The following is a 57,671-nucleotide window of genomic DNA, read 5'->3' on the forward strand; positions in this document are numbered from 1 at the left end:
GGAAGGCTAGCTTGGGAAATTGAGTTAGTGGATATTTGAAGTTGGGTGGAATTATTCAGAGATGGATAAAAACAACCAACTAAAAATAAAGATAAAAAACTTCTTGACAGTGAGGGAGATTAGCGTATAATACGCACCTCATCGGGACGAGCTAAACACTTTAATGAAACAATTGATTAATTGTTGAATGGAAGGGTTTAGATTGAAACGAAGAAAAAAAGAATTGAAAAAAAGCTTGACAGATATTAAAAACATGATATACTGGATGGCTCACTAAGCAAGATAAACACTCAAATATGAGTAACTTCAAATTGAAGGCTATCTTAGTTTAGATATAACATACAATGGAAGACATTGTATGTCAACTATTTAAAAGCAAACTAAAGAACAACTTGTGTGGATTTTTGCTGACACAGAATGTTAATGAATTAAAGTTGGTCAAAGACTAACTATAAAAAGATTATCATTCTTTAAGGCAAGAAAACTCAAAAGTTAATTCATTACGAACATACGAATGAGCAATAAAATGCCAGTAGTCGAAAGACTATACGATTAAAGAATGAGCCAAGATTAGGAATCATCTTAAAAGATTCCAAGAAGATTAAACTGAAGAGTTTGATCATGGCTCAGATTGAACGCTGGCGGCAGGCTTAACACATGCAAGTCGAGCGATGAAGGTCTAGCTTGCTAGACTGGATTAGCGGCGGACGGGTGAGTAATGCTTAGGAATCTGCCTAGTAGTGGGGGATAGCTCGGGGAAACTCGAATTAATACCGCATACGTCTTACGGGAGAAAGGGGGCTACTTGTAGCTCTCGCTATTAGATGAGCCTAAGTCAGATTAGCTAGTTGGTGGGGTAAAGGCCTACCAAGGCGACGATCTGTAGCTGGTCTGAGAGGATGATCAGCCACACCGGAACTGAGACACGGTCCGGACTCCTACGGGAGGCAGCAGTGGGGAATATTGGACAATGGGGGGAACCCTGATCCAGCCATGCCGCGTGTGTGAAGAAGGCCTTTTGGTTGTAAAGCACTTTAAGCAGTGAAGAAGACCTTATGGTTAATACCCATAAGCGATGACATTAGCTGCAGAATAAGCACCGGCTAACTCTGTGCCAGCAGCCGCGGTAATACAGAGGGTGCAAGCGTTAATCGGAATTACTGGGCGTAAAGCGAGCGTAGGTGGCTAATTAAGTCAGATGTGAAATCCCTGGGCTTAACCTGGGAACTGCATCTGATACTGGTTAGCTAGAGTAGGTGAGAGGGAAGTAGAATTTCAGGTGTAGCGGTGAAATGCGTAGAGATCTGAAGGAATACCGATGGCGAAGGCAGCTTCCTGGCATCATACTGACACTGAGGTTCGAAAGCGTGGGTAGCAAACAGGATTAGATACCCTGGTAGTCCACGCCGTAAACGATGTCTACTAGTCGTTGGGGGACTTGATCTCTTAGTGACGCAGCTAACGCAATAAGTAGACCGCCTGGGGAGTACGGCCGCAAGGTTAAAACTCAAATGAATTGACGGGGGCCCGCACAAGCGGTGGAGCATGTGGTTTAATTCGATGCAACGCGAAGAACCTTACCTGGTCTTGACATACACAGAATCCTGTAGAGATACGGGAGTGCCTTCGGGAATTGTGATACAGGTGCTGCATGGCTGTCGTCAGCTCGTGTCGTGAGATGTTGGGTTAAGTCCCGCAACGAGCGCAACCCTTTTCCTTAGTTACCAGCGGTTTGGCCGGGAACTCTAAGGATACTGCCAGTGACAAACTGGAGGAAGGCGGGGACGACGTCAAGTCATCATGGCCCTTACGACCAGGGCTACACACGTGCTACAATGGTAGGTACAGAGGGCAGCTACACAGCGATGTGATGCGAATCTCAAAAAGCCTATCGTAGTCCAGATTGGAGTCTGCAACTCGACTCCATGAAGTCGGAATCGCTAGTAATCGCGGATCAGAATGCCGCGGTGAATACGTTCCCGGGCCTTGTACACACCGCCCGTCACACCATGGGAGTTGATTGCACCAGAAGTGGTTAGCCTAACTTAGGAGGGCGATCACCACGGTGTGGTCAATGACTGGGGTGAAGTCGTAACAAGGTAGCCGTAGGGGAACCTGCGGCTGGATCACCTCCTTAAAAACGACATTCGGTCAGCAAGAATTCACAACAAGTTGTTCTTTAGTTTAAGCTAAGCTCGGGGTCTGTAGCTCAGTTGGTTAGAGCACCGTGTTGATAACGCGGGGGTCATAAGTTCAAGTCTTATCAGACCCACCAAATAACTACGGGGCCATAGCTCAGTTGGTAGAGCGCCTGCCTTGCACGCAGGAGGTCAGGAGTTCGACTCTCCTTGGCTCCACCATGATATAGAGTGAAGCGAAAGCAGAACAAAGTAATTTTATATATAGATTATTTTCTTCTGTTTTATACAGATGATAATGACCTGACGAAGGCATTATGATTATTTAAAAACATAGATATGAGTCTGGGTTAAGTTATATATACACAATATATAATTTAACCTGATAATCAACCTTTAATGACATCAGTTGTTATCCCAAGGGTTGGTTATCGAAAGTAAAGAGAACTGAATCAAGCGTAAACATAGGTGATATCGTTATCATTACTACATAGAATCCTAAGACTAATTGGGGTTGTATGGTCAAGTAATGAAGCGCACATGGTGGATGCCTTGGCAGTCAGAGGCGAAGAAAGACGTGACAGCCTGCGATAAGCTTCGGGGAGGTGGCAATATCCTGCGATCCGGAGATTTCTGAATGGGGAAACCCACCTAGCATAAGCTAGGTATCCTAATTTATTAGGAAGCGAACCGAGTGAAGTGAAACATCTCAGTAACTCGAGGAAAAGACATCAAATGAGATTCCCCTAGTAGCGGCGAGCGAACGGGGAGGAGCCGACGGACTCTAATGTAGAAGAACAGTGTGGGAAAGCTGACCATAGTGGGTGATAGTCCCGTATTCGAAACATTAGAAGAAGCATATTAAGTAGTGCGGGACACGAGAAATCCTGTATGAAGATGGGGGGACCATCCTCCAAGGCTAAATACTCCTGACTGACCGATAGTGAACCAGTACCGTGAGGGAAAGGCGAAAAGAACCCCTGTGAGGGGAGTGAAATAGAACCTGAAACCGTGTGCGTACAAGCAGTGGGAGCGGACTTGTTCCGTGACCGCGTACCTTTTGTATAATGGGTCAGCGACTTATATTCTGTAGCGAGGTTAACCGAATAGGGGAGCCGTAGGGAAACCGAGTCTTAATAGGGCGTCTAGTTGCAGGGTATAGACCCGAAACCGAGTGATCTATCCATGAGCAGGTTGAAAGTGCCGTAACAGGCATCGGAGGACCGAACCCACTGTCGTTGAAAAGCCAGGGGATGACTTGTGGATAGGGGTGAAAGGCTAATCAAACTCGGTGATAGCTGGTTCTCCCCGAAAGCTATTTAGGTAGCGCCTCGGACGAACACCATTGGGGGTAGAGCACTGTTTCGGCTAGGGGGTCATACCGACTTACCAAACCGATGCAAACTCCGAATACCGATGAGTGATATCCGGGAGACACACGGCGGGTGCTAACGTCCGTCGTGGAGAGGGAAACAACCCAGACCGCCAGCTAAGGCCCCAAATTCCTAGTTAAGTGGGAAACGAAGTGGGAAGGCATAGACAGCTAGGAGGTTGGCTTAGAAGCAGCCACCCTTTAAAGAAAGCGTAATAGCTCACTAGTCGAGTCGGCCCGCGCGGAAGATGTAACGGGGCTCAAACTAGGAGCCGAAGCTGCGGATTTGAAAATTGTTTCAAGTGGTAGGGGAGCGTTGTGTAAGCCTGTGAAGGTGTGTTGTAAGGCATGCTGGAGGTATCACAAGAGCGAATGCTGACGTGAGTAACGATAATGCGAGTGAAAAGCTCGCACGCCGGAAGACCAAGGGTTCCAGTCCAACGTTAATCGGGGCTGGGTGAGTCGACCCCTAAGGCGAGGCCGAAAGGCGTAGTCGATGGGAAATTGGTTAATATTCCAATACTTGTTTATGATGCGATGGAGGGACGGAGAAGGTTATGCCAGCCTGGTGATGGTTATCCAGGTGGAAGGATGTAGGTAGAGTGATTAGGCAAATCCGGTCACTTAATACTGAGATCTGATAGCAAGCTGTACATGTACAGCGAAGTGGCAAATACCATGCTTCCAGGAAAAGCTTCTAAGCGATAGTCATAAACGAATCGTACCCGAAACCGACACAGGTGGTCAGGTAGAGAATACCAAGGCGCTTGAGAGAACTCTGCTGAAGGAACTAGGCAAAATGGTACCGTAACTTCGGGAGAAGGTACGCTGTCGATGGTGAAGGACTTGCTCTGTAAGCTATTGACAGTCGCAGATACCAGGCTGCTGCAACTGTTTATTAAAAACACAGCACTCTGCAAACACGAAAGTGGACGTATAGGGTGTGATGCCTGCCCGGTGCTGGAAGGTTAATTGATGGGCTTAGCGTAAGCGAAGGTCTTGATCGAAGCCCCAGTAAACGGCGGCCGTAACTATAACGGTCCTAAGGTAGCGAAATTCCTTGTCGGGTAAGTTCCGACCTGCACGAATGGCATAATGATGGCAGCGCTGTCTCCAGCAGAGGCTCAGTGAAATCGAAATCGCAGTGAAGATGCTGTGTACCCGCGGCTAGACGGAAAGACCCCGTGAACCTTTACTACAGCTTTACATTGAACTTTGACCTGACTTGTGCAGGATAGGTGGGAGGCTTTGAAGCAGATACGCCAGTATTTGTGGAGCCATCCTTGAAATACCACCCTGGTCATGTTGGGGTTCTAACTCAGATATAACAGTATCGAGGACAATGTATGGTGGGTAGTTTGACTGGGGCGGTCTCCTCCTAAAGAGTAACGGAGGAGTACGAAGGTGCGCTCAGAACGGTCGGAAATCGTTCAAAGAGTATAAAGGCAGAAGCGCGCTTAACTGCGAGACCCACAAGTCGAGCAGGTACGAAAGTAGGTCTTAGTGATCCGGTGGTTCTGTATGGAAGGGCCATCGCTCAACGGATAAAAGGTACTCTGGGGATAACAGGCTGATACCGCCCAAGAGTTCATATCGACGGCGGTGTTTGGCACCTCGATGTCGGCTCATCTCATCCTGGGGCTGAAGCAGGTCCCAAGGGTATGGCTGTTCGCCATTTAAAGAGGTACGCGAGCTGGGTTTAGAACGTCGTGAGACAGTTCGGTCCCTATCTACCGTGGGCGTTGGAAATTTGAGAGGATCTGCTCCTAGTACGAGAGGACCAGAGTGGACGAACCGCTGGTGTTCGGGTTGTCATGCCAATGGCATTGCCCGGTAGCTACGTTCGGATGGGATAACCGCTGAAAGCATCTAAGCGGGAAGCCCACCTCAAGATTAGATTTCCCCTAAGAGCCGTTCAAGACTAGGACGTTGATAGGCAGGGTGTGGAAGCGTAGTGATACGTGTAGCTAACCTGTACTAATTGCTCGTTTGGCTTGACCATACAACACCCAATTGGTTTTGTATAAACAAGTCTTGATAACGATTTTATATCATCCGATTTTACTTAGCTTGATTTAGCTTAATATATTTAACACTTTAGACTCATATCTAACCCCCTTTGCTGACGACAATAGCAAGATGGAACCACCTGATCCCTTCCCGAACTCAGAAGTGAAACATCTTAGCGCCAATGGTAGTGTGGTTCGCCCATGTGAGAGTAGGTCATCGTCAGCTCCCTATACCTAAAGCCCCCTTTAACATTCGTTAATGGGGGCTTTTTATTGTGCCCTCAATTTATCAGACGATTTACAATTATTGTGTTTACCGTACAATTTCACCTTCTTTTCTACGTAGTTGCTCTATGATATTTGTTTTAAACTAATCCCAATAATAGATTATTAAGGTTTAAAGAATATGCGAGTTATAGAAGCTATCGAGAAATGGGATATTGTTATAGGAACAGAGATTGAAGTGAGTGGTATAGCTGAAATCTCTGGTTGTATGTCTGTTATATATGATCATATCAATAAAAAGAGAATCAGTGACCCTATTATGCCGGGGATTTTGGTTCATGGTGATCAACTAGCAACTTTAGTACAGTCATTGCCTAATCCACTGCCTGGTAAGGCTGGGTCAGAAATTTTATATATTGTTAAAGTTCGTATATTAGGAATAGTTGCTAATACAGGATATACTTTCGCACCTTTGAAGTTTGGGCATATCTATAAAATTGAGTTTGATGATGAATATATCGGTCTGCAAAGTCTGATTGTCAATGAGCGTCTTAAGGATATTGTATTTACAATAGATAGGAAATTAACCACTCAGGAAGTAAAAAGATTTAAATATTATTTTCCTACTTTTATAAATATGGTTGAGTTAAAAAAACATCTAGAAAGTGGTCAGTCTTTAGTCCTTGTTAGTCGTGTATTAGAATCTGAGCTTTTAGAGCATGTACAGTTTTTAGAAAGGCTTGATATTAAGTTTGAGTTGAATGACTCACCTATTGAAATGGTTTTTGGGGTATGCCGTAGTGTGGTAAAGGTACAGCATTTAGTAGGTTGATTAAGCCATCACTCATGCAACACCTTATAAATCGTTTTTGCCAATACATCGCCAATACCTTTTACCCCTGCAAGCTCTTGTTGTGATGCGCCTAACAGTTGTTGTAATCCACCAAAGTGATTAAGCAGTTCCCGTCGTCTTTTTTCACCAAGTCCGGGTATGACTTCTAAGACAGAAGAGGAGCGACGTTTGTCACGTTTTTTGCGGTGTGCGGTAATGGCAAAGCGGTGTGCTTCATCACGTATGTGCATAATCAGATGCAGGGCTTTGCTATCCATGGGTAAATCTAACGGCTCATGGTTGATAAAGTGCAATACTTCTAATCCTGCTTTGCGTCCTTCTCCCTTAGCAACCCCAATTAATAAAGTATCTTCTAAGATTCCTAACTCTGTTAATACTTCTTTTGCCATATTAAGTTGCCCTTTACCACCATCAATTAGCAATATATCGGGTAGTGGCTGTTTTTTATACCGCCGAGTAAGGGCTTGTTTCATCGCAGCATAATCATCACCACCTTGGATGTCATGAATGGCATATTGTCGATAGTCACGTTTGCGTGCGCCACCTTGGTCAAAGACAACACAACTGGCAATGGTTGCTTCTCCCATGGTATGCGAAATATCAAAACATTCTATACGGTCAATGGCTCTATCAGTAATGGGGGCTAAGGTTTGTTTTAGTGCACTAAAGCGAGATTGTAGCTCTAAATAATCACCAAGTTTGGTTTTCAATGCATTATTGGCATTGAGCTTGGCAAGCTCCAACCATTCAGCACGTTGCTCACGTACATTGGTTTTAATGTTAACTTTACTATCAAAATGGCTAATCAGAGCTTCTTGGATAGCCTCTTGATCACTGAGCTCATGACTAATAATAATCTCGGGGGGTAAGTCATCGGTGACTTGGAAATAAAATGAGGTGACAAAAGCAGATAGATTTTCTGCTAGTGGCTCACTACTATCGACATCAGGAAAGTAGTTTTTGCCACCCAATACTCGCCCACCACGTACCGTAAGAACATTGATACAGGTAATCCCTGCTTGACTGGCTATAGCAATAACATCAGCTTCTCCTTTGACGGTATAGACGGCTTGTTTTGCCTGTACTTCTCGGAGCATGGCGAGTTGGTCACGATAAAATGCAGCCTGTTCGAAGTTGAGTGCTTCAGCGGCAGTTTCCATTTTTTCTATCAGGGTTTGGTGAATGTCACTAGAGTCACCTTTTAGAAAACGGATGGTGTTATTGACATCTTCTGCATAGTCTTCTGGAGATACTAAACCGACACAAGGAGCGCGACAACGTTTGATTTGATATTCAAGACAAGGACGTTTGCGTTGTCGAAAAAAGGTGTTGCTACATTGACGCATTTGAAACATTTTTTGCATCAATACTAAAGTTTCTTTAGCTGCATGTGCAGAAGGATAAGGACCAAAGAAGCGTCCTTTTTGATGATTGCCTTTGCCACGACCATATGCCAAACGTGGATAGGGTGTATCTGCTGAGATAAAAATATATAGGTAAGATTTGCCGTCTCTTAAAACAACATTATAAGGTGGTCGGTATTCTTTAATAAGGTTTTGTTCAAGAAGTAAGGCTTCTGTTTCTGAGCGAGTGATGATGGTTTCAATATTATCAATACGAGCTACCAAAGCCCGTGTTTTTGGGTGTTCTATGGTTTTTGCAAAGTAGCTATTTACTCTGTTTTTTAAAGATTTTGCTTTGCCAACATATAGTATTTCTTCATTTTTGCCTAACATCTTATAAACACCGGGTAAGTTGGGAAGGCGTTTGATAAGATGGTTTAGCCGAGTAGCTCTGTCTTCTTGTGAGGTATTAGCTTTAGACATGGCGGAGGTGACCTAAAATAAAATGAAGGTATAACAGTTATTTATGGGGTGAGCTTGTCTTTTTTGCAAGGGTAATAAAAATGCCCAATTATCCATTATGGGGAATAATTGGGCGAGTGAGGTATATAGATAATGGGACAGAAACGTGAATTATGCTAAGTTGGTGCGCATAAATTCAATCATTTTATCCCAGCTTTGTTTGGCTGCTGTTTCGTTGTAACCTAAATCAACGCCATTTTCTTTGGCGCGTTGATCTGCGTTAGGGTTGGTAAAGCCATGTTTTGCGTTATCATAAATATCAATGGTATAGCTGACATCAGCATTATCAAGCTCTTGTTTTAAGCCTTCAATGGCTTCTAGTGATACCATGCTGTCTTCACGTCCATGAGCAACTAAGACTTTGGCAGTAAATTTGCCTTTTTCAGCAGGTTGTTTTGGAGTAGGGTTGCCATGAAAGGTTGCTACTGCTTTAATTGGCATGCCTTCTCGTGCCATATCAAGCGCAATTTTGCCACCAAAACAGTAGCCTGCAATACCAATACGTGTTGCATCAACTGCCATTTGGTCACCAAAATCATTGAGAATTTGACGACAACGTGCCATGAGCATGTCTTGATCAGAAAGGACTTGTTCCATCCATTCATTGGCTTGAGCAGCATCGGTAGTTAGTTTGCCTTCACCATAGACATCCATGGCAACAGCAGCAAAACCAGCTTCGGCAAGACGTTCTGTGACTTGGCGTGGATGTTCAACAACCCCCCACCATTCTGGAGCAACTAAAATGCCTGCTACAGGGTTGTCATCGCTGGCACTTTCAGGTAATGCAACATAGCTTCTAAGTTCGATGCCATTATCGCTAATGCTAGGTAATTCATAGGTTTTAATACTCATATTGTGATGTCCTTATGTTGTTGGTTTAAGATAAATTTTGTTTGTTGAATTTTACGATTTATTGAATATTCATCTCGTTAAGCCTATATTTTCAAGGGGGACAGCTATGGCTCAATTGTCCTTACAAAGCTGAATACTCAATAAACCCCAACCATAACAGATAGTTGCCATCATTTCGGTTAAAAAAATGTGAACATAGCGATTGGTAAATATTGTTTGCAAAAATACATTATTATAGTCACTGATTATTTTATGATAGTGATGACAGTATTTACCATGAAAAGTAAAGTGAGCCATAGAAAAATTCAAGCTTATGAAAAAAAGCTAACTGCCAAGATGGCTGAAATTAAACAGCGTATGCAACAAGAAAGTGAGCAAAGATATCTTGAAATGCATCAAGAGATGTTGGCATGTTTTGAAGCAGATATACAATCACTGAATGCAACTCAGGCAGAAGCTGATGAATTAAGAGCAGACTTAGAATCAGTGTACCAAAAAGGTTTACAAGACATCAGGCAAGATTATCAGCAAGACAGTCGTATATTGAAAGTTAGTGATGATGTGGTTATTAATCTTGATGAGATGGTCAAAAGACAAGCCATCATTGAGCTACAAGAGGAAGGGGCTGAGCCACCAAAACCAAGCATGATGAACTTGGTAATAGAGATTGTATCTGTGGGTATGATAATTATTGGTATGTATGTCTTGATCAAATTTCTACCTTATATTTTTGAATGGTTAAATTTATAATTTTTTATGACATTAAATTTACTTACTCAGCACCATACTAAAGGTGCAAGTAGTCAACAACAAACCAAACATTCCACTAGCCAGACTCAGTCAGCCAATATGCCGAATATAAATGAAAAACAGACCACATCTTCTGTACAAGAATGGACTTTTACTAATGAGTTGCGAGAGAATTTTTGGCAACATTATGATTTAACTGAGCTTACACAGGCTGAGTGGGAAGCGTTGTGTGATGGCTGTGGTGCTTGCTGTTTGGTGAAGTTTTTGGAGGAAGAGGATGAGCCAGATGCGGTGGAATATACAGATGTTGCCTGTCAGTTACTAGACTGTCAGACTGGGTATTGCTCTAATTATGAGCATCGCCAGCGCTTTGTGCCCGATTGTATCTCTCTGACAGTGGATAAGTTACAGGACATGTTATGGTTACCGCATAATTGTGCTTATAAGCGTTTGTTTTTGGGTCAACCACTGCCACAATGGCATTTGTTAATTACAAAAGATAAAAGACGAACTCGTCAGGGTATGAAAGCCTCTGGAGTGGGTGTTGCTGGACGCTGTATTAGTGAGACGGTGGTGAGTGAGGATATGCTTGAAGAGCGTATAGTACAGTGGGTATATCCGTGATTTTGGATAAATATTGTTCAAGAAACACACGGATAATACAAATTGCTGAAATTTGGCGTTGAATGTCAGTGGGTCATGGGATAAAGTGAGAACAAATTAGTCACATACGAGGTTAACTTACCCTACCATGTCGGACGACAATCCAAGCTCGAGTAGTTGGTCTATGCGCGGTCTTAAGCGCTGGCTACAAGCGGCTCCAGAAACCCGTGATGAATTGATTCGTTTGGTTCATGATTCACGGCAGTTTTTAGAGCCAGATACTGTAGATATGCTAGAGGGTGTTTTAGATTTGCCCGCGACGCAAGTACGGGAGATTATGACACCACGCCCACAAGTTGTGGGTATTCATGAGAGTGATAGTTTGGATGATATTTTAGATGTCATTTTGGAGACGACGCACTCTCGCTATCCTGTTTTTGATAGCCAAGATGATGATGCCGTTATTGGTATTTTATTGGCAAAAGATTTGATTCCTATTTTGGTTGCGATGCGTCGAGACCAGAGTAATACGGTTGGATTACGCATTAAAGATTTGGTGCGTCAGCCTTTATATATTAATGAGACGGCTCGTTCTGATACGTTATTACGCTCACTACAGCGTACACAAGTACATATGGCGGTAGTGATTGATGAGTTTGGAAATATGGTCGGTGTGGTGACCATGGAAGACTTACTCGAAGAAATTGTTGGCGATATTGTTGATGAGCATGATGACTTTGATGAGGATAGCGACGTTAATAATATCGTTGAGCATCCAACTAAGCCTAATACATGGATTGTTCAAGCATCTACATTGATTGAAGATTGTAATGAGAGACTACATACCAGCTTCGATGATGCAGAAGTGGATACCATGGGTGGTTTGGTGATGCAGACATTGGGTCATGTTGGTGATTTACAAGGTCAGGAAGTAGAGATTGATAACTGGCGGATAAAGGTTCTCGATGTTGATGGGCGCTTTATTAAAGAGCTTGAGTTGACTTTGATGGATGTTTAGTTTGTGCGTTTTTTATCGTTGCTTATTATCTATCAGTAGATAGATAAGTACTTTTGCTCCAGTTGAATATAAACTGGGGCATTTTTTGTGTCTACCTTTTATGTCTATGCTTTAGTATTTTTTGTTTAACGTTGGTATGATACGCAAGTTTATTATATTTGGCTGGAATTATTATGCGTCCTTCTACCCATTATTTACAGTCCCGATTATCAGCAGAGCGCAAGGCATCTAGCTGGTTATTATGGAACAATTTACCTTTTGGGGTACGTTTGTTGCTGGCGTGGTTGGCAGGGGCAATGTTTATGTTATCGTTGTCGCCTTATGGATATTGGGTGCTGGCGATTATCTCTCCTGCAATCTTATATGCCTTGCTTTTGTCAAAGCTTTCAGGAAAGCAGGCATTTGTTTTAGGTGAAGCCTATGGTATGGGGTTGTGGTGTGTGGGTGCATTTTGGCTATATACTTCTATCCATGATTATGGTGATACACCAGCTTGGTTGTCTCTATTAGCCATTGCGGTAATGGGTCTTGGGATGGGGCTGTTTCATGCCGTGCTGGCTTGGGTGTTTAATCGCTTTTTAGGCAAGCAACCTTTGGCATTTGCGTCACTGTGGGTGGTGCAAGAGTGGTTAAAGACGTGGTTGTTTACAGGGTTTCCGTGGCTGTTTGTGGGTTATGCGTTTACAGAGCAGTATTGGCTATCTTCTTTGGCACCTGTGGCTGGCGTATTTGCTGTTTCTTTTGTGGTGGTGTTGTTATCTGCCAGTATTGTAGAGATATTTCGTCACCGAGTTGGCTACTTGTTGCTGAGTGTGGTTATTTTGCTAGGTAGTACGGCATTGTGGTTTGTGAATCCACAATGGACACAGGCAAAAGATGAGCCCCCATTGACAGTATCCTTAATTCAAGGAAATATTCCTCAAGATTTAAAATGGCTAACTGAGTATCAGTTTGAGACACTGAAGATATATGCTGAGCTGACCCGTAGTGAGTGGGGGCAAGATATTGTGGTTTGGCCTGAATCATCTATTCCTATGTTTCAGACGCAGGCTTGGGGTTTTATTAATGAGATGGTAAAAATTGCCAAGTCTACAAATACGACATGGGTAACAGGTATTCCATTTAAGGATGAGGCTGCTTTTGATCCACAAAAAGATAAGTATCCACCATTTTATAACAGTGTAATTGCGCTAGGTGCACAGGCTGATGGGTTGTATAAAAAACAACGCTTAGTTCCTTTTGGTGAGTATATTCCTTTTGAAGGTGCGCTAGATTTATTCCCCAATTTGGCCGGTAGTCAAGAAATTCTAAGTTATAGCCGAGGCACAGATAAACAGTCACCATTACAAGTTCGTGGGCATCATCTGGGTGCAGCTATTTGCTATGAGGTTGCTTATCCAGATACAACACGTCGTAATGCGCAGAATACCGATTTTTTATTGACCATTTCAAATGACGCATGGTTTGGTACGTCGGCTGGTCCATTACAACATTTGCAGATGGTACAGATGCGGGCATTAGAGACAGGGCGTTGGTTTATACGAGCAACAAATACAGGTGTCACCGCTATTATTGATGATAAGGGGCGTATTGTTGCACAAGCGCCACAGTTTAAACGTACAGTGTTGCGCGGTGAGCTACAGGCACGAACAGGCATGACACCTTTTGTACGTTTTGGTAGTTATCCAATATTGTTTATTGTTAGTATTTTACTGTTTTTGAGCTATTTAGGTCATCGTTTGGCACGACCTTCGACTCGTAGAAATTCATAGAAAATAAATGTGGTTGATTTGCTATATTCGGGGTGTTTAATACCCTAAAAAACTTAGGGGTTTTCACAAAGTAGCAAAAATTGGTATATAATAGCTCCAGCAAAGGTCTTTGTGGATATCAAGTTGATATTGATACAAATACCCTAATTATTTTATTTTTATTGTTAATTTAATATTCATCTTTGTTTAAGGTAGGTGTCGCATGGCAGATGCATCGCAAAATAGCCCTAAAAAGGAAGTGATATTTGCGCTGGTTGGTGTTTTAGGATTTGTGGCAATAGTAGCACTTATCGCCATTTCTGGATACTTACGTCCAGCTCAGGAGCATATCACTGCAGAGACAGCTTCTGAGGATGTTGTTACTGTGGATGGAGATAAGGTTGGGACAGTTGTTAGTGACCCTGAGCAATCTGAGCTAGATGCTTCAGAGTCAGAGCAGCAGGCAGTGGTGTCTGCGGCAGATGAAGAAGTGGCAGAGGCACAAGCAGATGCATCATCTGAGCCAGCAACTGTAACAGCTCAAGCTGGTTCGGCAACAGCGACTGCGACAGTTGGAGGTGAAGAGGCGACTGCTGAAGCACAAGATACAACTGATACAGCAGCAGAAACAGCAGAGACTACTGAAGAAACAACAAACTAGATAAGACATCTATTAAGAAGTGATCGTCTGTTATTGTGATGTTCTAAAGACTTACTAAAAAAAGTTTTGATGCGGTAGAGAATTTGTTTATTTAGATGCTTGCAGGACTAAGATGAATCAGGTATCTTTCTGATTTCTCTTTTCATAAGAACTCGCCTTGTGTATTGCACAGGCGGGTTTTTTATTGGGTCTATTTTCTCTGAGTCTATAGAGTTTGGATTCAGTTTTTGTTGTGACAAGGATTAAGGAAATATGTGATGACAGTAGAAAGACAAGGAAAATTGGTTGGGGTAAAGGTTGATACTTTGGAGCAAGGTTTTATGGGACATCCAAAGCCATTACGCCCTTTGTTTTTTACTGAAATGTGGGAGAAGTTCTCTTATTATAGTATCCGTCCTCTATTGGTGTTGTTTATGGTTGCTGCTGTAAGCAATGGAGGCTTTGGTTTTGATGAAGCAACTGCATCAGCGATTTATGGTATTTTTGCAGGTTCTTTATATTTGGCAACTGTGCCAGGAGGCTGGTTAGCCGATAATTGGTTAGGACAAGAGCGCGCTTTGTGGTGGGGCAGTATTATCATTGCATTGGGGCATTTATCGATAGCCTTATCTGTAGTTTTTGGAATAGTACTATTTTTTATTGGGCTAATTTTTATTGTTATTGGCTCAGGATTGTTTAAGACTTGTATTACCGTTATGGTGGGGTCATTATATCCCAATGGAGATACACGACGTGATGCAGGATTCACCATTTTTTATATGGGTATTAATATTGGGGCGTTATTGGCTGCCCTGATAGTGGGTGTTTTTAGAGAAAAAGGTATGTGGCACACTGGCTTTGGTGTGGGTGGTATTGGTATGTTAATTGCGCTATTAATCTACCAATTTTCGGCACGGAAAACGTTGCGGTTGTATGCACATGCCAAAGGTAATCTTGTAGATTGGGAGCGGCCTCAAGGTCAGAATTATCAGGATAAACAGCGAAAAATTGGGCGTTGGGTATTTGCTAGTGGTGTAATATTAGTCATTACAGTTTGGGCAGTAGCAGTAGGACTACTACCTTTTAATGCCGTTGCGGTGGCTGGATATATGATATATAGCATTGCGGTTGTGGTGATATTATATTTTGCAGTGATGCTGTTATCCCCCAAGCTAAGTAAGGTAGATAAGTCACGTTTATTAGTTTGCTTTTTATTAATAGTAAGTTCGACATTATTTTGGTCTAGCTTTGAGCAACAACCAACATCATTTAATTTATTTGCAGACCGTTATACAGACTTAGAAGTGATGGGATTTCATATTCCAAGTATTTGGTTTCAGTCATTAAATCCATTATTTATCTTATTACTTGCTCCAATAGTGAGTATCGTTTGGGTTAAGCTAGGTGAGCGTCATATAGAGCCAAGTAGTATGGTAAAGTTTGCTATGGGTATGCTGCTAGCGGCGGCAGGCTTTGGTTTAATGGTCTTGGCAACAAAAAGTGTACTATCAGAAGTAGGTACTTTGGCTTCTCCACTGTGGCTAGTGGGTAGTTTGTTATTATTGACATTAGGAGAGTTAATGTTAAGTCCTGTAGGGATGTCGTCAATGACAAAGTTGGCTCCTAGTGGCATGCAGGGGCAGATTATGGGGCTGTTTTATACATCATTTGCTCTTGGTAACTTAGTTGCTAGTTTTTTTGGTGGTTATGTTTCGGCTGATAAGATTGAAAGCTTACCTAATCTATTTACTACAATGGCACTATTTTTGGTTGGTACAGCAGTAGTTTTATTGATATTATCCAAGCCTATTGAGGCATTGTTACAAAGAAATGCGCCAAATACACAAACTTAGCGCAGTCACTCAACTTTAATTGTGCTATCAACGTGCTACCATAACTGGTGGCACGTTTTTTGCTGTTTTATATCTATAAAAAGAGGAAATTATGACAGATAAAAATACCATTCAAGCACGCTTAGTAGCCTTGCGCCAATATATGAGTAAGCAAGCTTTTACTGCAGTCATTATACCCTCTGCTGATCCACATTTATCGGAATATTTACCGGAATATTGGCAAGGCAGGCAATGGCTTTCAGGTTTTACTGGGTCAGTTGGTACAGTAGTTGTCACTCAAGATTTTGCTGGATTGTGGACAGATAGTCGTTATTGGGTGCAAGCTGCAGAGCAGTTATCTGATACAGGTATTACATTACAAAAACTACAACGAGGCGCACCCAATCATATTGATTGGCTTGCAGAAAACTTAAAAGCAGGAGATGTGGTCGCAATAGATGGTGACGTACTGTCGATGGCTGATGAGCAACAGATGTCTTCTGCACTGACTGAGCAGGGTATTGATATTGAGTGGCATACTGACCCTTTGCAAGCAGTATGGGAAAATCGCCCCAGTCTACCAGTTGCTTCTTTATATCCTCATGATGCTCAGTTTGTTTCACAATCTGCCAAACAAAAGCTACAACGTGTGCGTGAAGAGTTGGAGGCATTATCTGCTACACATCATTTACTGTCGAGTTTAGATGATATTGCTTGGCTTACTAATTTACGAGGTAGTGATGTTGATTATAATCCAGTATTTTTAGCGTATATGCTAATAAGTGCTGATGAGGCGACTTTATTTGTTGATTTGGCAAAAGTATCAGCAGATATTCAATTACAACTTGAGCAGGCAGGCATTGCCTTGGCAGATTATGAGCAAGTGCAATCCTCTTTAGCAGTTTTGAGTGCTGAAGATAGATTACTGTTAGACCCTAATAAAGTGGCAGTGGGAACATTGGTACAGTTGGCAGATGGCGTTGGTATTATTGAGCGTATCGCCCCCAGTACTTTATTGAAGTCTGTTAAAAGTTCGGAAGATATTGAGCATATTCGTGAAGCCATGCGCCAAGATGGTGCTGCTCTGTGTGAGTTTTTTAGTCTATTTGAACAGCGGTTGGGTGCAGGGGAGAGGCTCAGCGAGTTGGATGTTGATAGCATGTTAATAGAAGCACGTAGCCGTCAGCCTCACTATGTATCACCAAGCTTTCCAACGATAGCGGGATTTAATGCAAACGGTGCATTGCCTCATTATCGAGCAACAGCAGAGAGCTTTAGTTATTTTGATGATGATGGACTACTGCTAATTGACTCTGGTGGGCAGTATCAAAATGGTACAACAGATATTACCCGAGTTGTGGGTATTGGTACAGTAACGGCTGAGCAAAAACGTGATTTTACCTTAGTGTTAAAGGCTCATATTGCTTTAGCACAGGCGCATTTCCCAGAAGGTATTGCCTCACCATCACTTGATGCAATTTGTCGTGCGCCATTATGGAAGCATCAACTAGACTATGGACATGGAACAGGACATGGCGTTGGCTACTTTTTAAATGTGCATGAAGGACCTCAAGTCATTGCTTATAGTGCCAGTCAAACTCCTGAGAGAGCAATGAAAGCTGGGATGATTACCAGTAATGAGCCTGGACTTTATCGTGAAGGACAGTGGGGCATTCGTATTGAAAATCTTGTAGCCAATATTAAAGTTGAGCATAGTGAAGAACAAGGGTTTGGTAGCTACCTTTATTTTGAGACAGTCACCTTATGTCCGATTGATACCCGTTTAATAGAGGCTTCTCTTTTAGAGCCCAGTGAGATTGAGTGGCTTAACCAATACCATCAGAGAGTCTATACTGAGCTTAGTGCTAAGGTGGAAGGTGATGCTTTGAGTTGGTTAACTGAGCGTACCCAAGCTATTTAATATTTTGCTTGATTTTAGCGGTGCCTTATTTTTAGCGTGTGATAACATCATATTCTTACCTTAAATTAACCATCAAAAAATCACATTGATAATAACTGGTATCAAAATAGATGCCAGTTATTGACCCAATTAATCCTTGTTTTAATCATGGGTTAATCTGTAGCCAGTATGTTTATGATTTAGATATTTTGAAAACATATGTATATGCTTAAAAAATAAATTTTGAAATGAATTAAAAAATAGAAGTTATCAGGATTGATTTGTTGTGCTTATAGAAAACTTATAAACTATGGTCATTAGCTATATTAAATATGACTATTTTGATAAAACATGTGAGCTTTAATCCATAATTTTTTTAGGGTATTTATACCATTGATATTTATTACTGCCTATTTATGTCCTTGATGCTAGAGGATACTCAAAAGCATTTTTTCTATATTTATATTGTTAAGATATATTATATTGTATTTAAAATTAAATTATAATAATATAAAGGAGTTGATGGTAGAAAAAGCTAGAGCTACTTAACTTTTCTACTTGCGGAAATATTTTAACTCATTGTTTTTATTGACTTTATTTTTTAATTTTTACATTTTGAGAGAAGTCGATTCTAGTATATTTGTATTATATATCAGCTTAGTTTCATACAGGTTGAATAGGTATTGTTATATATTTACTTACAGTAAGGCTCGCTTTGTTGTGAGCAGAAATGGAATAATGTTTTGAATAATTGGTAAAAAAACTATTATATAGGAATAAAATTTTGGTAAGATAGAGGGGGGATTGAATAAATAATATACAATAGAAGATGAAAAGTAACTATCAAGTAACTATTGTGTTAGATACTATATGGACAAAATGGGTAAATATGATGCTACACAATAAATATTACTATGAAGATAGATTACTGCATTACTGAACTTTGTGTCACCTAAAATCCATAACAAAGTACATATCTATTGGGTCTGTTGAATAGTCATCTTTATAGGAAAAATTGAGATACTGATTTGAAAAACAGTAAATTAGTCAAGATGAACACAGGTAGCTTTTGTTAATAAAAGCAGGATATTAACAAGTTCATTAACGCTCTGTTTATGAACATCAGAAGGCAAATTTAGCCAGTTTTTACCTGAAAGCAAAAAGTAGACATATCCCTTGTAGCTATTAGCCTGACAGGGTGAACGTTCAACAGACTCTATTCTTCTCTGTTTTTATTTAAGCAGTTTTGGCTTAGCTACTGTCTACAGAGCTAAGAACCCTCTATGATTATCAAGGCAACAACTCTATGAAGATTTCGTATAAAGTTCCATTAATAGCAACCTCTATTATTTTGGTTGCATTCGCTGTGTTTTCTTTTTGGCAATACAATACTATTAAGAAAAGCCTGTTAGAGCAAAGTAAACAGAGTATTAACGAAACCTCAGAGCTGTTAGGTGAAAGTGTGGGGACATGGTTAAATGAACGTGTTGATACGATGCAAGGGATGGCAGAGATTTTATCGCAAGACGATGATATCGATAAGGCAGATGTGTATCGTGTTCTAAATTCAACACGGTTTAATGATCTGGTTTCATATTACTATGGGGCGCTTGATACAGATGGACAGGCGATTTCTCCAACGTGGCAACCAGAGGGTGAGTGGGATGCACGTACGAGACCTTGGTATGAGGTAGCAAAATCTAGTAATAAGGCGATGATGACAGAGCCTTATCCAGACTCACAAGATAACCGCTTGTTGATTACTGTGGTATCACAGATTTTTCAGGGTAATCAAAGTATTGGCGCTATGGGGGGAGATATTGAGCTGGCGGATATTGCTGACGCGGTTAATGCAGTGAATTTTAATGGTAGTGGCTATGCTTACTTAGTCAATAAAGAGGGTGATATCATAAGTTACCCAGACCAATCTTTATATGGTAAACCGATCAGTGAGCTATATGAGGGTGCAGTTCCTACATTAACGGAAGGCTTCCAAGAAGCAATGATTGATGGAAAGAAGGTCTTAACTGCCTTTTATCCATTAGATAACTTTACTGCTATTGATAAAAGTTGGTATATCGGTGTTGTTGTGGATGAGGCTGCTGTACTTGCGCCAGCGAATCAATTGGGTAAAAGTGCTGCAATTACTGCGGTGATAGCAGCCATACTTAGCTCAATTATTTTTTATCTGTTTATGCTGAGTTCGTTAATCAAGCCGGTCAATGCATTGACTGCGCAGTCGAATGAAATTAGCCGTGGCAACTTTACGGAAGATGTTGCTGGTATTGAGCGTGATGATGAGATTGGTGAGTTGGCAAAAAGCATTCAGCGTTTACAGCGTAGTTTAAAAATGGCAATGGAAAGACTGTCAAAAAGGTAGTAATACTCTGAAATGACGCACACTTTAGCACAATGACAAGGGTAGTTTATGAGTGCAGATAAGATTGATTATAGTAAGTTTATTTACTATCTTGAGCAGTTATGCGATGCAGGAGTGTCAGGGACATTGTATATGACCTGTGAGCAGAATCATTCTGCACGGATGGTCATAGCTGCAGGAAAAGTTATCTTTATTTCTTATTCTAACCGGAAGGGAAATGATGCCATTGCAGCCATGCCAACGATTGATAAAATCAGTTATCGATTTGATACATCCAATTCTGCAGCTGTGGTTGATTCTTCCTTACCACCAACCGCAGTGATTATTAGAAATATTGCCCCTATTGGTTATATCAGTGATGGACAAGGTATGGTTGAAGCAACTGCTGGTGAGATGTCTCCAGCAGTTGTTTCACAAGCATTACCCATACATATTAAAAAGCAATTGAATAACTTACTGTTAGACTTGGTAGGACCAATGGGTGATTTCTTATATGCTGATTATGTAGAGAATGCAACCTCAAAAGAAGAAGTGGTGGTTAACTTGGCAAAAGAGTTATCTATTTCAGAAATGAATGCCATTCATGCTATTTTGCGCTAATCTATACTCGCTCATAGCGAACAAATTGATAACCTAACCCACTTTTTTCATCAACTTTTTGCTCAGATTGACTGACTATCTGGAACTCATCGGGAATTTGTGGATAAAAAGCATCTCCATTTTCGATGTTGGTATCAACAAGGGTTATTTCTAGACGGTCAGTAAAGAGCATCGCACCTTGAAATACTTTCTCCCCACCGATGACCCAGATGGTATCTAAATGACAGCCATGAGCCAATGTGGTAGCTTGGGTCAGGGCATCATCAAGATTGTGAACAACCTGCACATTTTCGTTATTATTTAACTGATGTTTTTCAGCATAGTCTAACTGAGTGGTAATAATAAAATTGACTCGGTTTGGTAGTGGTCGGCTGTTCATTGACTCAAATGTTTTGCGTCCCATAATCACAATACCTTGAGGAGACGTGCTGTCTGTATTGTCATTGGTTGTTGTGGTGAGACGTTTAAAATGCTGTAAATCTTCAGAGATATGCCATGGTAGTTGATTGTCTTTGCCAATACAGCGATTGTTGCTAATGGCAACGATTTGGGCAACTTGGGTATGGGCGTAACTCATAATATTTCCTTATGTATTGTGTGAAATATAAGTATTTAGACAGCAACAGGTGCTTTAATAGCGGAATGTGACTGATAGTTTTGTACTTCAATATCGGCAAAATCAAAGGCAAAAATATCATCAATATCTGGATTAAGAGCTAAGGTGGGTAGTGGGTAAAGCGTACGTGATAACTGCTCATTGACCTGCTCAATATGATTTTGATAAATATGGCAATCGCCCCCTGTCCAGATAAACTCACCAACCTCCAGTCCAGTAACTTGTGCCACCATATGAGTGAGTAGGGCATAGCTGGCGATGTTAAATGGCACACCTAAAAATAAGTCTGCAGAACGCTGGTAAAGCTGGCAAGATAGCTTATTCTCAGCAACAAAAAACTGGAATAATGTATGACAAGGAGGCAATGCAACTTGCGTTGCCTCTGAGGGGTTCCAACCTGAGACAATCAATCGTCGTGAATTGGGGTTGGTTTTGATTTGCTCAATCAGCTCACTGATTTGGTCAACACCATCATGACGATAATTGCCATTATCATCTTTGCTTGCCCCATAGTTACGCCATTGATGACCATAAATAGGGCCTAAATCTCCTTCACTACGTCCAAAACGGGCAGTTTGTTCAGCCGTTGCCCATTCATTCCAAATACGTACGCCATGCTGTTGTAAATACTCAACGTGGGTATCACCTTTTAAAAACCACAGCAGTTCATACACTATCGACTTAAAGTGTACTTTTTTAGTTGTCAGTAGCGGAAAGCCATCATTTAAGTCAAAGCGTAATTGAGCGCCAAAGTGGCTTAGTGTACCAGTTCCTGTTCTATCACCTTTGAGCGTACCATTGGCTAATACAAATCGTAATAAGTCTAAATAGGCTTGTTCATTGCGCTGATTGTAGAGGGCAGTGATGTCTTGTGTTTTGCTATGGTTCATACATTACCTCCTGCATACTTGCCCCAGTCATAGATATTGCGACGGTAGGCATAAATCATCATTATCAAACCTAAGATAATCATCGGTGCTGTTAAAATCTGTCCTTTAGTCATCCAGTCAAACAAAATAAATCCTTGGTCATAGTCAGGCTGACGGAAAAACTCAATGGTAAAGCGACTGATGCCATAGCCTAATAAAAAGAGTGCAGTAACTGCCATACGTGGGCGTGGTTTTGCAGAATATAGCCATAAAATGATAAAGAGTAATAACCCTTCTGCAAATGCCTCATAAAGTTGAGAGGGGTGACGAGGCAGTAAATAATGTCCATTTACTTCCATCATTAGCGCTTGTAGGCTTGGGTTGCTATTAATGAGCTCAGCATCAAAACTGGCGGCTTGAGGGAAATAAGTTAGCCAGTTATAGCCACCATCAGAGACTCTGCCCCATAGCTCACCATTGATATAATTACCAATCCGCCCAAATAACAGTCCAGTTGGAACACATGGCACAATAAAGTCTAATACTGCAAAGATGGGTTTTTTATGCTTATAGGCGAAGTAACACATGGCGAGTGCAACACCGATAAAGCCTCCATGAAAAGACATACCGCCTTCCCAGACCTGAAATAAATACACTGGATTTTGTAAGAACTTATCAAACTGGTAAAATAGTACATAACCTATACGACCGCCTAAAATGACACCAAGCGCCCCAAAAAAGACCAAATCTGATACCATGTCACTGTCCCAGCCGGGGCGTTTATGGCTACGGTATAATGCCAGTGCATAGGCCGTTGCAAAAGCCAATAAATACATTATACCGTACCAATGTACAGAAATAGGCCCTAAAGACAGTGCCACGGGGTCAAACTGTGGGTGAGTACTTATCATCATAAAATTGTCATCATAAAGTTGCCCAAGATATCATGTCAATGATAACAAAATTCATATTGGACATGTTACTATTGAAATGGGTTATTTCTATAATATCCAGAAATATTCAAAGAAGACTCAAGGTAAAATACAATGTGTATTGTCGCCATTGCTTGGCAACTATTTGATAACTTGCCATTGGTACTGCTTTCAAACCGTGATGAATTTTTTCAGCGTCCGACACAGCAGACACAACAATGGACAGATATGCCCATCTTTGCAGGACGTGATCAACAAAGCCATGGTACATGGTTAGGGTATCAACAACTGGCTGATGGTCGGCAAAATGGACGTTGGGCAACTGTACTTAATTTTCGGGATGGTATTCCAGCAACGCCTGAGCAACGCTCACGGGGTGAGTTGGTGACTGAGTTTTTGAATTCATCACTATCTCCCATTGCTTTTGCCCGTCAGCTTAACTTGCAAGATTATGCAGGGTTTAACCTAATCGTTGGTGATGAGAAACAAGCCGTTGTGGTCAATAATAGAGGCTATCCACCGACGCCATTATTTGCTGGACTGCATGTGTTTTCTAATGGTCAGCCAGAGAGTGAGTGGTTTAAATGTGAGCGTCTGCGTGGACGAGTGCGTCAAGAAGTATTGCCGTTAATTGCGGAGGATAGTCAGGTAGACTACTGGAAAGATGCCAGCTTTGATGTGTTGTCTGATACCCAGCAAGCCCCAGATGGACAGTTGCCTAGTACAGGTATTGCCCCAGAAATAGAGCAAGCATTATCCTCGGTATTTATTCAGCCTTTTGTCATGCCAAATAATAGCCATTATGGTACACGTACCCAAAGTATTTTATATATGCAGTCATTACAAGAGTTTGTAAAACTGGCATTAATCACTAATGAATTGACTGAAAAATAGCATTGATGGGTGTGAATCATAGAAAAAGCCGTACTCACATCAATATGAGTATGGCTTTTGCTATGATGTATGATTTATTGTGAAAGTGTTAACTGTCTACTAATAAATGATTACTTTTTTTAGGTAGTATGAGCTCCTGACGCAAAGGTACTTCATGAGCCAACTCTTGTAACGCTCGGCGATAGACACCACGTTTAAAATAAACGACCTGTCCTAAAGGGTACCAATAACTCACCCACTCCCAGTGGTCAAACTCTGGCTTTGATGTATCAAAGCGGATATGTTCGGTGTTTGGTTCATCTAGCTGTAGCAAAAACCATTTTTGTTTTTGCCCAATACATAAGGGATACTGTCCACGGCGCACATAGCGTTTTGGCAGACGATATCTAAGCCAGTCTTTAGTGACTGCTAGTAGCTGGACATGGTGCGGATATAATCCGACCTCTTCCCAAAGCTCTCGATACATAGCGTCAAGTGGAGTCTCCCCTTGATCAATGCCCCCTTGCGGGAACTGCCATGAATCATGTCCAATACGTTTTGCCCACAGAACTTGTCCTTTTGTATTCGCCAAGATGATACCAACATTGGCTCGAAAGCCATCTGTATCAATCATGACAATAACCTTAAAAATTGTTGAAAAAAGGCTTAGCTTCTTATGACTGGCACAGGTAGCATAAATAATTTATGGTTATAATAATAGGGCGCTGTGTGCCAATCAGGCAGATAAACTAAGTTTCATTACCTCTATTAAACCAATAAATAGCATAAATGTGTAACTCTATTTTGCTATAAATTGTTTCACAACGTATTTTTCTTAAAAATATACGTAAAATTAAACATTTATGGTTTAATGAATAGAACTGCTGAGCCTTATATTTTTTTAGATATATGCTACACTGGCAGTTTTGGTGGGTTTGGTATAATTTTGCTAAGATTGGTTGTGATGATGCCATAATTAGCAAATTGAAAGTAGTAATTATGTCGCAGTTATAAAGTGGCGAATATTAAGTATTAACTAAGAAACTGCATTGCATCCATAAAAAGTTTTAGAAATTAAGGAAAAGATGATGACAGATAACAACAATAGCACTCAAGCTAAACCAGCCATGCAGGCAACTGTTGCATGGCAAGACAATGTGAGCTTTATTGGTACAGCACCATCAGGTCATGAAGTGATGATTGATGCTGATAAGCAAAAAGGTGCAAGTCCGATGGAGCTGATATTGCTTGGTTTGGGTGGTTGTGCCAGTTATGATGTGGTGACCATCTTGCAAAAAGCGCGTCAAGCAGTAGAGGATGTACGTTGTGAGCTATCAGCAAGACGGGCAGACAGTGTGCCGGCTGTATATACTGACATTCATCTACACTTTGTAGTTACAGGGTCTGATGTGAAAGAGAAGCAAGTTGAGAAAGCTATTGAGCTGTCTGCAGAAAAATACTGCTCAGCCAGTCGTATGTTGGCACAAGGTGGTGTGACAATCACTCATGACTTTGAGATTATATCGATTTAAGGTAAGTAGTTTATGTCTGGTCTTTTTAGAATAATCTCAGACTCAGCTTCTTTAGCTATTTGGGCAATGTTGACTGCAAGTTTATTGCCATTAGGCTTTGCGTGGTTGGCTAAGGCATTGGCAGGATTTCGATTGTCAGATAATGCTGAGCCACGGGTGTTTTTACAGCAGACCACAGGTATGGCACGACGTGCTAATGCCGTTCAGCAAAATAGCTATGAGACACTACCAGTATTTTTAGCATCGGTTATCATAGCGATGTGGTTTTATGTGCCTCAGCCTATAGTCAATGGTTTGGCATGGTTATATGTCATCATACGTGTGCTATATGGCGGGGCATATATTGCCAACCTGCCAACGTTACGCTCGATATTATGGGTGTTGTCAATGGCATGCTGTATGATGCTATTTTATTTTTCGATTTATATTTTGAATTAGATGAACTGGTTTATATTTTACAACGAAGATGGTTGTTTCACAGGCTCTAAATTGCTTTGCAGAATATCTATAATATATTTAAGCTGTTTTTCTCGCTTTATCTGCTCCCATAGTATGTGTGCTTCTGGATAACCTTTACTCAGCATACCTAGCCATTGTTTATAACGTCCAATGAGCACTTTGTCATTTTTGGCATCCCCTTGTAAAAAGGCAATTTGGTAAGGTACTAACTGTTGCCAAGATAGCTCAATGTTTGAATCATCAATCTGGGCAATTAAGTCAGGACGAGTGACTGCACCACGCCCAAGCATCAGATGGGGCGTATTTGCTTGATTGATACATTGTGTGGCATGTGCTGGATTCCAAATCTCACCATTTGCGATAATTGGGATTGCTAGCTGGCTAAAATTAGCAATTTTTTCCCAGTAGGCAGGTGGTTTATAGCCTTGGGTTTTGGTACGGGCATGAATAGTGAGCCAATCTGCCCCACTGTCTGCAATGGCTTGACGGATATCATTCATATTATTGCTATCTGTATAGCCAAGTCGGATTTTTGCTGAAACAGGAATCTGACTTGGAACAGCCAAACGCACAGCATTGATGATATCTCGTATTAAACTGGGCTCATCTAATAACACAGAGCCACCACGATGGTTGTTCACCGTTTTGGCAGGACAGCCAAAGTTTAAGTCAATCGCTACTGTACCTAAATCACACGCTACTTGTGCAGTTTCAGCAAGTAATATTGGGTCGCTACCAAGCAGTTGTATATGAATGGGTGTGCCAGAAGATGTTTTGCTTGCAGTGTATAACTCAGGCACATATTTATAAAACACATGTGCTGGCAGGACATGCTGAGTGACTCGAATAAACTCACTCACACACCAGTCATAAGGGCGTCCTAAGTCTGTGGCAATTTGAGTCAAAACCTGACGCATTAGAGGGTCAGTTAAACCTTCCATTGGGGCAAGTAGACGCACTGGATGGGAGAACAAGGTGCTGATATTGCTGTTATTAGGTGTTGATACTATCATTTAAGTCCCATGAACATTTAATTCCCATAAATCACTTTTTTGCCTGATTTTAGTCCCGAAATTAAATCACTGATATGATGAATGTCTAAGTTACTTTGCGCCCGAGTGCATGCCACATACAATAAACGTAGCTCTTCTGGGCTAATTTTGACCCCATGAGTAGTAACATCATAATAGAAGTCATCATCCAGTTGTACCCGTGACCATTCTAAACCCTTGGCTTTATGCGCTGTAGAGATGACATAGTCAGCATCCTGTGCGGTAGTTAAGCTGTTGACTGCTTGGGTGATGATGTCTGTACCGTGGTCATCTACCAGCTTGACCAATGTTTTGAGGTCACTGCCTTCATTGGTTTCGGAGTAATCTTGTACATCTGTCCAGTTATAAAAATAAGCCAGCTCAGGTACGCCATAAGCAGACTTACCTTGTTTGAGATTTTCGGCTGCTTGGCAAAATTTGAGCATACGCTCAGTATCTGCTTGTAGGGCGACTTTATGTCCAAGCTTTAGTCCAATAAGAAGCTGGGTCATGGCTGCTGCATTGGTACGGCATAAGATGGCATCTTTTTTTCCGTGTAATAGGGATTTGCTTAACGTTGAGCGTTTTTCTGGATTACCTTTTAAAGGTACTTCTTCTTGGAGTGCTGTAAGTAATAAATTAGCAACATCTGCGATAGATTCACCGAAGCGGAAAGATTGCGTTAAGAGGGTTTGTGGTAGAGGCAGTTTTTTCATGGCATTGACTGCGCCTCGCCATTCATAAATTTGTTGGTGGGCATCGCCGACATAAATGACTTGTCGGGGTTGCTGAGTCAAAATTCCCATCATTAATGGGTCAGCATCTTGTGCTTCATCAAATAAGATAAAGTCAGCAGGTATGGTAGGTTTAGATAGCGCCCATAGTTTTAGATAAATATCATGACCAATGCCAGCAGGATGGCGTGGGTCGATAGACTGTAGCCAACGTTGCTCAACAGATGGATATAGTTGTTCACGTAATTGCTCTTTATCAGACTCACTCATCCAGTTGGGAAGTGTTAAATGGCGTGGTGCAGGGTAGCTGGCATGAGTGCTACAAAAATAACTCACTGCATCACTGACAAAACGGGCTTGACGTGCGGGTGTTAGATTAACAAATTTGCTTTTGCCCTCAATTTGACGGCGTACTTGGATGGTTTGCAACCCTAAATCATCCCCCAAGCGTTTTGGAGAAAAGCGAGGTAAGGATAATTTAGCAGTAATATCACGGTCAACATGACGATATGCTAGGGAATGGAAGGTGCGACATTCCACATGATGAGGAAAGCGCTGTCTGGCCTCATTGGCGATGGCTTTGTTAAAAGCCAAATATAGACCACGTCCACGCAGGCGCTCACCAATCAGACTCAGTGTTGTTGTTTTACCAGCACCAGCATAGGCAACGACTTTAAAGGACTGACCGTCCATTGCCATATTTAGTGCAGCAAGCTGTTCCTCAGTGGGTGCTTGCATATAATTTGGGAGGCTATTGGATGTGGGCATATCAGGATATCAAAGAGTCATGGGGTTATTTTGGCGAGAGGTTGATAGTTGGATGTGTTTTATCAGAAACAGCACTCATTAATAGTATCAACTATGTTGTAAAAAAAAGCCATTGAAGAAGCAATGGCTTAGGAGAAAGATTGTTGCATTCTTTAACTAAATATAAGTTTTCTCTATTTTTAGTATAACAGAAGGCTTGTGGTAGTGCCTGTAAAATCTTTATATTGTCTGATATCTCAGTTTTACTTTTAACCAGTTTATTGGTTACTGCCTTTTAAAGATTGAGTCAGTTTCTTGCCCTCAGCATCTACTAAGAAACAGGCTACTTCCCGATCATCAGCTTGCCAGCTTTCTTCTGTTGGGTGTAAATATGACATTTCATAAATAGAGTCTTCATATGACTTACCAATATATTGCTGAAAGGCTTGAGTACACTTTTCAAAAGCCTCTTCCTCTAGGGTCTCATCATCAGGTAATGTCTGATTTGTTAAATTGAATGTATAAAATATTTCATAATCATGTGGTTTTGTACAGTCACGCACAGGTACACTACTAACCTGATCTTCAGTATATATATCAGAGTCGCTAGGGTCATTAAAGCACATACCGACTTTGAGGCTAAAGACATCTTCTTGATCCAGCCCAAGAGTCTCTACAGCCTGTTCTTTTTGGCTCTCAGAACAGCCAGTAGCTAAAATACTTATAGAAAGTATGGCAGTCATAAAAAGGGTCATTGTTTTTAAAGAAAGTAGTCGCATAAGTTTTATTCCCTTATCATTGTTTTATTTAATCAAATCAAGATGAACTCTTAATAATTATCATTATTGTATCGAAAGTTTGTATGGATTGTTACTATATTTTTACAAAAAATCATACCAAATAAATCGGAGACTATTGAACAATTACTCCCTCAGGCTATTATTAAATATTAGGGCTGTTGATATAAAAAATCAGCTGAAAACATAGACTTGATTCAGAAAAAATTTAGAGTGCATCTGACTCAGCAGTAGATATAGCTTGTTTTTGTCTGACCAGTAGGCGAGCCATTACCAAACCTAACTCAAATAGTAATATCATCGGAATGGCTAACATAAACATAGTAGGTACATCTGGTGGTGACATTACACCAGCAGCAGCAAAACAGGCAACTATGACATAGCGACGTTTATCTTGTAGTGAAGCAATGGAGATAATACCCGTTAATACCAATATTAATACCAGTACTGGTATCTCAAATGTAATACCAAATATCATACATAGCTTTGTTACAAAGCTAAGATAGCTATCAATATCTGTCATTGGTAATACATTATCTGGAGAAAATAAAATAAAGAACTTTAAAGCACCTTGTAAGACAACAAAGTAGGCAAAAGCAACACCAACATAAAATAAAATAATAGAAGATAATAAAATCGGAATGGCAATGCGTTTCTCATGTCGGTATAGACCAGGTGCAACAAAAGACCAGATCTGATACAGGATATAAGGCATAGACAAAAATGCTGCCACAAATAGAGACAGCCTGATGGGTGCCATAAAGTTTGAGGTAATGTCTGTTGCAATCATGGTTGAGTTTTTTGGCAGCAACTCTACCAAAGGGTGAGCGACAAAATCATATAACTCACGAGAAAACCCTGCCAAGGCTAAAAATACCACAATAACACAGATAAAAATCTTGATAAGGTGAGCGCGAAGCTCAATCAAATGCTCAGTTAATGGCATATCACCAGTATCATTGGTAGTATTTATCTCTGTTTTTTTATTATGACGATGTTTGATTAGCCCCACGAGTTATTCTCCTGAGTTTCTTGAGATAACATTTCTTGAGATAACCTTGCTGTATCTGTTGATACTGTTGGGCTGGTATATAATAAAGGATCAGCTTGATAGCTGGGTAAAAAAGGTGCAGGCGGAAGTCGTCGAGCCTTATCATACTCCCCTAGTCGAAACCACATGTTTTCCCAAGGCTTGGTGCTATATACAGGTTGGACAGTGACTGCCTCTGGCGGTGTATCATTATCTTCAGTCTGAGAGACCGTGTTAGTTACCTGAGGTGACAATCTATGTAGTGATGAGGTGTTCTCTTGGGCTTGAGTGATGGGTTGGGAGGGAGATAGTGCCTGTGCGGTCTGTTGATTTTGGGTTTGCTCAAATTGAGCAATACTACCTCGAAGCTGTGCCATTTCCCGCTTCATATCAGTTTCTGCTTGTTTAATTTTTTCCAGCTCTTTTTGTAGCTGTTGTCGTGTCTCTGCCAAATCTAGCTCAGCTTCCATTTCTGCTTGTATGGTACTAATGGTACGGCGAATTTTTGCATAGTATTTACCAGCAGTACGTACTGCCTGTGGCAATTTCTCTGGACCTAATACAATTAATGCAATGGCAGTAAATAGTAGAAGCTCAGTAAATCCAATATCAAACATAGTTTATCAACCACAATACAGCATGACACTTATAAAAAGATTTATTAGACTTGATGCTGGTCTTTTACTTTGACATCTTCTACGGGTGTTTCTGTCTTTTCATGGTCAAGCACACGGTGCTTATTGGCATGGGCAGTATCTTCATCTTTGACTGCATCTTTAAAGCCTTTGACCGCACTGCCCAAATCTTTACCCGCATTTTTGAGTTTTGCTGTGCCAAATACTAAGACTGCGATACCTAGAATAATTAAAAGTTGTAGAGGGGATAAGCTCATGGTGCGTTCCTTTATCAATCACAGTAATTAGTGAGAATATCAGTTATTTTGTTGCATCTCGAGATGCCTTCTCTGCCAGTCCTGACAGTCCAAAGCGTCGTGCAAGCTCTGCCAGAATACGCTCCGACCCGATATTAAACCATGCCAATGTGACTAACGTATGAAACCACACATCGGCTATTTCATATATTAGCTCATGCTGAGCATCTAGTATATCGTTAGAAGTATTTGCTGTGTCATTTTCTTGCAATGATGCCATCTTTTGTCGAATTTGCTCAAAGTCTTTAGCAGCAATGATACATTCCACTGCTTCTTCACCAACTTTTTCTAAAATTTTATTAAGTCCCTTATGATATAGGCTAGCGACGTAAGAAGTATCGGCATCGGCTTGCTTACGCTCTGCTAAAACAGCATCAAGTTGCTGGAGGACATGGTTGGTATCTGCTTGAGTGTCAGAGTATTCATTATCTGTTTGTATAGACTCACTATGAGCAGTACCTTCGCCATATATAGATTCAGGGTCCTTGAGTATCGGTGCAACTGTTTGCCATGTTGGCTGTGAGCCAGAGCAGTCTAATCGACGATAAAAACAGGATTGACGTCCTGTATGGCAAGCAATACCGCCCACTTGAGTCACGGATAGTACAATCACATCTGCATCACAATCTAGATAAATATCATGTACTTTTTGAGTATGCCCAGAAGTCTCACCTTTGTGCCATAGCTTGTTGCGCGAGCGTGAAAAATATACAGCAGTTTTAGATTGAGCCGTTAGTGTCAGTGCTTCTGCATTCATCCATGCCATCATCAAAATCTCACCAGAATGGTGGTCTTGAGCGATTGCTGGTATCAGCCCGTCTTGGTTAAACGTGACATGAGCCAGCCAAGCAGGTAAAGAAGAGTCTTCAGTCAGTGAATTTAACATAGAGGTGGCAGACATGGGGAAATCCTGATAGCAAAGTAAATTAGGGGTTTTTTAAGAGAGTACAGTGAGGTGTATAGTTTAACAAAAATTATGCTAATAGCAGATATGTAAATATCGAACTGAATCGTCGTCAACATCATATAGCTTACTAGAATTAACTTGTTTAGATAAAGCCATATACTTTATATACTAATGACTTAAATGTGACTTTTACATAGGGTATATAGAAAGGATGCTTAAAGAAACAAAGTAAAAAATAAAATTATAAAAGAGAGCTACGCTCAGTTGTCATTCATAAAGAAGTATATAATAGATTGGTCTCATCTGTATTTATATTGGAATGATTAAATACAAATAACCTTTCTTTCAAACAGCATGAAAAAGACAGCTTAGCATAGTAAAACAGTAAGGAATAATTCACAGTATGAAGTAATATGATTAATAATAACCGTAAAACTAAGTCAGTGAGGTAATATAAAAAATAGCTAGGAAAAAGATGAAAGGCAGATAAAAATGAGAGTACCTACCTTAACTTACGACACTGTATAGAATAATAAAACTATAACCCTTCTATTTCAAATGGGCGAATATCTAGAGCTTCAAGCATAGTTTCATTTAAGGTAATGACTTGATTTAGTCGATAATCGTAACAAACAAAACCCATCTGGGCTTTCGCTACTAAAGAAGTATCAAACATCCGTGATACTTTAATGATAATATCTCCACCTTCGTGATTTAAGTTGCGTACGCCAACTTCGTATAGCAGTTCTTCACGTGCTCTTGCTCGACTAATGACATTAACTGCAATATCATTGACAATCAATCCTTGATAGTCAGCATTGACTTCTTTAATACCCCGTGAATAAAAAAAGCGAGTACGTGCTTCTACCAATGATGCTGTTAAGGCCTCAATGGTCATATGTTGTCCCATATCTGTTTCTGTACCACGTACCCGCATAACCGTCTCAAAGACGAAGGCACTATCAACAAGCTCAATATTCATTTTTGTCATAGTCATCTCCTATGATTTGTTCCCATCTACAGTATTGCCATTTTGAACATATTTTATAACGCAAAATTGACAGAGTTATGAAGAGTTGCTTACATTTTGGGTAGTATGAATACTTGCCTACCTAAATGAGATTTTATCTCAAAAAGAGTGTTATCATACAAGTTATATCTGGATTGTAAAGCCAAATTGTATTTTTCTATATCAGTATGGGTTAACTGTAACAACATTTTACTGTATAAATCCAGCAAAAAGTTTCGTAAATGGTCATTTTATCCGACAAAGTGTGTCATTTTTCTTCAAAAAACTGTTTTAGAGCTTGTTTTTTATGATTCGCATACTAGACTTAACTATTTTATAAGATATTGTGATAAATTATGTATTCCATGTTTTTATATCCAATAAATACAATATGGTCTAATTGGAATATATTGGCTTGGCGAAAGTATACACAATTGTTCGCTTTAATTAAAGTTGTAAAAAGTATTTGAATAAAGACATCTTTATCATAAAAACTTATAGCAAGTTGTGTAGATTTTTGCTAAAATCTCGCCTCCCACCTCAAGGTAGTAATGAGTGGCTACTGGCTTTCTTACTTAAAGTATTTAATAAGACAGTCTATTGGTTGACTTAATACTAACAAACAGGTTCTTAAAATCCTGCCTGACCAGATATTAGCATTTGCTAGGTTGTGGCAATAAGAGAAAGAGGCTTTCTATGAAAAACAAGATCAAAACCAAACGTGGTGCTGCTAAGCGTTTTAAAAAAACTGCTAGTGGTTTTAAGCGTAAGCAAGCATACAAACGCCATATTTTGACCAAAAAGTCTCCTAAGCGCATTCGCCAATTGCGTGGCACTAAGCTAGTACACGTCTCAGACGTTGCTGCGGTTCGCCGTATGTGTCCTTATCTTTAAGACATTATTCTTTAAGACTCACAATATTGACGATATTTTTTTAATTTAGGAGTAATTTATGGCTCGTGTAAAACGTGGTGTACAGGCAAGTCGCCGTCACAAAAAAATCTTAAAACGTGCAAAAGGCTATTATGGCGCACGCTCACGTGTGTATCGTGTAGCAGTACAGGCAGTTACTAAAGCAGGACAATATGCTTACCGTGACCGCCGTAACAAAAAGCGTTCATTCCGCCGTTTGTGGATTGCTCGTATCAATGCTGGTGCGCGTCAAAATGGCTTAAGCTATAGCCGTTTTATCAATGGCTTGAAAAAAGCAAACATTGAAATTGATCGCCGTGTATTGGCTGATATTGCAATGCATGATGCAGCTACCTTCACTGTATTGACTGAAAAAGCAAAAGCTGCTTTATCATAAATCAGGCGTGAAGCAAAAGTTCTATTGATATATACAACTGAGCCATCGTTCAACGATGGCTTTTTTGTATGTGATAGTAGTGCATAGGGTTTGTATAGCTTGCCTTCTTTGTAGGAAAAAATTAGTTGGCTGATATGATGACAGTAAAATAATCCATTAGAGATATTAAGCTGATAGAATCAATTTTTAATAGACTCTATATCCCCTGCAAATATTGGCTAACAGGGCGAATATTTCACAGACCCTAGATAATATATCTTATTTGTCTTATTTGCTTGGAAGCCATGTAAATGATTTGCATTATTTAGGTAAATCTTTACAATTAATCATTGTATAATTTTTTTGTTATTGTGCTGTATTATTGTTCTATATAACTTTCAATCCGCCGTAACACTAACCTACTATGATAGTTATGATAAACATGGGAATTTTATTGTATTCCCTATTTTTTATTAGCATTTTATTGATGTAAGAATTGAGAGTCATTTTTATGAGTCACACCGCTGTTACCCAATCTCCCTCAGATATCGTGGCACAGTTGCCAGCTATGTCTGAGACATTAAGTACGCTCGATCAGGCGCAGTTACAAGGCTATGCTCAAGCGGTTGAAAATGCCATTACAACCATACAAACAACAGCCGATTTACAGCAGTTGCGTGTGTTATTGACAGGAAAGAAAAGTGCTTTAACTGCTTGGTCAAAGCAGATGGGTAAGCTTAGTGCTGATGATAAAAAACAGTATGGTGCTTGGCTACATGAAGTTCGTACCCGTATCCAAGAGAAGCTAACCCAACAACAACAAGTGTTAGAAGAAAAAGCACTGAATGCTAAGCTGGAGGCTGAGCGGATTGATATTACTTTGCCAGCACGAGGACAGAAAAAAGGACAGCTTCACCCGATTACGATGACAACTCAGCGTATGCAACAGTTCTTTACTCAGGCTGGGTTTAATGTGGCAACAGGTCCAGAAGTAGAGAGTGACTATTATAACTTTGAAGCGCTAAATATTCCTGAGCATCATCCAGCTCGAGCGATGCATGATACTTTTTATTTTGATGCCCATTATTTACTGCGTACACATACCAGTCCCGTCCAGATTCGGACGATGAAAAATAATGAACCACCCATACGGATTATCTGTCCTGGTCGGGTATATCGCTGTGATTCAGACCAGACACATTCTCCGATGTTTCATCAGTTAGAAGGGTTGATGGTGACTAAGCAGACGACGTTTGCAGAGTTAAAAGGGCTGATTATTGAATTTTTAAACGCCTTTTTTGCTAAAGAATTGACGGTACGTTTTCGCCCATCCTTTTTCCCATTTACTGAGCCATCTGCTGAGGTGGATATATTGGCGGATAATGGTAAATGGCTTGAAGTCATGGGATGCGGTATGGTACATCCGCAAGTGTTAGAAAATTGTGGTATTGATTCGCAAGTGTATACTGGCTTTGCCTTTGGTATGGGGATTGAGCGCTTCGCAATGTTGTATTATGGCATTGATGACTTGCGACTATTCTTCCAAAATGATGTGCGCTTTTTACGCCAGTTTGGATAGTTATTGGTTGCTGTATCTAAGTGGCTGTACGCTAAATAGAATAGATGGAAAATATACATTATCTTGTGCAGTCTTATAGATTTTATGAGCTGAACCATCACAAGATAATGATAGAAAATTGATGACTTATAATATTTTGAGAATGATATGAAAATCAGTGAACAATGGCTCCGTCAGTGGGTCAATCCACAAGTGAATACGCAAGCATTGGGTGAGCAATTGACCATGGCAGGTTTAGAGATAGATGATATCTTGCCTGTTGCTTCTGAGTTTAGTGGTGTGGTAGTTGGTGAGGTTGTGGATGTACAGCCTCATCCCGATGCAGATAAGCTTCGCATTACACAGGTGAATATTGGTGAGGCAGAAACAAAGCAAATCGTCTGTGGTGCGCCGAATGTTCGAGTGGGTATGAAAGCACCTGTTGCAACCATTGGTGCAATCTTGCCATCTGAGGATGGTAAAGGATTTAAGATTAAAAAAAGCAAACTACGGGGTGTGGAATCTCACGGTATGCTATGTGGTGCCTCAGAGATTGACTTGCCTGATGTGGTCGATGGTTTATTAGAGTTATCGGCTGATGCCCCTGTTGGTATAGATGTTCGTGAGTATTTAGGACTCGATGGTAACATATTAGACATTTCAATTACCCCAAATCGTGGTGATTGTTTTAGTGTCAAAGGCATTGCTCGTGAGTTGGCAGTATTAAATCAGACAGATATGAACATGCCTCAGTATCAGGCACCTGAAGTTACTACTCAAAATGTGCAGGCGGTGCGTGTGGAAGCAACGCAGGCATGCCCTCGCTACTTAGCACAGCCAATCAGTGATATTGACCGTAGCGTAGAAACACCAGCATGGATGCAACAAGCATTGGTACAGTCTGGATTGCGCTCTCATAACTTTTTGGTTGATGTTACCAACTATGTATTGTTGGAGTTAGGACAACCGTTGCATGCGTTTGATGCAGATAAAATTGTTGGTGAGATTGTTATACGTTTAGCAAATGTTGGTGAGCAGGTTATTTTGTTAAATGAGCAGGAAATAACGCTAACAGGTGATGAGCTGGTCATTGCTGATGATGAGGGTGTATTGGCACTGGCAGGTATTATGGGTGGTCTCAGAAGTAGTGTAACTGATACAACCCGTAATATTGTATTAGAAAGTGCATTTTTTAATCCTTTAGCCATTGCTGGTCGAGCGCGTCGTTTTGGTTTGCATACAGATGCTTCTCAGCGTTTTGAGCGTGGCGTAGATTTTGTACTACCATCAGATGCACTGGCAAGAGCTTCTAGTTTGATAACAGAAGTGGCATCAGGAAAAGCAGGGCAGGTGACAACCGTTGAAAGCGTTGAGTTATTGCCGAGTCGTAGTGCTATCATTTTGCCAATACAAAAAGTAGCAGATGTGATTGGTATTGAAATTGATAAAAATATCATCATTGGTATTTTGACTCAGCTTGGTATGGATGTCAGTGAGACAGATAGTGAAACACTGCAATGTGTGCCACCATCTCATCGTTATGATTTAGGTATTGCTGAAGATTTAATAGAAGAAGTTGCTCGTATTTATGGATATGACCGCATTCCCAGTCAGCTTCCTAGCTTGAGTGTGGATATGCGCCATGATGACAGTGCTGACTTGACCTTGGGGCTAAAATTAGCATTGGTTGAAGCAGGTTATATGGAAGCGGTGAGCTTTAGCTTTAGTGATGCAAAACTGGAGGCATTGCTAGAAGATAAAGCACTGGGACAAGTTTTACCATTAGCCAATCCTATCTCGTCAGATTTAGCAGTGATGCGTCGAACCTTACTGTCTAGTTTACTGCCTTGTGTTCAATATAACTTAAATCGTCAACAGTCTCGGGTACGTTTTTTTGAGACAGGATTAAGTTTTGTTGGAGCAAGTGTTAGTGAGCTGGTACAAACACCAAGTTTGGCACTGGTTGCGACAGGTACTGTAAATCCTGAGCAAGCTTATGATAATCGCGCGATGGATTTCTTCGATTTAAAGCATGATGTTGAGCAACTGTTACCAGCACATATAGATAGCAAACAGGTTCGTTATCGTCGTAGTCAGCTTGCTTTTTTACATCCTGGGCAAAGTGCTGAGATGCTAGTAAATGGCGAGGTTGTAGGTTGGTTAGGTCAACTGCATCCAAGCATTGCTAAGCAGTTAGATTTACCAGCCACATGGGTAGCGCAGTTATCTTTAGCACCTTTGCTAACACTAATGCGTCAAGCACAAGATATTACTAGTCCTACCAAATTCCCACAAGTACGCCGTGATATTGCATTATTAGTTGATGCAAATATTGAGTTACAGGCATTATCGGATACGATTTGTCAGGCTGGTGGTCAGTTATTAACTCAGCATTGGCTATTTGATGTGTATCAAGGTGAGCATACCCCTGAAGGCATGCGTTCATTAGCATTTGCACTGGTTTGGCAAGACCAAGAACAGACCTTATCAGACGATACCATCAAAGCTGTCATGGATAAAGTAGTCTCAGCACTAGAAAAAGAGCATAATGCACAGTTGCGTGATGGCTAGAAATTTGTTTATTCTATAGTAGTAGCTTGTCATTGGGCAGGCTACTTGATAGGCTATTTTATAAATGTTTGATTGAATATTATTGTAATAAATGTATTATATTGATGACATAATATATAGCTAGGTGTACATTTTACAGAGAAGAATAAGGAATATAGAGGATATCAGCATGACAACATTAACAAAAGCTGACATGGTGGATCATATTGTCAAACAGTTAGGACTTACCCGCCAACAAGGTCGCATGGTAGTTGATAACTTTTTTAATGAGTTAGCAGATAGTTTGATTCAAGGTAAAGAAGTAAAGTTATCAGGATTTGGTAATTTTGAGCTAAAAAACAAAAGTAGTCGTCCGGGTAGAAACCCTAAGACTGGAGAAAAAGTACCTGTATTAGCAAGGCGAGTTGTTACTTTTAAAGCGGGTCAAAAATTTCGCCAACAAATTAATGAAAGTTAGTATTTAGAAATTCTGTCTATAAACAGTAATATAGCAGTAATCCTAGAAGTTTTTAGTGCCATAAAAAGAGCTATGTTTATTAGCTATTTTAGCGTTATTGTATCTATGGTGTGCTATTAAGATGATACTGGTCACATCATAGTGCATGGGTTATTGATGAGTAGGGTACATTTTATCAGTATAGCTTCTAATAGCAGGGTAAAAAAAAGAGAGCTAAAAAGCTCTCTTTCTCTTTGGTGGTAGTTCTCCACCGTCTGTCTATAAGACCGGCTAACAAATATTAGTTAGCAGTTTCAGCTTCTTCAACAACAACAACTTCTTCTGCTGGTGCATCAGCTACAACTTCAGCTGTATCGGTAGTAGCAACGTTATCTGCTTCAGCAGTAGCTTCAGCATCGCCAGCAGCTGCAGCAACTTCTGCTTGGTCAGCAGCGTCTTGTGCATCAGCGATAGCAGCTTGTGCTGCGTCAGCATTGATTTCACCTTCAGCTTGAGCTTCTTGGATGTCTTGCTGAGCGTCTTGTAGTTGCTCTTGAGCTTCATTGATGTTTTCAACAGCTTCTTCTTTTTTGCTGTCACATGCAGTTAGACCCATACCCATAGAAGCAGCAACTAGAGCTGATAGAGCGATTGATTTAAGTTTCATTAGAAAACTCCTTATGTAAATAAAATAAGTATTGCTAGTAGACTCAATATCGCTACAAGAGGCTATTAAATAATCTTTTGTAGTATAAATCAAGCCGAATCTTTACTAAAGCGTCAGAATACGTTGCCGATTTTATATTACTATTGTTTAAATTTAAAGACATGATACAAATTTTAACTAAAAAACTTTTACGTGCCAGTCTTAAACAATAGATTACGGTTTACAATTTTAGCCTTCAATTATGTTTTTTGTGCATAATTACAGTATTCACATGGTGTATATGTCGTTATTAGATTATTTTTATTGCAGGTAATTGTTTATAAAAGTGTAAACAAAAAAGACATGGTTTTAATGAAATGATTTTTATTATCACATAATGTTTTATTACTGATTAATAATATGATAGATAAAATATTTATATTATTAACAAAGTTCAGAGAATATGATTTTTTAAATTTAGGAAACTACTATGAAATGGCAAGGTAGACGTGGCAGCTCCAATGTAAGAACAAGTGGTGGTAAAAAAGTTGTTGGTGGTGGTATTGGAGGTATCATTATAGGGTTGATTTTATGGTTGGTATTTGATGTCAATCCAATGACTGCAATGCAGACAGGTCAGTCTATTACAGGTGGTCAGAGTAGTAGCACTACTACTCAGCCTGTGACAGATAATAGTCGTGATACACAATTTGTAAAAGTGGTGTTGGCAGATACAGAAGCCGTATGGGGCGAGATTTTTCGAGAAAATGGTTCAACTTATCAAGAGCCCGAGTTGATTTTATTTAATCAAAGAGTGGAGTCTGCTTGTGGTCTAGCATCAGCCGCTACTGGTCCATTTTATTGTCCAGCAGATAAAAGGGTCTATTTAGATACTTCCTTTTTTGCAGAGATGCGCCATAATTTAGGTATTTCGGGAGACATACAGGGCTCTGGTAGTGATAATAATCAAGATAAGGCAGGTGATTTTGCACAGGCATATGTGATTGCACATGAGGTGGGGCATCATGTACAGACTTTATTGGGTATTTCACAAAAAGTGAATCAAGCTCGTCAGCGTTTGTCTCAGGCAGAAGCAAATCAGCTTTCTGTACGACAAGAGCTACAGGCAGATTGCTTTGCAGGCGTTTGGGCAAATCGTAACCAGAAGCGGGTACAGTTTTTAGAGCCCGGAGATTTAGAAGAGGCGATTCATGCTGCCAGTCAGATTGGAGATGATCGTTTAGCTCATGCTAGTGGGCGTGAAGTAGTGCCAGATAATTTTACTCATGGCACCAGTCAGCAACGTGTTAATTGGTTTAAACGAGGTTTTCAATCAGGCGATATTCATTCGTGTGATACATTTAATAGTGCAATATAAAAGTAGTGTTTGTAGAGAAAAAGACTGCCATGGCAGTCTTTTTTGTAGTCAGAACGAAGATTGAACTATTAAAATTAAATTATCACTTATGTTAGTCGTCGCTAGTTTTGTGATTTACGCTTCATTTGATCAAAGAAGTCATCATTGGTCTTAGCTTCTTTGAGGCGTTCTAGTAGGAACTCAGTTGCTTGCACGCCATCCATGGGTTGCAATAACTTGCGTAGAATCCAGACTTTGCGTAATGTATCTTCATCTAGCAAGCGCTCTTCACGACGTGTGCCAGACTTTTTGATGTTGATGGCTGGGAAAATACGTTTTTCTGCCAAATCACGCTCTAAAGTAATTTCCTGATTACCAGTACCTTTGAATTCTTCAAAGATGACACTGTCCATTTTACTGCCAGTATCAATCAGTGCAGTTGAGATAATGGTCAAGCTACCACCTTCTTCAATATTACGAGCCGCACCAAAGAAGCGTTTGGGTTGTCCTAGAGCGTTGGCATCGACACCCCCAGTCAATACTTTACCTGATGAAGGAATAACGGTGTTATAAGCACGTGCCAGACGTGTAATGGAGTCTAGTAAAATCACAACATCTTGCTTATGCTCTACCAGACGCTTGGCTTTCTCAATAACCATTTCTGCAACTTGGACATGGCGTTGAGGTGGCTCATCAAAGGTTGAAGCAACGACTTCACCTCTAACGGTGCGTTGCATCTCAGTGACTTCCTCTGGGCGTTCATCAATGAGTAGAACAATAAGGTAGCACTCAGGGTTATTACGAGTGATGGCTGTGGCAATGCTTTGAAGTAGCACTGTTTTACCAGCTTTGGGTGGTGCGACAATAATGGAGCGTTGACCTTTTCCTATGGGGGCTATGAGATCTATCATACGCCCTGTTAAGTCTTCTGTTGTCCCATTGCCACTTTCAAGTTTGAGCTGTTCGGTTGGAAATAGTGGTGTTAAGTTCTCAAAGATCAACTTATGACGTGAGCGATCAGGAGTGTCAAAGTTAATCTCCCCAACTTTTAGTAACGCAAAATAGCGCTCAGAATCTTTAGGTGGACGAATTGTACCGGCAATAGAGTCTCCAGTTTTGAGACTAAAGCGTCGGATTTGGCTTGGGCTGACATAGATATCATCAGGGCCTGCTAAGTATGAGCCTTCTGATGAGCGTAAGAAGCCAAAGCCATCAGGAAGTACTTCAAGTACACCATCACCATAAATGGCTTCGCCATTTTTTGCATGAGTTTTTAAGATAGCAAAGATGATATCTTGCTTACGGCTACGAGCCATGTTATCAAGTCCCATTTCTTTTGCGATTGATAACAGTTCAGCGATAGATTTTTTCTTTAGTTCAGTAAGATTCATAGGTAAATCATTTACAGTTCATCAGTCATCATGTGGACAAATCGTCACCATGATAGTGAGTATAATAGGTGAAAGCGTTGCATCTGATATAGATCAACGATTAGAGTCTGCAATATATGACAGGAGCTTAACAATTGGCTGTGCAATGTGATAATAGAGGTGATTCTTGGATTAGCCCCAGTGTGGCTAGAAAAGAAATCTTCTTTATCAATTAGTACAGACATGAAAGCAAATATAGCAAACATGACTTGGATAAAAGTACAAAATTGTAAAAGTTAAAAATAGAGAAAATGAATGCAATAAAGGTAAGAGCTAGGTTTTATTGCTTTTAGGAAGCTTATGAGTTTCTCTTATATAGAAACTATACGGTGTCAGCTATTGAGTTGTCAATAAGTTTTGCAGTTTTTTATGATAAAAACAGTAAAAAACGCCATTATTTATCAGGGTTGGATGAATTTTGAGTAAATAATGGCGAATAGTTACAACTTCTAGGACATTATAAGCAATGCCCTAGCGTTTCTTATAGGTGCTGGTCTAGAACTTTGGCAAGCTCTGCTTTTGGTTGTAAGCCAGTGATGGCATCAACTTTTTCACCATTTTTAAAGACAAACAATGTTGGAATATTACGAATACCAAAACGGCTGGCTGATTGTGGGTTGTTATCAACATCAACTTTTACAATTTGAACTTTGCCAGCATATTCTTCTGCTAAGTCTTCTAAAATAGGTGCAATGGCTTTACAAGGACCACACCATGTTGCCCAAAAGTCAACTAATACAGGTAGGTCAGCTTGTAGTACATCTTGATCAAAGTTTGCATCAGTGGTGTTAATGATGTTGTTTGACATAAGGTTTCTCCATTAAAAGAATGTGTGTTAGATATTCACTGTATTCAATTCATTTTATCATAACATTGTCAGCGATAATTTGTGTGAGTTCGCCGTTAAGTATGTTTAATGATTGGTATCAGTTGTATTGATGTTACAATATACAGCTTATTTAGGTCACTATTTTATTTTACTATGACGTTATCTGTTCAAATCATAGAGCAACTGAATACCACAGAGCAACAGTATTCAGAAGAATTCTTTGTTAGTTTTGCAAAAAATATTACTTTATTTGAAGATGAAGATATCTGGGTGGTTGATAAACCTGCTGGGTTATTAAGCGTTGATGGACGGACATTAAAAGTAAGTTTGTTGTCACGTTTGGAGCGAGTCTGTCCCCAAGTGAAGTTGATTCATCGCTTAGATATGGATACATCAGGTGTGATGATATTTGCTAAACATGCACAAGCACAAAGTCATATTAGTAAACAGTTTATTGATAGACTGCCTCAAAAGACTTATGAAGCAGTGGTGATGGGTACAATGGAGGTTGTGGGCAAAAAAGGTGAAATAAATGTGCCTGTCCGTTATGAGCCAACGACAAAGCCAAAACATATTGTTGATATGAGCTGGAAAAAGCAGGCTTTAACACGCTATGAGGTACTGCATCATGAGCTACGTCAAGGCAAGCCAGTAACGAGAGTAGCACTTTATCCTGTCACAGGGCGCAGTCATCAGTTAAGGGTACATATGTTACATATTGGTCATGTTATGATTGGTGACCCTATTTATGCTCAAGGCGAGGTGTTATCATTAGCACCTCGTTTAAATTTACATGCACGAAAACTTCGCCTGAAACATCCTAGTCTAGAAAGCTGGATAGATTGGGAAAGTGCTGTACCATTCTAGCTAGCACTTTGTTATGACCAGTATGTTTGCGTGCTATTGGTGGCGGACTTTAGATATGGATGCCACCATCTACAGGCAATGTTGTACCAGTAATCATAGCAGCATCATCGCTGGCTAAAAAGGTAATAACCGCTGCGATATCTTGAGGTTGTGCAGTGCGACCAAGTGGATATGTTGGTAGATTAGCATTGTCTTTATCAATACATACAATAGAGCTAATAGCATTGACTCGTATATTCTTTGGTGCATTTTCAATGGCTAAGGTCTGAGTTAAATGAGCGAGGTCAGTAGTCAGTGAGTGATAGCGATCAAGCTGGCAACCTTTGCCTATTTCAGATAGTGCAGATATATTGACAATATTGCCTTGAGTTTCTGTGAGAGTAGCTAAAACACTGTGACAAATATGAGTAGTGCTATTGACACATTCTTCAATAGCAGATGGGTCATCTCCCATCTCTTGTAGCGCATGCCCTACATTATTGATCAGAACATCAATACGCCCAAACTTTTCAATGGTGTACCGTATCATCTCAGTTACTTGTTTTTGGTTGTTTATATCACAAGCGATGGATAGGTGATTGTCAGTATGAATCCATGTATGGTCTTGGGGGAATTGTTCAGCTATTCTTTCTAAGGACTCCTGAGTACGTCCAATAAGGGCGACATTAGCACCTTCTTTAGCAAATCGTATGGCAGTTGCATGACCAATATTAGAGTCTGCACCAGTGATGATAATGGTTTTTTCTTTAAAACGCTTCATAATGGTCAGTCCTTATTTAGGTGGATGATAGATTTCATTTTGGCGTGCGTCCTATTAAGTTAGATTTATCAGGGGTTGTAGCCGTATTTCTATGAATCTTTAAAACTGATTAAATTTGCCTTCTGATATTTATCAGTTGTGCGTTAATGAAAGTTCAATAGATCCTACAATACAAAGAAAAATTATTATCTGCTAATATGGTTTTAACAATTAGTGTTTGAACAGATCGTGTTTAATCAGACAAGTGTCGATATTTGCATGATGCCACACTGTATCTGAGTTAACCATTTTATGTGATGTGGCTAAGAGAGTAAATGGGCATACAAAAGTGCTTAAAAGGTATGGGTGATATATTTATATGGTTGTATTCAGTGTGGTTAATTCATTAAAACAGTTAGTTTATTAAACAAAGCAAGCTTTCTGATAATGATATGATAATTGAAAGCTTCTTTTAAGGTTAGAGAGTTTATTATGGTGTCTAGTCCAAGTCAGCCAGAGATGACAGATTGGCTCAGTTATTTTCAGTCAGATGAGACTTTCTCAAGTGCGCTTAAATATGAGCTACCACATGGTCAGCTTTTTGTCGCTCAAGCAACTATTGAGCTGGAAGTACAAGGAAGCATTAAGACTCATAAAATTGCCTCTGAGTGTAATAAAGAAATAAAAAAGGCTCTGCAACAACAAAAGCGCTGGTTGAAATCTTATACAGATAAAGCAGAGTTGGCGAATGTTTATAGTGTGCTAATTTTAGATGTTATTTTGACAAAAGATAATAAAAGAAAGCGGGTCACGCCTACCTTTGGTGCAAAGTATTTTATTGAAGACTTTGTCATGGAGGTGACAGAGCAATCCCAAGTGATACAAGTTTTTAGCTATAGTGTCTGGCAGGAAGTACTGGATATGCTACAAACACCCTGTGAGCTATGGCGCTTTTTAGCATTTCATCTTAGACATTTGCAACAAGCAGCAAAAACAGGTGAGGTGACATTTGCCAGTGAACGTGCCTTGATTACTGAGTTTTTAGCGAGTCCAGCATTATTAGAGCAGGCGATTAAGGTGGATAATGAGCTGGTCAAATATAAGCTGAAAACTGAGCCAAATGCGACATTGGTGAGAATGGCGAGTGCGCAAAATAGTCCTTACATGGTGAATACAGAGACAGTATCATATGAACACATGAAGCAGGCATCGATGTTGTGGACGTATCTATATCAATGTGCGTATTTGAGCGCACCTAGTACATCACCTGCCCAGCAACAAGAGCAATCGTTACATAGCTCACCTCTATGGATGCGACAATTACTTGATGAGTCATTATTTTCACGGTATGAGTTAATAAAAGAGTTATATCTATATCCAAGTAAACCAGTAGAAGTTAAACAAACTGGTTATGTTGTGCATCAGCATTCTTACGAAAGTTTGGGGCGACATTATGTACTGATATTTTATGGTACACAGGAAAATACGCCACATGCTAGAAATACATTACAAGCGCGTTTGCAAGATGTTGCAAAGGATGTTGCCACTCGCTTGGTCATGCCTGAGTTGCATCATATTGTCATCTTAGGTATTGAGTTTTTGGTAGTAAATCAAGAGACAGTAGTTGATATGGATGTCTTTATTCAGTCAGTTGGAGCAATGACTGAAAAAGAGCGGTATTTAACTGAGCAATTAAGCGCCCTACAAATACAGCAACAAGCTGCACAGCCACCCCAGACTATGTCGACAGCACAGGTATCTCAAGCGAAAGTACAGCCAGCTAAATCCAAGCCAGCAGTTAAGCTCCCCTCACTACAGTTAAAAATGAAAATGTAGGCTGTAATAGTAATAGAAAATGGTAGTTGTTTAACTATATCTGTTATGTTCTTTGACGTAATAGCTGATGACATAAAAAAAGACAGCCTAGGCTGTCTTTTCTTATTACGACTAATGGTATTTGGTTATTTTAAGTCATCACTATCAAATAAACCATCAACATTATTTGTCTTAGGCGTGTCTAGTGAAGTCGTAGTTGATGCTGGTGAAGTCACTGTGTTGACTGCTGCATTCGTGGCTTCACTGCTGGTTACTGGTGCTTTAGTTTTATCACATTCTGCATCCATTTTATCTTGTACACGACGTAGAAAGCGTGCAGCGGCTTCTTGACCACCAAGACCGAATGATAGAGCAAATGCTACAGCAACTGCACCTAAAGTTAAGCCGAATGCTAGGTTTACGATAGAGTCAGCAATACCCATTGCACGTAGACCCATTGCTAGTACTAGCCCCATGATTAGGATACGTACGATATTTGCTAAGAACTCTGAGCCTTGTTCAGAACGCTCAACAACTTTCGCAATTATGTTGGCTAACCAGAAGCCAATGAATAGGATAACTGCACCAAGGATGATGTCTGCACCAAAAGCAATAAATAGTGTAATTAAGTCGCTAACACGATCAAAGCCTAAACGATTTGCCGCTTCAATAGAAGCAAATAGCATGGTGAAGAAGATGATTAGCTTACCAATGATGCTAGATACCGTTTGTGTACCTAACATTTCTTGTAGACCAACTTTCGCTGGTAGCTCATTAACACCAGTGTTTTCAAGTAGGTTAGAAACAATGCTTGCAACAAACTTAACGACATAGTATGCGATAGCTAAGATAGCAACTGCTGCGATGACATTTGGAATCGCTAGCATGATTTGGTTAAGCATATTTGTCGCAGGACGAGAAATAACTTCAATGCTTAGAGTGTCTAAAGCTGAGATTAGCGATAGGATGATAATCACTAAAAATGCTAAAGTACCAACACTGTTTGCAATGCGAGTATGGTCACTGATGCCTGCATTTTGAGCAATGGTTTGTAGATTCATGCTTGAAATGACGCTGGTGACAATGCCACGAACGATTTTCGCAACCACATAACCAACACCAAAAATGACACATGCAAGGAAGATGTTTGGAATAAAGTCAAAAATCTTATCAAGCATATTAGTCAATGGTGCAAATAGACCATCAAGACCTAGCTGACCCAATACAATGGTCAATACGAATAATAGAATGATCCAATAAACCACATCTGAAATGGTTTGACTCATTGGACTTACGCCAGCTTCTTCGCTTAGGCGCTCATCAAGAGAGGTTTTTGATAGTGCTGTACTAAGTAGTGTACGTGCAATAGTCGCCACAACCCAACCAATAACAGCGATGGCAGCAGCACCCATAAGAGTAGGAATAAAGGATAAGACTTGATTAATCATGTTGGCAAATGGTGCAGAGACAGCAGTCAAGTTGAGCATGCTAAGCGCACCTGAGATTGCCATAATAAAGATAAACCAAAATACGATTTTGGCAGCAATGCCTTCAACATCATATGATTTACCTGTTGAGGAATTCATACGCTGATTGACATTAGCACGTGCTAATAAGTTACGTACGAGTCCACCAATAGCTAAAGCAACGAGCCAGCCAATGACAAAAATAAAAATAGCACCAATAATAGAGCCTATTGGTCCTCCAAGGTAGTTATTGAACCCAACAAACATGCTGTTGTCCATACGGCTTCTCCTGTAATTTTAATAATATTGTGTTGGCTAATTTAAATATTTTGTATAAATGCTCTTGAATCTTAGAAGAAGCAATGGCATATCCATTAATATTAGGTATTAGCAACACATTTATGTATGCTCATAATAATATTGAACTGTCTGTAGGAACTTACATGTCCTTTCATTATGTCATGGCTTTTTTAATAAACAATGAGGCATATCAGGTATAGGATATAAACTCATGCCTATTTTTAAGTCATCATTGCTTATTTGGGGAAAGTGAACCAAAATGAGAGAGATTGTTATTCTCACAGGCAGCTTACTTATGTTACTTTAACGAAGATGAGAGAAATAATAAATAGCCATATTCAAAAATAACGCTAATAATATGTGATAAGTTGTTACATTATCAGAATATTATTACATATTTTATACATTTTAAGTAATTTCTTGCCGTCGTTGCAGAGAAGTTAACTGAAAATGGCTTTTATTTCATCATAAAGCTGTTAAGTTATGGAACATCATACTTTAGGTAGTATCTGAGCAATATAGAAAGATACCTATTTGGCTTGATAGATGGTATATACGGTTTTATATTTAGCATATGTGGTTTTATTTTTGGATATAAAGCTGACTATAATGTCGATACTAAACAAAACGTTCAAATTTATTTTAAGAGATACTTATGAAAAAATTACATACTCCCGTTCGTTTGCTTGCACTTAGCTTGTCAGTTGCTCTTTTTGCAACTGGTTGTGCAAATGCAAATAATGATAGCAGTGCTTCAGCCAAACCAGCTGCTACAGCTGTAACTGAGCAAAGCTCTGATCTTGAGAAAGTTGGCTATAGCTTGGGTTATATGATGGCTGAGAGTAATAAGGAAGCCATTAATGATTTAGATATTGATACGTTTGAAGCAGGATTCCGTGATGGCTATGAGGGTAAAGAGTCTGCATTGACTAAAGAGCAGATGGAAGCAGTATTGTTAAGTTATCAAGAAAAAAAACAAGCTGAGTTAACTCAAGAGCTACAAGATATGGCAGCTAATAATAAGGCTGCAGGTGAGAAGTTTTTAGCAGAAAATGCTAAGAAAGAAGGTGTCAAAACGACAGATTCAGGTCTACAGTATAAAGTGCTAAAAGAAGGTACGGGTGCATCACCAAAAACTGATGATATTGTACAGGTACAATATGAAGGTAAGCTTCTAGATGGTACGGTATTTGATAGTTCTTATGAGCGTGGTGAGCCGGCTATATTTGCTGTTAAGGATATGATTCCTGGTTTTAAAGAAGGCTTAGAGTTAATGAAAGAAGGTGGTAAGTATGAGTTATTTATTCCTTCTGATATCGCTTATGGCGAAGCAGGTAATCCAGCTATTGAGCCAAACAGCACGTTGATATTTACTGTTGAGATGCAAAAAGTAAATCCACAACCACCACAGTCTGCTCAATAAATCATTGGTTTAATAACTGATTAGTTACTTTGCTAAGCAGTAGGTACTAGCACAGTGATAAATGAGTCACTGTACTAGTACTAGTGATAATTAATAAAAAACCCTGCTAAAGCTAGCAGGGTTTTTTTGTGAGTATAGTTGTTTGTACAAAGTGATACAAGGGTCGTGAAAGAAGATAGTCAAAGTACGAGATAGCTAAGGAATGATTCCTATTTGCTGCACCACTCACTATTTCTCAGCATTGTTACCTTGTATTTGTTTGAGCTGTGAGCATGGCTACAAAAGTTTTTGGAATATTTTGGAGTTACGTCCATTGTTATAACTGGCTCTTCTTGCCTCTGGTAGATGTTGGGCATCGACTTCTTCAAATCCTTGCTCAACAAACCAGTGCGCTGTGCGAGTAGTGAGGGCAAATAGTTTATGGCGGCCATGACTGCGAGCTTGTTGCTCTAAAAATGCCAGTAGGTCAGCTCCTCGACTACCGTTACGATAGTCAGGGTGAACAGCAACAGAAGCGACTTCTGCACTGTCATCATCAAGGGGATACAAGGCAGCACAGCCTAAAATCATGCCATCTCGCTCAATGACACTATAAAAATCAATTTCTTGCTCCAGACGCTCTCGTGAACGTTGAACCAAGATACCTTGTTTTTCTAGAGGCGTCAGTAGTTCTAGTAGTCCTACAACATCATCAATATTTGCTCGACGAATCTCCTCGTATGGGTCATGGCTAATCAGTGTACCAGAGCCATCACGAGTAAATAGCTCTTCTAGCAAAGCCCCATCTTTGGCATAAGAGATAATATGCGTGCGGTGAATACCTTGGCGACATGCATTACTGGCACAATGTAGGAAGTAATAAATTTCACGGTTGATATCACGTCCACGTAAGAATCTATCAACTTCATTAGGTATCATGGCGTGTAGTAAGCGTCCATTATCATTGATGCCTACATCACTGCCTAGAAAAATCAGTTTGTCAGCGTTTAAGGCGATGGCAGCATTGAGTGCAACATCTTCTGCTAATAGATTGAAAACTTCTCCTGTGGCTGAGTAACCCATAGAGCCAAGAATAACCATATGGCTGTGTATTAGATTGTTTTTAATCGCATCAACGTCGATGGAACGTACTTCACCAGTCATTTGATAATCGACGCCATCTCGTACACCATAAGGACGTGCAGTAACAAAGTTTCCTGAGACGGCATCAATGCGTGAGCCATACATGGGAGAGTTAGCTAGCCCCATTGATAGTTGGGCTTCGATTTGTAGTCGAATTGCTCCGACAGCCTCTAAAATAGCGGGTAGTGCGGCTCTTGGAGTGACACGAATGTCATTATGTAGCGGGGTTTCTAGCGATAAGTTGGCAAGGTTTTTTTCAATTTGTGGGCGAGCACCATGCACTAGAACTAGCTTGATGCCTAAGCTGTGTAAGAGTGCAAAGTCATGTATAAGGTTGCTAAAGTTAGGATGGTTAACCGCCTCGCCACCAAACATGATGACGAAAGTCTTACCTCGATGTGTGTTGATATAGGGGGCAGAGTTACGAAACCAATGGACATAGTCAGGGTTAATTTGTGGCATGGCAGTATCAGTCATAGGTTAAAATCATCAATAATCAATAAATTGGAATGTGTCAGCATATGTTTTAATGCTAAAAAAGAGTATACAAGCATAGATAAGGTTATGATTGTATAAACTTTTACGATAACAAAATTTGTTACATTGAGCCATCTTTTTATGGTAACTAATTATCTATAGGTGGATGATGATGGCAGTATTTACTGGGGTATTTTGAGTGCAATCACCTTTGAGTAACGATATTAAATATATGAGAGTGCTGATAGAAGCGCTATACAAAAATAAAAAACAACGTTACAGCTAAATCTGTATGCTTGTTTATGTTTAATAGTACACTCTATATAATAGCACTGTTCAAAAAATAAATGTAAGCAGGGCATAATGATAAGGCAATTATTAAGCTTTAATTTTTTCCAATAGACCCTAATTTGTCATTTAATTTTTCTTATTTTTACTCATAATGGATGATAGTCATGACTGATTTTACCGCTTTTTCTTTGTTACAACATACAGTAAAACGTACATTAGGTTTAAGTGTGTTATTTGCAATGGGCATTGGCTCGGCTTCTGCGATGTTGCCAACACCTGAGCCTGAGTTAGATGCCCCGTCAAACAGACAAAACTTGGCACTGGTTCAGCAAGCGACTGTACCAACTACACCTGTTGTACAGCGTCAACAAGCGACTCCAAGAGCACAACTGAATGCCGTACGTACACAGGTACAAGCCTTTTTAATCAGTATTGATGATCAGGGTAAAGAGATATTAGTACCAGTAACGGCTGATACTCAGTTACAGTCAGGAAACTTGATTGAGTATCAGGGTTTGTTTACCAATACTAGCCCTGATCGTCAGCGTCATATGACAGTGACTATGACTATTCCTGATGAGGTGAAGCTGTATGGTGCAATAGATCCTGAGTTTCCAAAGGCGAGTGTTGATGGTTCACGCTTTAATCGTACTCCACTGCGAGGTCGTGTTGGCAATGAAGTCCAAGAAGTGCCATTAGAGTTGTATAAGGCACTACGTTGGGATATCGTGGGCTTAGGGATTGATGAAACAGCAGTAGTAAAATATCGTGCAGTTGTTCGATAGTTAACCGATATCGAACTAATATCTCAGTAAAGTGAAGCTTGGCATTTTTCATATATTTAGAAAAATGCCATTTTTTGTACTTGTACTTTTATTTTTGCTGTGAGGAGTGAGAAGGGGTTGCATTGGCAATGGCTTGTTTAATATGGTCAAGGTTCTGTTGAGCAGCTTCTTCTCCAGCATGGATAAGCTGTGAGCGCTGGGTACTATCAAAAACACTAAACTGTCCAATATTAGGCGTGATGACCACATCTGCACGCTGTACTTCAGTTGCTTTATAAGAGCGATTGGCTGTATTTTGCTGAGTATGGTTTTGTGCCAGTGTTTGATATTTTTGGTCAATCATTGCCCATGCATTGTTTGAGCTGTTGGTCTGTGGAGATGTTGGCTTTGTTTGGGTATTAGCTGGGAGGATGTCTACTGCAATTACAATATCTGCTCCGAGGTCACGAGCGCTATCTACGGGAACGATACTGCTGACGCCACCATCGATGTATTTTTGACCAACTTTTTCAGGAATTCTTGGGGCGATAAATAGGTTTGGCACACTACTGGAAGCTTGTACGGTGAGTCCTGTATTTCCTTGTGTAAAGACAGTCTTTTTTTGACTGTGTTTTTCTGTGGCAACAATGGCTAGACGTATGGGAAGCTCTTCTATCGTTCGTCCTCCAACTTGCATATTAACAAAGTCTTTCAACTTGTCTGCTTCAATGATACCTTGATGTGAAATCGTAAACTCTAGTAAGTCGGTTTCTTGTGTCGTGAGTGCCAGATGTTCTAGTTCAGCCGGTGTTTTGCCACTGGCATAGAGACTGCCAACTAGGCTACCGGCACTACTTCCGACAATGAGATCAGGGCGGATACCATTGGCTTCTAGTACTTTGATAACACCAACATGTGCAAAACCTTTTGCACCACCACCACCTAAAACTAAAGCAATGACAGGCTTTTGTGGGTTGGTGGGAATAGAAGCTGGTGTGGATGTGGGTAGGTTGCTACAAGAAGTTGCGGTTAGTAGTGTAATGGCAAGTCCACAGTGTACTAGCAATAAACGCTTTCTTGGTTTGTGTACTACCGATTGAGGGTATGGTGTGACTTTTATCAGAGTATCAATCATACGAGATATCATAAAGTATGCCTAAGTAAGTTTTTAATTATAGACTGTGTTTGATTGGCATTAGCATACACTAAGAAAAGCGATGCAATGTTTCATAACGTACTTTGTCAGTTATAATGGCGTGAACCAATCTTTTATTTATTTCATTTTGCTTATGTCATCCATGATATCGACGTCTCAGCCAAGCTCTTCTTCAGCACAGCCATTGGCAGTGGTGGATCTACCTGTCAGTGCTTTGGCAGGTGTAGGTAGTAAAGTGGAGGAGCAACTGGAGCAGTTAGGTATTACACGTATATTTGATTTGTTGTTGCATTTACCTCGTGATTATGAAGACCGCAGTCGTTTGGTAGCCATTTCATCTTTGGAAAATGGGCAGAGTGCATTGATTGAAGGTCGCGTCGTTCGTGTTGAAAATAAGCGCGGCGGTATGACAGTGATAGTTGAAGATGTATCTGGAAAAGTGTCTTTGCGTTTTTTTAAAGTCTATCGTGGCTTGACACAAACGATGAGTGTGGGTGCACAGTTACGATTGTTTGGTGAGGTAAAAATTAATCGTTACGGTGTACAGATGCATCATCCAGAATATACGGTGGTTGGTGCAAATACACCTTTAGGCAGTACAGGGCTACAGCCAATTTATCCAACAGTTAAGGGATTGCATCAGAATAAGTTGCGGACATTGGTTAAGCTGGCATTACAAACTGTGCAACAGCAAGATGTGCCATTAAGTATATTTACACCAGCAGACTGGCAGTCAGTTGATTCCTTACCTATCGCACCATTTAATGACTCATCTAATTATTGTACTGATGATGCGCTAGGTGAGCGAGATATGTTTTCAACGTTAGCTCAGGCATTACAGGAAAGAGGAAGACACTCCGTACCCCAATCTTCTGCACACAGTATTTATGGACTGAGCCTGTTTGAGGCATTGTCTCTGATTCATACACCTCCGATATATGTGAATTTGGGACAGCAAACACAATATCTAAACCAGTTGAAAAATCGTAGCCATCCTGCCTGTCAGCGTTTGATTGTTGAAGAGTTAACTGCACATCAGTTAAGTATGTTATATCGTCGTCAGCAGCTACACCAGTATAAAGCGCCAAAATGTGATAGCAGTAGTACATTGGCGTTACAGCTTTTGCAAAATTTGCCATTTCAACTCACAAACGCTCAACAGCGGGTGATACAGGAAATTACAGCAGATATGGCGACATCTATTCCGATGTTAAGGCTGGTACAGGGTGATGTGGGTGCTGGTAAAACTTTAGTAGCTGCACTATCAGCCTGTTATGCGTTGGATAGTGGCTGGCAAGTTGCAGTGATGGCACCTACTGAGATTTTAGCAGAGCAACATTTTTTGAACTTTAAAGCTTGGTTTGAGCCATTAGGGTTGAAGGTTGGTTGGTTGGCAGGTAAACAGACAGCAAAACAACGCCGAGAAGCACTCAGTGCTGTCGTTGATAATGAGGTACAAGTTGTTGTTGGAACACATGCTTTGTTTCAAGATGCTGTACAATTTGCTAAGCTGGGTTTGGTGATTATTGATGAGCAGCATCGTTTTGGTGTGGAGCAGCGTATGGCCTTGACTGATAAAGGCGTGGCAAATAGTACTCCTCATCAACTGATTATGACAGCAACTCCAATTCCACGTACATTGGCAATGAGTGCTTATGGTGATATGGATACATCAGTCATTGATGAGTTGCCCCCCAATCGCACACCCATTACCACAGTGACCATTGATAGGTGTCGTCGTGATGAGGTCATTGAGAGAATTGCAGTGAATTGTGCACAAGGTAAGCAGGCTTATTGGGTCTGTCCATTGGTTGAGGAATCAGGCACGCTAGATGCCCAAGCGGCAGAGGCAACTTATGCTGACCTTGCACAGCGTTTGGATATTCGTATTGGACTGGTACACGGTAAGATGAAGGCGGCTGATAAACAGGCTGTGATGCAGGCGTTTAAAGAAGCAGAGCTTGATTTATTGGTTGCAACAACGGTTATTGAGGTTGGTGTAGATGTACCAAATGCATCTTTGATGGTGATTGAAAATGCTGAACGTTTGGGGTTGTCTCAGTTACACCAGTTGCGTGGTCGAGTGGGGAGAGGCAGTGCAAAAAGTTTTTGTGTATTATTGTATCAGACACCATTGTCTGAGACAGGTATTGAGCGTTTAAATGTACTACGAGATAGTAGTGATGGCTTTGTGATTGCCCAAAAGGACTTGCAGCTGCGTGGACCTGGAGAGCTATTAGGAAAACGGCAAACAGGTAATGTTGGTTACTATGTTTCAGACTTAATCCGTGATGAAAATTTGCTACGGATAGCTCGACAGCTGGCGAAGAGACTGATTCATGATCCACAACGAAAAAAAGCTGTTAGTTTATTGATTCATCGCTGGATACCAGAAGCAAGCCGTTATACCAATGTTTAAAATTCTGGTATTTATATATATTTAGTGCAAGACTAGTAGGGTTTGTTGAACAGTTATCTTTAATAGGAAAAATTGGTATAAATTTATCTTAGTCAAGGTAATGAGCTCAGGCAACTGATTTATCAAGGTGGGATATTGGTCAGTTTATTGATGCAGAATCAGGAAAATTTAGCCAATTTTTACCTGAAGATAAATAATAGCTGTATCCCTTGCAAATATTAGCCTAATAGGATGAATGTTCAATAGAGCCTAATATATTTCTTGTTTTATGTTGTATCTTATTTTATAAATAGAATAATCTCTGTTGATCTTTATGCCATTAACATCAAAGAATAATAAAACAGCGATGGCGTTACTTTTATTTGTTGCCATCCATGCTATTTGCAGTTAGTTGCCCTATATCTATTTTAGTCTACTTTTTTGATGCTGGTATTTACATCAACCCTAAGCAACCCCTATTTATTTCACGTATAATTTTTTGTATGCACTGTTCTAACGAGCGGTATGAACCCCATTTGATAGATACGTTTGTGAGAGCGCTATGAACTCAGAGTCTAATCAGCAGTCATCCAACCCGAAATCTTCTACTGAACATTCTGCACTGCCTCCGTCTTATCAACAAACAGCGAGGCAAAGACAGCGCTGGGTATGGTTGTTACCATTGATACTGGTAACATTAGGTATAGGTTTATTAGCGGGTCGTTATTGGGGCGAAAAGAAGGCGGCACAGACGTTGATGGAAGCACAAAGCGCGCAGTCACAGTCAGTAACTCCACAAATAGCGACAGCAACGGGAGTGACGGAAGTAGCCGTAGAGCATAAACCAGTTTTAACCGTAGAAGTTATCTCTCCAAAACAATCCGTTATTGAAAATGCTTTGAGTGCTGATGGTACGATAGAGCCAAAAAATGTTGCAACGGTTAATGGCAAAGTATCTGGCGTTACCTTAGAACAAGTGCTGGCTGAAGAAGGAGATGTGGTTAAAAAGGGACAGGTATTGGCAGTGTTCGATACAGAATCTATGCAACAGCAACAAATTCAGGCACAAGCTGACTTAGCTGAAGCACAGACACAGTTGGAGCTAGCAGAAAGTGATGCCAGCCGTGTGTTGCCTCTATTAGAAATCAATGCTGTTAGTGGACAGGAGGCTGACCGCTATGTGGCAAAAGCAAAACAGGCAGCGGCTTCTGTTGCGGCTGCTCAAGCACGTTTAAATAGTCAAAACTTAAATTTAAGTAATGCTCAAGTGGTTGCACCAGTGAGTGGCATCATTAGTGAAAAAACTGCCAATGTTGGTAGTGTGCCAGGACAAGCACCCCTATTTACTATTATTGAAAATGGTGTACTAGAGTGGCAGGCACAGGTTGATCCCAATCAGTTAGGTAAAATTAATGTCGGAACACCTGTACAGGTTAGCTTGCCAAAAAATAAGAGTGTGATGGGACAGGTGACTCGTATTGCA

46 protein-coding genes, 2 tRNA genes and 3 rRNA genes (1 of these 51 running past the window's edge) are annotated in these 57,671 nt (G+C 40.3%); 30 read left to right on the forward strand and 21 right to left on the reverse strand.

Annotation, left to right across the window (positions count from 1 at the left end; all coding sequences use genetic code 11):
* Positions 1–603: 603 nt before the first annotated feature.
* From FHK88_RS11365 to FHK88_RS11390, 6 genes are all read left to right on the forward strand, one after another.
* Positions 604–2,137 (forward strand): 16S ribosomal RNA (locus tag FHK88_RS11365).
* 61 nt (positions 2,138–2,198) lie between these two features.
* A tRNA-Ile gene (locus FHK88_RS11370) sits at positions 2,199–2,275 on the forward strand.
* Between the two features lie 9 nt (positions 2,276–2,284).
* Positions 2,285–2,360: transfer RNA gene (locus tag FHK88_RS11375), tRNA-Ala, on the forward strand.
* A gap of 298 nt (positions 2,361–2,658) precedes the next feature.
* Positions 2,659–5,512 (forward strand): 23S ribosomal RNA (locus tag FHK88_RS11380).
* A gap of 119 nt (positions 5,513–5,631) precedes the next feature.
* A 5S ribosomal RNA gene (gene rrf, locus FHK88_RS11385) occupies positions 5,632–5,745 on the forward strand.
* The 16S, 23S and 5S rRNA genes sit together here with 2 tRNA genes alongside, the layout of an rRNA operon.
* Positions 5,746–5,925: 180 nt before the next feature.
* Positions 5,926–6,576 (forward strand): hypothetical protein, encoded by a 651-nt coding sequence (locus FHK88_RS11390; protein ID WP_227430872.1) that lies wholly within the window; start codon positions 5,926–5,928, stop codon positions 6,574–6,576.
* An 8-nt stretch (positions 6,577–6,584) separates the two neighbouring features.
* Here the strand turns inward: FHK88_RS11390 and uvrC are convergent, their stop codons facing one another.
* Positions 6,585–8,423: an excinuclease ABC subunit UvrC gene (uvrC, locus tag FHK88_RS11395; protein WP_227430873.1), complete on the reverse strand. Its 1,839-nt coding sequence runs from the start codon at positions 8,421–8,423 to the stop codon at positions 6,585–6,587.
* Between the two features lie 150 nt (positions 8,424–8,573).
* On the reverse strand, positions 8,574–9,314 hold the full coding sequence (locus FHK88_RS11400; protein ID WP_227430874.1) for a dienelactone hydrolase family protein: 741 nt from the start codon (positions 9,312–9,314) through the stop codon (positions 8,574–8,576).
* 288 nt (positions 9,315–9,602) lie between these two features.
* Here FHK88_RS11400 and FHK88_RS11405 point away from each other — a divergent pair, with 288 nt between their 5' ends.
* From FHK88_RS11405 to FHK88_RS11445, 9 genes are all read left to right on the forward strand, one after another.
* Entirely contained in the window at positions 9,603–10,064 is a 462-nt protein-coding gene (locus FHK88_RS11405; protein WP_227430875.1) for a hypothetical protein, read from the forward strand.
* 99 nt (positions 10,065–10,163) lie between these two features.
* Positions 10,164–10,688 (forward strand): YcgN family cysteine cluster protein, encoded by a 525-nt coding sequence (locus FHK88_RS11410; RefSeq protein WP_227430923.1) that lies wholly within the window; start codon positions 10,164–10,166, stop codon positions 10,686–10,688.
* Positions 10,689–10,815: 127 nt separating this feature from the next.
* A complete protein-coding gene (locus tag FHK88_RS11415) occupies positions 10,816–11,685 on the forward strand; it encodes a transporter associated domain-containing protein (protein WP_227430876.1) in 870 nt (289 codons plus the stop codon).
* A gap of 173 nt (positions 11,686–11,858) precedes the next feature.
* Positions 11,859–13,457 carry an apolipoprotein N-acyltransferase gene (lnt, locus tag FHK88_RS11420; protein ID WP_227430877.1) on the forward strand — a complete coding sequence of 533 codons (1,599 nt, stop codon included), beginning with the start codon at positions 11,859–11,861 and terminating at the stop codon, positions 13,455–13,457.
* A gap of 202 nt (positions 13,458–13,659) precedes the next feature.
* Entirely contained in the window at positions 13,660–14,097 is a 438-nt protein-coding gene (locus tag FHK88_RS11425; RefSeq protein WP_227430878.1) for a hypothetical protein, read from the forward strand.
* 257 nt (positions 14,098–14,354) lie between these two features.
* A complete protein-coding gene (locus tag FHK88_RS11430) occupies positions 14,355–15,929 on the forward strand; it encodes a peptide MFS transporter (protein WP_227430879.1) in 1,575 nt (524 codons plus the stop codon).
* Between the two features lie 91 nt (positions 15,930–16,020).
* The gene (locus FHK88_RS11435) at positions 16,021–17,829 is read left to right on the forward strand and encodes an aminopeptidase P family protein (RefSeq protein ID WP_227430880.1); all 1,809 of its coding nucleotides are present in this window, start codon (positions 16,021–16,023) and stop codon (positions 17,827–17,829) included.
* A gap of 1,285 nt (positions 17,830–19,114) precedes the next feature.
* On the forward strand, positions 19,115–20,188 hold the full coding sequence (locus FHK88_RS11440; protein WP_227430881.1) for a cache domain-containing protein: 1,074 nt from the start codon (positions 19,115–19,117) through the stop codon (positions 20,186–20,188).
* 48 nt (positions 20,189–20,236) lie between these two features.
* Positions 20,237–20,788: a hypothetical protein gene (locus FHK88_RS11445; protein WP_227430882.1), complete on the forward strand. Its 552-nt coding sequence runs from the start codon at positions 20,237–20,239 to the stop codon at positions 20,786–20,788.
* A gap of 1 nt (position 20,789) precedes the next feature.
* On the opposite strand, the gene FHK88_RS11450 is transcribed toward FHK88_RS11445, so the two are convergent.
* Genes FHK88_RS11450 through lgt form a run of 3 tightly spaced genes read right to left on the reverse strand, consistent with a single transcriptional unit; the run spans position 20,790 to position 23,184 of the window.
* Positions 20,790–21,365: a dihydrofolate reductase gene (locus FHK88_RS11450; protein WP_227430883.1), complete on the reverse strand. Its 576-nt coding sequence runs from the start codon at positions 21,363–21,365 to the stop codon at positions 20,790–20,792.
* A gap of 35 nt (positions 21,366–21,400) precedes the next feature.
* Complete coding sequence (locus tag FHK88_RS11455; RefSeq protein WP_227430884.1) at positions 21,401–22,294, reverse strand: thymidylate synthase; 894 nt, start codon at positions 22,292–22,294, stop codon at positions 21,401–21,403.
* A complete protein-coding gene (lgt, locus tag FHK88_RS11460) occupies positions 22,291–23,184 on the reverse strand; it encodes a prolipoprotein diacylglyceryl transferase (protein ID WP_413680509.1) in 894 nt (297 codons plus the stop codon). Before lgt ends, FHK88_RS11455 begins: the two co-directional genes overlap by 4 nt.
* A 135-nt stretch (positions 23,185–23,319) precedes the next feature.
* On the opposite strand from lgt, the gene FHK88_RS11465 reads away from it, so the two are divergent.
* Positions 23,320–24,099 (forward strand): NRDE family protein, encoded by a 780-nt coding sequence (locus FHK88_RS11465; protein ID WP_227430886.1) that lies wholly within the window; start codon positions 23,320–23,322, stop codon positions 24,097–24,099.
* Positions 24,100–24,187: 88 nt separating this feature from the next.
* Here FHK88_RS11465 and FHK88_RS11470 read toward each other — a convergent pair whose 3' ends face one another.
* Complete coding sequence (locus tag FHK88_RS11470; RefSeq protein WP_227430887.1) at positions 24,188–24,712, reverse strand: RNA pyrophosphohydrolase; 525 nt, start codon at positions 24,710–24,712, stop codon at positions 24,188–24,190.
* Positions 24,713–25,205: 493 nt separating this feature from the next.
* Here FHK88_RS11470 and FHK88_RS11475 point away from each other — a divergent pair, with 493 nt between their 5' ends.
* The gene (locus FHK88_RS11475) at positions 25,206–25,610 is read left to right on the forward strand and encodes an OsmC family protein (protein ID WP_227430924.1); all 405 of its coding nucleotides are present in this window, start codon (positions 25,206–25,208) and stop codon (positions 25,608–25,610) included.
* A gap of 12 nt (positions 25,611–25,622) precedes the next feature.
* Entirely contained in the window at positions 25,623–26,048 is a 426-nt protein-coding gene (locus tag FHK88_RS11480) for an MAPEG family protein (RefSeq protein ID WP_227430888.1), read from the forward strand.
* 17 nt (positions 26,049–26,065) lie between these two features.
* On the opposite strand, the gene FHK88_RS11485 is transcribed toward FHK88_RS11480, so the two are convergent.
* From FHK88_RS11485 to FHK88_RS11520, 8 genes are all read right to left on the reverse strand, one after another.
* Positions 26,066–27,082 carry a tRNA dihydrouridine synthase gene (locus FHK88_RS11485; RefSeq protein ID WP_227430889.1) on the reverse strand — a complete coding sequence of 339 codons (1,017 nt, stop codon included), beginning with the start codon at positions 27,080–27,082 and terminating at the stop codon, positions 26,066–26,068.
* Positions 27,083–27,099: 17 nt separating this feature from the next.
* Positions 27,100–28,602, reverse strand: a complete 1,503-nt coding sequence (locus FHK88_RS11490; protein WP_227430890.1) for a UvrD-helicase domain-containing protein — start codon at positions 28,600–28,602, stop codon at positions 27,100–27,102.
* A 257-nt stretch (positions 28,603–28,859) separates the two neighbouring features.
* Complete coding sequence (locus tag FHK88_RS11495) at positions 28,860–29,324, reverse strand: septum formation family protein (protein ID WP_227430891.1); 465 nt, start codon at positions 29,322–29,324, stop codon at positions 28,860–28,862.
* A gap of 262 nt (positions 29,325–29,586) precedes the next feature.
* On the reverse strand, positions 29,587–30,324 hold the full coding sequence (tatC, locus tag FHK88_RS11500) for a twin-arginine translocase subunit TatC (protein WP_227430925.1): 738 nt from the start codon (positions 30,322–30,324) through the stop codon (positions 29,587–29,589).
* Between the two features lie 56 nt (positions 30,325–30,380).
* Positions 30,381–31,025 carry a Sec-independent protein translocase protein TatB gene (tatB, locus tag FHK88_RS11505; RefSeq protein ID WP_227430892.1) on the reverse strand — a complete coding sequence of 215 codons (645 nt, stop codon included), beginning with the start codon at positions 31,023–31,025 and terminating at the stop codon, positions 30,381–30,383.
* Positions 31,026–31,069: 44 nt separating this feature from the next.
* Entirely contained in the window at positions 31,070–31,300 is a 231-nt protein-coding gene (locus tag FHK88_RS11510) for a Sec-independent protein translocase subunit TatA (RefSeq protein WP_227430893.1), read from the reverse strand.
* A gap of 43 nt (positions 31,301–31,343) precedes the next feature.
* A complete protein-coding gene (gene hisIE / locus FHK88_RS11515) occupies positions 31,344–32,240 on the reverse strand; it encodes a bifunctional phosphoribosyl-AMP cyclohydrolase/phosphoribosyl-ATP diphosphatase HisIE (RefSeq protein ID WP_227430894.1) in 897 nt (298 codons plus the stop codon).
* Between the two features lie 544 nt (positions 32,241–32,784).
* Positions 32,785–33,237 (reverse strand): acyl-CoA thioesterase, encoded by a 453-nt coding sequence (locus tag FHK88_RS11520; protein ID WP_227430895.1) that lies wholly within the window; start codon positions 33,235–33,237, stop codon positions 32,785–32,787.
* 714 nt (positions 33,238–33,951) lie between these two features.
* On the opposite strand from FHK88_RS11520, the gene rpmI reads away from it, so the two are divergent.
* The 5 genes from rpmI to FHK88_RS11545 all read left to right on the forward strand — a co-directional run bounded on the left by rpmI (position 33,952) and on the right by FHK88_RS11545 (position 39,129).
* The gene (gene rpmI, locus FHK88_RS11525; protein ID WP_227430896.1) at positions 33,952–34,149 is read left to right on the forward strand and encodes a 50S ribosomal protein L35; all 198 of its coding nucleotides are present in this window, start codon (positions 33,952–33,954) and stop codon (positions 34,147–34,149) included.
* A 58-nt stretch (positions 34,150–34,207) separates the two neighbouring features.
* The gene (gene rplT, locus FHK88_RS11530; protein ID WP_227430897.1) at positions 34,208–34,564 is read left to right on the forward strand and encodes a 50S ribosomal protein L20; all 357 of its coding nucleotides are present in this window, start codon (positions 34,208–34,210) and stop codon (positions 34,562–34,564) included.
* A 547-nt stretch (positions 34,565–35,111) separates the two neighbouring features.
* Positions 35,112–36,122 carry a phenylalanine--tRNA ligase subunit alpha gene (pheS, locus tag FHK88_RS11535; protein WP_413680511.1) on the forward strand — a complete coding sequence of 337 codons (1,011 nt, stop codon included), beginning with the start codon at positions 35,112–35,114 and terminating at the stop codon, positions 36,120–36,122.
* A gap of 147 nt (positions 36,123–36,269) precedes the next feature.
* Complete coding sequence (gene pheT / locus FHK88_RS11540; RefSeq protein ID WP_227430899.1) at positions 36,270–38,672, forward strand: phenylalanine--tRNA ligase subunit beta; 2,403 nt, start codon at positions 36,270–36,272, stop codon at positions 38,670–38,672.
* Between the two features lie 169 nt (positions 38,673–38,841).
* Entirely contained in the window at positions 38,842–39,129 is a 288-nt protein-coding gene (locus tag FHK88_RS11545) for an integration host factor subunit alpha (protein WP_227430900.1), read from the forward strand.
* Between the two features lie 280 nt (positions 39,130–39,409).
* On the opposite strand, the gene FHK88_RS11550 is transcribed toward FHK88_RS11545, so the two are convergent.
* Positions 39,410–39,775 (reverse strand): hypothetical protein, encoded by a 366-nt coding sequence (locus tag FHK88_RS11550; RefSeq protein WP_227430901.1) that lies wholly within the window; start codon positions 39,773–39,775, stop codon positions 39,410–39,412.
* A gap of 469 nt (positions 39,776–40,244) precedes the next feature.
* Here FHK88_RS11550 and FHK88_RS11555 point away from each other — a divergent pair, with 469 nt between their 5' ends.
* Positions 40,245–41,132 (forward strand): neutral zinc metallopeptidase, encoded by an 888-nt coding sequence (locus FHK88_RS11555; RefSeq protein WP_227430902.1) that lies wholly within the window; start codon positions 40,245–40,247, stop codon positions 41,130–41,132.
* A 101-nt stretch (positions 41,133–41,233) separates the two neighbouring features.
* Here FHK88_RS11555 and rho read toward each other — a convergent pair whose 3' ends face one another.
* Complete coding sequence (rho, locus tag FHK88_RS11560) at positions 41,234–42,502, reverse strand: transcription termination factor Rho (RefSeq protein WP_227430903.1); 1,269 nt, start codon at positions 42,500–42,502, stop codon at positions 41,234–41,236.
* 520 nt (positions 42,503–43,022) lie between these two features.
* Positions 43,023–43,349 (reverse strand): thioredoxin, encoded by a 327-nt coding sequence (gene trxA, locus FHK88_RS11565; protein WP_227430904.1) that lies wholly within the window; start codon positions 43,347–43,349, stop codon positions 43,023–43,025.
* A gap of 174 nt (positions 43,350–43,523) precedes the next feature.
* On the opposite strand from trxA, the gene FHK88_RS11570 reads away from it, so the two are divergent.
* Positions 43,524–44,237 (forward strand): RluA family pseudouridine synthase, encoded by a 714-nt coding sequence (locus tag FHK88_RS11570; protein ID WP_227430905.1) that lies wholly within the window; start codon positions 43,524–43,526, stop codon positions 44,235–44,237.
* 49 nt (positions 44,238–44,286) lie between these two features.
* Here the strand turns inward: FHK88_RS11570 and FHK88_RS11575 are convergent, their stop codons facing one another.
* Positions 44,287–44,997, reverse strand: coding sequence for an SDR family NAD(P)-dependent oxidoreductase (locus FHK88_RS11575; RefSeq protein ID WP_227430906.1), 711 nt, complete (start codon positions 44,995–44,997; stop codon positions 44,287–44,289).
* Positions 44,998–45,468: 471 nt separating this feature from the next.
* Here FHK88_RS11575 and FHK88_RS11580 point away from each other — a divergent pair, with 471 nt between their 5' ends.
* Positions 45,469–46,812 carry a hypothetical protein gene (locus FHK88_RS11580; protein ID WP_227430907.1) on the forward strand — a complete coding sequence of 448 codons (1,344 nt, stop codon included), beginning with the start codon at positions 45,469–45,471 and terminating at the stop codon, positions 46,810–46,812.
* Between the two features lie 125 nt (positions 46,813–46,937).
* On the opposite strand, the gene FHK88_RS11585 is transcribed toward FHK88_RS11580, so the two are convergent.
* Complete coding sequence (locus FHK88_RS11585; protein ID WP_227430908.1) at positions 46,938–48,536, reverse strand: mechanosensitive ion channel; 1,599 nt, start codon at positions 48,534–48,536, stop codon at positions 46,938–46,940.
* A 676-nt stretch (positions 48,537–49,212) separates the two neighbouring features.
* Here FHK88_RS11585 and FHK88_RS11590 point away from each other — a divergent pair.
* Positions 49,213–49,980, forward strand: coding sequence for an FKBP-type peptidyl-prolyl cis-trans isomerase (locus FHK88_RS11590; protein ID WP_227430909.1), 768 nt, complete (start codon positions 49,213–49,215; stop codon positions 49,978–49,980).
* 276 nt (positions 49,981–50,256) lie between these two features.
* On the opposite strand, the gene argA is transcribed toward FHK88_RS11590, so the two are convergent.
* A complete protein-coding gene (gene argA, locus FHK88_RS11595; protein ID WP_227430910.1) occupies positions 50,257–51,579 on the reverse strand; it encodes an amino-acid N-acetyltransferase in 1,323 nt (440 codons plus the stop codon).
* Positions 51,580–52,034: 455 nt separating this feature from the next.
* Here argA and FHK88_RS11600 point away from each other — a divergent pair, with 455 nt between their 5' ends.
* Positions 52,035–52,655: a hypothetical protein gene (locus tag FHK88_RS11600; RefSeq protein ID WP_227430911.1), complete on the forward strand. Its 621-nt coding sequence runs from the start codon at positions 52,035–52,037 to the stop codon at positions 52,653–52,655.
* Positions 52,656–52,743: 88 nt separating this feature from the next.
* Here FHK88_RS11600 and FHK88_RS11605 read toward each other — a convergent pair whose 3' ends face one another.
* Positions 52,744–53,781, reverse strand: a complete 1,038-nt coding sequence (locus FHK88_RS11605; protein WP_227430912.1) for a patatin-like phospholipase family protein — start codon at positions 53,779–53,781, stop codon at positions 52,744–52,746.
* A gap of 151 nt (positions 53,782–53,932) precedes the next feature.
* On the opposite strand from FHK88_RS11605, the gene recG reads away from it, so the two are divergent.
* Both recG and FHK88_RS11615 read left to right on the forward strand, forming a co-directional pair.
* A complete protein-coding gene (gene recG, locus FHK88_RS11610; RefSeq protein ID WP_227430913.1) occupies positions 53,933–56,209 on the forward strand; it encodes an ATP-dependent DNA helicase RecG in 2,277 nt (758 codons plus the stop codon).
* A 541-nt stretch (positions 56,210–56,750) separates the two neighbouring features.
* On the forward strand, positions 56,751–57,671 hold the 5' portion of the coding sequence (locus tag FHK88_RS11615; protein ID WP_227430914.1) for an efflux RND transporter periplasmic adaptor subunit. Its footprint extends 405 nt past the window's final position; the window shows 921 of its 1,326 coding nt (coding positions 1–921); it begins with the start codon at positions 56,751–56,753; its stop codon lies beyond the right edge, outside the window.

It is taken from the genome of Psychrobacter sp. I-STPA6b (assembly GCF_020662265.1).
Lineage (GTDB): Bacteria > Pseudomonadota > Gammaproteobacteria > Pseudomonadales > Moraxellaceae > Psychrobacter.

What these genes read in the sequence shown, in the direction of transcription:
- pheS (WP_413680511.1), top strand. Translation starts at nt 35,112, where the DNA reads ATGTCTGAGACATTAAGTACGCTCGATCAGGCGCAGTTACAAGGCTAT.
- FHK88_RS11550 (WP_227430901.1), bottom strand. Translation starts at nt 39,775, where the DNA reads ATGAAACTTAAATCAATCGCTCTATCAGCTCTAGTTGCTGCTTCTATG.
- FHK88_RS11440 (WP_227430881.1), top strand. Translation starts at nt 19,115, where the DNA reads ATGAAGATTTCGTATAAAGTTCCATTAATAGCAACCTCTATTATTTTG.
- FHK88_RS11445 (WP_227430882.1), top strand. Translation starts at nt 20,237, where the DNA reads ATGAGTGCAGATAAGATTGATTATAGTAAGTTTATTTACTATCTTGAG.
- pheT (WP_227430899.1), top strand. Translation starts at nt 36,270, where the DNA reads ATGAAAATCAGTGAACAATGGCTCCGTCAGTGGGTCAATCCACAAGTG.
- FHK88_RS11520 (WP_227430895.1), bottom strand. Translation starts at nt 33,237, where the DNA reads ATGACAAAAATGAATATTGAGCTTGTTGATAGTGCCTTCGTCTTTGAG.
- recG (WP_227430913.1), top strand. Translation starts at nt 53,933, where the DNA reads ATGATATCGACGTCTCAGCCAAGCTCTTCTTCAGCACAGCCATTGGCA.
- FHK88_RS11510 (WP_227430893.1), bottom strand. Translation starts at nt 31,300, where the DNA reads ATGAGCTTATCCCCTCTACAACTTTTAATTATTCTAGGTATCGCAGTC.
- FHK88_RS11600 (WP_227430911.1), top strand. Translation starts at nt 52,035, where the DNA reads ATGACTGATTTTACCGCTTTTTCTTTGTTACAACATACAGTAAAACGT.
- rpmI (WP_227430896.1), top strand. Translation starts at nt 33,952, where the DNA reads ATGAAAAACAAGATCAAAACCAAACGTGGTGCTGCTAAGCGTTTTAAA.
- FHK88_RS11570 (WP_227430905.1), top strand. Translation starts at nt 43,524, where the DNA reads ATGACGTTATCTGTTCAAATCATAGAGCAACTGAATACCACAGAGCAA.
- FHK88_RS11425 (WP_227430878.1), top strand. Translation starts at nt 13,660, where the DNA reads ATGGCAGATGCATCGCAAAATAGCCCTAAAAAGGAAGTGATATTTGCG.
- lgt (WP_413680509.1), bottom strand. Translation starts at nt 23,184, where the DNA reads ATGATAAGTACTCACCCACAGTTTGACCCCGTGGCACTGTCTTTAGGG.
- FHK88_RS11590 (WP_227430909.1), top strand. Translation starts at nt 49,213, where the DNA reads ATGAAAAAATTACATACTCCCGTTCGTTTGCTTGCACTTAGCTTGTCA.
- argA (WP_227430910.1), bottom strand. Translation starts at nt 51,579, where the DNA reads ATGACTGATACTGCCATGCCACAAATTAACCCTGACTATGTCCATTGG.
- FHK88_RS11470 (WP_227430887.1), bottom strand. Translation starts at nt 24,712, where the DNA reads ATGATTGATACAGATGGCTTTCGAGCCAATGTTGGTATCATCTTGGCG.
- FHK88_RS11495 (WP_227430891.1), bottom strand. Translation starts at nt 29,324, where the DNA reads ATGACTGCCATACTTTCTATAAGTATTTTAGCTACTGGCTGTTCTGAG.
- FHK88_RS11485 (WP_227430889.1), bottom strand. Translation starts at nt 27,082, where the DNA reads ATGATAGTATCAACACCTAATAACAGCAATATCAGCACCTTGTTCTCC.
- lnt (WP_227430877.1), top strand. Translation starts at nt 11,859, where the DNA reads ATGCGTCCTTCTACCCATTATTTACAGTCCCGATTATCAGCAGAGCGC.
- FHK88_RS11545 (WP_227430900.1), top strand. Translation starts at nt 38,842, where the DNA reads ATGACAACATTAACAAAAGCTGACATGGTGGATCATATTGTCAAACAG.
- FHK88_RS11390 (WP_227430872.1), top strand. Translation starts at nt 5,926, where the DNA reads ATGCGAGTTATAGAAGCTATCGAGAAATGGGATATTGTTATAGGAACA.
- rho (WP_227430903.1), bottom strand. Translation starts at nt 42,502, where the DNA reads ATGAATCTTACTGAACTAAAGAAAAAATCTATCGCTGAACTGTTATCA.
- FHK88_RS11430 (WP_227430879.1), top strand. Translation starts at nt 14,355, where the DNA reads ATGACAGTAGAAAGACAAGGAAAATTGGTTGGGGTAAAGGTTGATACT.
- FHK88_RS11475 (WP_227430924.1), top strand. Translation starts at nt 25,206, where the DNA reads ATGCAGGCAACTGTTGCATGGCAAGACAATGTGAGCTTTATTGGTACA.
- FHK88_RS11435 (WP_227430880.1), top strand. Translation starts at nt 16,021, where the DNA reads ATGACAGATAAAAATACCATTCAAGCACGCTTAGTAGCCTTGCGCCAA.
- FHK88_RS11555 (WP_227430902.1), top strand. Translation starts at nt 40,245, where the DNA reads ATGAAATGGCAAGGTAGACGTGGCAGCTCCAATGTAAGAACAAGTGGT.
- uvrC (WP_227430873.1), bottom strand. Translation starts at nt 8,423, where the DNA reads ATGTCTAAAGCTAATACCTCACAAGAAGACAGAGCTACTCGGCTAAAC.
- hisIE (WP_227430894.1), bottom strand. Translation starts at nt 32,240, where the DNA reads ATGTCTGCCACCTCTATGTTAAATTCACTGACTGAAGACTCTTCTTTA.
- trxA (WP_227430904.1), bottom strand. Translation starts at nt 43,349, where the DNA reads ATGTCAAACAACATCATTAACACCACTGATGCAAACTTTGATCAAGAT.
- rplT (WP_227430897.1), top strand. Translation starts at nt 34,208, where the DNA reads ATGGCTCGTGTAAAACGTGGTGTACAGGCAAGTCGCCGTCACAAAAAA.
- tatB (WP_227430892.1), bottom strand. Translation starts at nt 31,025, where the DNA reads ATGTTTGATATTGGATTTACTGAGCTTCTACTATTTACTGCCATTGCA.
- FHK88_RS11415 (WP_227430876.1), top strand. Translation starts at nt 10,816, where the DNA reads ATGTCGGACGACAATCCAAGCTCGAGTAGTTGGTCTATGCGCGGTCTT.
- FHK88_RS11465 (WP_227430886.1), top strand. Translation starts at nt 23,320, where the DNA reads ATGTGTATTGTCGCCATTGCTTGGCAACTATTTGATAACTTGCCATTG.
- FHK88_RS11410 (WP_227430923.1), top strand. Translation starts at nt 10,164, where the DNA reads ATGCCGAATATAAATGAAAAACAGACCACATCTTCTGTACAAGAATGG.
- FHK88_RS11490 (WP_227430890.1), bottom strand. Translation starts at nt 28,602, where the DNA reads ATGCCCACATCCAATAGCCTCCCAAATTATATGCAAGCACCCACTGAG.
- FHK88_RS11455 (WP_227430884.1), bottom strand. Translation starts at nt 22,294, where the DNA reads ATGAACCATAGCAAAACACAAGACATCACTGCCCTCTACAATCAGCGC.
- FHK88_RS11580 (WP_227430907.1), top strand. Translation starts at nt 45,469, where the DNA reads ATGGTGTCTAGTCCAAGTCAGCCAGAGATGACAGATTGGCTCAGTTAT.
- FHK88_RS11575 (WP_227430906.1), bottom strand. Translation starts at nt 44,997, where the DNA reads ATGAAGCGTTTTAAAGAAAAAACCATTATCATCACTGGTGCAGACTCT.
- FHK88_RS11450 (WP_227430883.1), bottom strand. Translation starts at nt 21,365, where the DNA reads ATGAGTTACGCCCATACCCAAGTTGCCCAAATCGTTGCCATTAGCAAC.
- tatC (WP_227430925.1), bottom strand. Translation starts at nt 30,324, where the DNA reads ATGCCATTAACTGAGCATTTGATTGAGCTTCGCGCTCACCTTATCAAG.
- FHK88_RS11605 (WP_227430912.1), bottom strand. Translation starts at nt 53,781, where the DNA reads ATGATATCTCGTATGATTGATACTCTGATAAAAGTCACACCATACCCT.
- FHK88_RS11585 (WP_227430908.1), bottom strand. Translation starts at nt 48,536, where the DNA reads ATGGACAACAGCATGTTTGTTGGGTTCAATAACTACCTTGGAGGACCA.
- FHK88_RS11480 (WP_227430888.1), top strand. Translation starts at nt 25,623, where the DNA reads ATGTCTGGTCTTTTTAGAATAATCTCAGACTCAGCTTCTTTAGCTATT.
- FHK88_RS11400 (WP_227430874.1), bottom strand. Translation starts at nt 9,314, where the DNA reads ATGAGTATTAAAACCTATGAATTACCTAGCATTAGCGATAATGGCATC.